The organism is Desulfurococcaceae archaeon MEX13E-LK6-19 (assembly GCA_029637525.1).
GTDB lineage: Archaea > Thermoproteota > Thermoprotei_A > Sulfolobales > Desulfurococcaceae > MEX13ELK6-19.
This window is the reverse complement of the sequence record CP072660.1, coordinates 57,672-115,342: the sequence shown is the minus strand read 5'-3', so window position 1 is coordinate 115,342 and position 57,671 is coordinate 57,672. Positions and strand designations below refer to the sequence as shown.

Sequence of the window (57,671 nt, the reverse complement as noted above, 5' to 3'; positions counted from 1 at the left end):
TTCCTTACAAGAACTAGCATCTCCTACTACGAGTATCTTTTTGCCACGCAATTTACCCAATCCCAATACTTTTTTTAGTGTACTAGATAAGAAAGCATCAGCTATAATTGATATAGTTAGTGTATAAACAGCAATACCCATTATAGCGGCGATACTTGCGACGAAATAGCCTGGGCCAGTCTTCGGTGTTATGTCGCCATAGCCTATAGTCGCCATTGTTATAAGAGACCAGTAAAGAGCTATCGGCAGAGTTATTTCTTTACGTCCACCAACAATGTTTTCAGCGTAATAAAACAGGACACCATTGAGAAGAAAAGTTGTTATAAAGAACGCTATAACAATAAGACTTTTCCTTCTAGAGAAAACCCTCATTATTTTCTTGAGTCTATAAAAAACAATGACGGCCGCCATACCAGCACATCATCTCCAGGCGATACATTAAAGTGTTGCATATATTCTGTTATAGTTGTTTCTCTACTACCTCTAGGTTTCCATCCAATGTTATTCTTATCTTCAAGCCACAAGACAATACTTCATCGTCTAAATTAAAACATTCACGTGCTTTCTTGAAAAGATATAATAGTATACTGCTTGACGATCTATTTATTTTTATGCCATGTATATCGGCTTCTCTAAGGATTATCGAGACTATATTATTTATTGGAGTATTCTTAGGTATAGATACCTCGATGCCACCGAATATTTCAGCATATAATCTCAAGGTATTTCTTGCTTTCTCGATGTTATGGATGGCGTTTTTGTATACCGTATAGACGCTTGATTTAGAGACTCCAAGTCTTCTCGCTATTTCATCGAAAGTCAGTCCTTCAGCCTTCATTTTTAGTATTTTTACTTGCAAGGATGTGAGTAGAGTGTCGTTGCTTGTACTCAATTTTCCACCATGTATTCGATTTTATCCTCCTCCGCCTGGTGGAAATATCGATATCTCGTCGCCGTCATTAATTTCTGCATCCAGTCCTCCTTTAAACTGTATATGTATACCATCCACGAGGACTATGAATCCTTCTTTTATCTTATTGTTCTCGATCATGATGTCTCGTAACTCGGGGATCATGTCAAGTAGTTTCCTGAAGCTGCATTTATTGTATGGTATCTCAACTACTTTACTATCCCAGCCGAGTTTTTCGCGGAGAGCACCAAAGAGAGTTATCTTGATGCGGGCCATCAACTACACCTAGAGGGGGCACCTTGTTATATCGTGGGAGTAGGGGCAGTGTGCACATGTAGGATTATTTCCCCAACAGTCAAATATGTTTGTCATCGTATAGTTACAATAATCTTTCAATAAGCAGTCTAGACAAGAAGGCATCATGAAGAAGAATGTTTTCAACCTGAATAATGCATAGTCTTTCTTCCTCCATATGGACAACAGGTTTTCGCTCTTTAGGTCACCGAATACTACCTCTTTGATCTCTCTTTCAACACTCATAAAGCAGTTTGTCCATGAGTGTGCATAGTAAATGCATGGCGATACGAGTCCATCAGCTCTAATGTAGAGTGCTTGCCTGTTTATGAACGGGCACTTTCTCTCAACAATATAGCTCATATTAGGCATGACTATGGTTATGCCTATGTTAAGGCTTTCCCTAGCTGCAAGATGTGTGACCTTGGATACATAGTCTATACATTCTTTATCATTATAACAAGCCATAGACTCATCTATATCGGCAGTCAATGGTATTATGTTTGATACTATTATATGTGATGAACCTACTATTTTAGCGTACTCGATCATGTCTGGTAGTCTCCTGTAATTACGTCTTGTTATCGTGAACTGGAGTTTTACGTTGGGATACAGGGTGTTCTTTTCTCTCTTCAACTTCTTTATTCTGGATAAAGCGTTGGTTACGTTGTCAAGTGTACCGCCTAAGCGGAGTGCTGAGTAAGTTTCTTCAGGTGCATCAATACTAACCACTAGTTCATCGATACCCAGTTCAACTATTTCTTCGGCAAAGCTCTCTAGTAATGAACCGTTTGTGTTTAAGAGTACTTTAAACCCATTGTCTTTGGCTATAGTCAGCATCTCAATGATACGGGGGTGTACTAGTGGTTCACCCCATCCCGAGAAAACTATTTTATTGACACCTGCTTTAGCAGCGTCATTAATGATCTTTTTATATAGATTTATCTCCATGTCCCTGTATGGTTCACTTAGTTTTCTCCTGAAGCAGTATATACAGTTATAATTGCATCTGGTGGTAACCTCTATCATTAACTCCTTTGGATGGGTATCGTCTGAAAGCTCTATTATCCATTCTCCGTATTTTATTCTCAAGGAAGAGTACACCTTCCTCGTGGAGAGTATTCAACGTGTGTATTTAGATTAATATTTCGAGGCATATTTAACTGACATTACGGCATCGTGGTGTTGTTAAATAAGTCTGTTTAACTTTATTATGTTTGTTGGTCGTTGAAATTGTTTTAAGGAAAACTTATTGTTTTTAATCGTAAAATTATAGTAACAGGTGAGTTCTCTTGCCTTTAGGAGGCTACATGGGTAGGATTGTTCGTGTAGATCTTTGGAGCGGTAAAATAACTTACGAGCGACTACCTGACGAAGTATTAAGGAAGTGGATTGGAGGACGTGGCCTAGGAGTATACCTTATGTTGCGTGAAGTAGACCCCAAGGTCGACCCGTTCTCGCCTGCAAACAAGGCTCTTGTCATGACGGGTCCTCTGACTGGTGTTGCTGGTGTCCCTGCGGCAGGCCGCTGGTGTTCAGTGACTAAATCACCATTGACTAACACGATACATGACTCACACAGTGGCGGCAAGTTTGGACCTGAGCTGAAGTTTGCTGGCTTCGACGCAATTATTATTGAGGGCGCCTCGGAGGATCCCGTCTACCTATGGGTGCACGACGGTAAAGTCGAGATCAGGGATGCAAAGCATTTGTGGGGTAAGGATGTTCACACAACAACCGATATGATTAGGGAAGAGCTTAAGGCAGAGGTCGGTGATGAAGCACCTAAAGTCAAGGTTGCTTGTATTGGCCCGGCTGGCGAGAACCTTGTGAGATACGCTGCTATAATGAATGATAAGAACAGGGCTGCTGGCCGTGGAGGACACGGTGCTGTATGGGGCTCGAAGAAGCTCAAGGCAATAGCTGTTCTAGGCCACAATAGGCCCAGAGTTGCCAATGAGGACAAGTTTAGAGAAGCCGTTAGAATCGCTATGGAGAAACATAAGAAGAGCCCTGTTACAGCAGAGTCTCTACCAAGATATGGTACAGCTGTTCTCGTCAATATAATCAATAAAGCAGGGATATTCCCAACGAGAAACTTCCAGACAGGAGTATTCCCTGGTGCCGAGAAGATTAGTGGCGAGCGTATGGCGGAGACAATACTTGATCCAAAGAAGAGTAAGGAGGAGGCTTGCTGGGGATGCCCGATAACATGTGCTAGGTACACGAGAGTAACCAACTCGCCGTTCAGTGGAGAAGGCGGTGGCCCTGAGTACGAGACTATCTGGGCTTTTGGTGCTCAGACAGGCACGGACAACTTGGAAGCCATAGCTAAGGCTAACTTCTTGTGTAACGAGCTAGGACTCGACACTATCTCCATGGGCCACACTATTGGTACACTAATGGAGCTTGTTGAGAAAGGCAAGGTGCCTAAAGAGCTTCTCCGTGGCTTGAAGGCTGAGTGGGGTACACCAGAAGCAATAGTAGAGCTTGTCTGGAGAACAGCCTATAGATCAGGTATCGGGAACGATTTGGCTGAAGGCGCTAAGAGGCTCGCCGAGAAATATGGTGCACCCGAGCTAGCAATGGTTGTACGTGGACAAGAGCTCCCAGCCTACGACCCACGTGGAAGCCAGGGACACGGCCTTGGTTACGCGACGAGCAACCGTGGAGGATGCCACCTGAGAGCCTACATGATCTCACCCGAGGTGCTTGGTGTACCAGAGCTCGTAGACAGATTCGAGACCAAGGGCAAGCCCGCGCTAGTCAAACACTTCCAGGACGTGTTCGCCGTCATAGACAGCCTGATAGTATGTAAGTTCACCTCCTTCGCAATATGGTCAGAAGACTACGCAGCCCTCCTAAGCGCTGTAACAGGATGGGACTACACAGCCAAAGACGTTGAAACCATTGGAGAAATGATATGGAACGCCGAGAGAGTATTCAACATACTAAGCTTCGGCGACGGCAGACAATACGATACACTACCAAGGAGACTACTAGAAGAACCAATGCCTGAAGGACCAGCCAAAGGACATGTTGTAAGACTCAACGAGATGTTAGACGAGTACTACAAGCTACGCGGATGGATCGATGGCAGACCAACAAGAGCAAAACTAGAAGAACTAGGCCTCAAATGGCTAGCCGACCGCCTCGAAGAAGAAGGACTACTTCCACATTAATAAATACTTTTTCCTCTCCCGCTACATCTCTTTTTATACTAATACCTTGAATTCTCGTAATACAACAAACAATTAGAACACATATAGAATTACAATAGATATCAGCGTAATATATATGTATGAGTATTCAGAAAAATATATCATGCTAAAGTATTCTGAGGCGTATAGTAATGAAATATGATCTTGTATTATTGAGATATATATCATTTGTATTCATGATACTAATTATATTGTCCATATGTAATGGCGTATTAACAACTGTACATTCACTTGATATAAAAAACATGAGTACACAAACTTCAGATGGCGTGGTAAAAGCGTATTCTATGGTATTGGGGATCGATGGGGCATATATGAGAGTAACAAATATTTGGGATATTCTAACCCTTCAAGACCAAGTATTATCGGTTGCATTAACATGGTTTAACACATACTTTAGAGAATGCTATAATGATTTGTACAATTATATTAAAGAGAATAATCTAGAGAAAATAATAGTTACTTTTAATGATGCATTAAATGTATACGATGTAGCTTTATCGAGTGCTCCAATAGCTGTTGGGGTCAAAGTGAAAATTATTGGGGAAACTCCTGTAATTAGTGGGTACCATGTATATATTCGTGCAAATAATGATAGTAGTGATGATGAACTATACTCCCTTGTCCAAAAATATAGAGATTATAATATATCCACTATTGCTCAAGGATATTTTGGAACATACAGGTTGCCTAGTTTTATAAAAATCAATCAAGGTGTGAGAACTACTATTGAAACGAATAGTGAAGGAGAAGTTATTACTAAAACAATTTCTCTAACCTATAATTTCTCATATGGCAACTATACATTGGTCTTTATAGATCTAGATAATGTTGGTATTAGAATTCCGCGACTTGGTTTATCTCAAGTGTATTCTAAGACAAGTGCGTTTACATCGGTTGCTTTTAGTGTTTCTGGCGTAGAGAATCTTATTGAATTATACACTATAGTGAGGAATACGGCATACGAGAAGTTTATGTGGAATATTAGTGGAGATGAAGTAGCATATGCAATATCGTCAAAAACAAAGATAGAGAAACACGTCATTGCCAACGAGTTAGAGAAATATATCGGCATTCTAGTATCTAGTAACTCCTCAAATATTTTAAGACCCATTTATTACTTGAAGCATGTTGAGCATATTAGTAAAGGCGAGTTTAATAAGTATGGCAATGTCACTATTGCTATAGTGTTTGCTGATACTGGTGAGGTACATTTATTGAATATGATGGTTCCGGCTTGGGGTAGTTCTGTTCCTGTGTACAGGAATGTAGAGGTATTCAATATTTTTGGAGAACAAGAAGAACAAACAAATATTATGCAAACCACTACTACAACAACTACAACGAGTACTATACCAGAAGAACAACAATCCTCTACGCCTACAAGTATAACCAGTACTTCTTCAACAACGCCTAAAGGAGGGAATGAGGGAGAGACAACAGGTATACCTGTCTCGTACGCTATTATTGGCTTAATAATCTTCATGGCTATTATAGTCGTTGCTTTTAAGTCCACTAGAGTAAAATCTTAATCCAACTATTTTAGCTATAACAACATCGTTTGTTCTATCACGGGAAACTTTTACTTGGTTCTTAACGTGGTCTTGTTGGTTTGCATGTTTTTGTTTATTGTTTTGTACAGGTATTTCTCTGGTATTTTGTTTATGGTGGTTCTCGTTTTATTACTGATTGCTAGTGTTTTTAGTATTCGATATAGAGTGTTTGTGATCTTGTATACTGTGTTTTTTATTTGTGCTGGTGGTTATGGTGTCTATGGGTGTTACCGGACTGGCTTCCTTGATCGGGGCTGGCTCCATTGGCGATGGGGTAGTTAATCAGCGCTTAACTTTCCAGGTGGGCAGTTAACCAGTCTCTACATCAGGTTATGGTGTCTGATATGCAGGTATGTCTGTTGTGATGATTTCATATATACTATGTATCTTATTTGGAGCCTGTATATGTATTGTTTTGATTGTTGTATCGAATATTTATACATAATAGGGTTTGTCTGTGGTTCCTCAATTAAGGTGTTCTATGTCTTTATACACTTCTCAGCTAATTTCCCGCCTATGTAAACAATGTATTTAAGAACAGTGATTATGTATTTTGCTCTAATATTTTCGTCAAAGCTATGTTTATTACATTGACTCTGCCTTCTAGTGTAAGGAGCATGCTATGAGCGCAGTAGTTAGTATCAGGGTTAAGAAAAAGTATTATAGAACTTGGCAATGAGATGATAAAATAAGGAAATACGTCTTCTAGAAATGAAGCATTTAATTTGTAGAAAGGTATGGATGCCATGAAGAAAGAGATTGAGCGGAGAAAGCACGTTAGGGAACTTATTAGTGTTTTTGAAAAACAAGGCGGAATAGTGCTTGGTAAACAAACTGATGTCTCTAAGGAGATAAGTGAGTTAAGGGATTAATGATTGATTATCTCGATACCAGTTTTTTGCTATAGCCTTACATGTTAAGATGTTATATGCCAAAATTATATTTAAAAACACTTGATTTACTCAGTGTTCTAGTAGCTGGTTCCATAGATGTTTCGAGGATTATAACTTTGGATAGGGATTTCGTGAAGAAATCTAAGCTAATTAGTATATGTCTTAATATTGATGTGGTTTCACCCATTATTGAAAAATGAGTAGTAGGTATTAGCTGAGTATTGTTTTATCTTTGTTTATTGGTTTTATCTCTTGTATACAGTTTTTTCTCTCTTTTGCCGAGTTATTTAGGTGGGTGGGCTGGTTTGGTTAAGGTTGTTGCTGTTAAGACTGGTGGTGTTGCTACTGGTATTATTGTCTATATTGTGTTTATGGCTCTTGTGGTTGCTGGGTTGTACCCGTTGTTTATGGGTGCTGCGGGTGTTGCTGGCATAGTTCTTGCCTTCATTATCTTTACTGTTGTCTCGTACTTCTTTGTCAGGAAGACTCTTCTCTACATTGTCATCAACAGGATTGTGGATAAGCTACGGGATCTCATTATTGTTGAGGGTGATGTCATCCGGTTCAAGAAGCCTGTTGAGGCTGAGAAGGGTGTTTTGAGGTATATTGGTGTGTGGATTGGCTACTACAGGCACTACCATACGGAGTACTTATTCAAAGATACTGGGGAGAAGAGTGTTATCGAGAAAATCGATACCAGCAAGGAGCCTCTAGACTACTTGCTCTTACTGAACGAGGACAAGGCTGGCTACATCGAGGCCCCCGGCTACTTTATCACCGAGCCAGGGCTCGAGGGTAGTGTTATAGCAGTTCTCAGGGCTCCCCGTCCCGGGGAGACTGTGTTTGAGCTCGAGAAACAGAGGCTCCACGTAGCTATCGGTAAAGAGTTTGGTGAAGCAACTATTGAGACCAGAGAGAACGGCGTCAAGGGAAGCCTGTTCCTGTATACCCGGAGACCACGCAATAAGCTCCGTGTATTCCTGTCCTCGATAATCAAGCTTGGACGTGGAGAACTCTTCGTAACAAAGAAACTAGCGGAGACAAAACGTGAGAGAGTAGATTTCGAGGCAACACTATTCCCTAGCGAGACAATAGTACTAGTAGGACACATAAAGACAATGTCACCATACAATATAGCGCGTGCACTAAAACAATTACCAGTAATATACGGGGCACACAAAGGAGAGCACTGGATAAGACTAGAACTAGAAGCATCACCAACAAAAATAGAGAAAGACTACACAAAGATAAAAGCTAGTATAAAAGAAACAAGACAAGAAACCATGTAGAACCATATTGTAGACAGTATATGAAAACAATAAATAATACCCAAGACCCCAGCCGAAGACCCCCGGGCCCAGCAACACCTATATACACAGCAGCCAGACCACCATGATCACCTACACCAGGTATTACACCAATAAAAGAAGATACGCAGTCTAGCCAAACAGAATACAGATATAAGACAAGTACTTTAATACAATAGATAAAACCATATATCTAATCATCAGATAAGCCTGATTCTAGGCAATAAACCCAAAGACTTGCCTTGATAAATAGGTTGAAGTATTGAAACCAGGTACTTGAGTGTAAAGGGTAATACTCTTGGTTCTTGTGTACGAGGGACCCGGAGTGGTGTATGTAGGTGGTTCACAGGATTTCCGTCATGATCGGTTACTAGGGGTAATACTCTTGCTGGTGTGGTTCATTGTTGTGGTGTTTGAGAAAGAGTTTTAATCTAAAAACACCAGTCTTAGATTATATGTAGTGTTACAATGTTGTTTGTTGTTCGTCTTTTGTTTTAGTAATTTTGTATCGATGTTTTGGCTAGTATATTGTGTTTGGTTGTATTGTCTGTGCTGGTGATAGTATTTTTCCTGGTGATATTCTTGTGTTGTATCCTATTATTGCTCCTAGTTTGTATTTAGCTCCTGGTTTCACTATGTATACCAGTTGTTCTCTTAGTCGTGGCGGTGTTTCCTGGGAGGGTAACACGTTTTGTGTGACGACGTGGCTTCCTATACTTGTGTTTTCTCCCACTATACTGTCTCCTATGAAGCAGTGGCTGTCTATTACTGTGTAGGGCTGTATTATGCTGTGTTTTACTTCTGTGTATGCTCCGACACGTACTTTTTCCTCTATGCTAGTGTAGTGTCTGACGAAACTATGTGCTCCTATGAAGGTGTTCTTGCCTATGTAGACAGGCCCCTTGATTACTGCGTTGTGGTCTATGTAGGCTCCGTCATCTATTATGGCTGGTGGCTTGATTATTGTGTTTGACTCCACTACTGCTTTATCGCTGACCCATAGGCCTTTTGTTTTGTCTAGGAGTAGCGTGGTTGCTTCGAGGAGGTCTGTCGGGTACCCTATATCGATCCATAGTCCGCCCCAGTGTACTGCGACAACCTTCTCCGTGCTAGCGATCTTGTTGAGTGCTCGTGGGAACGAGCCCTCCTTCTTGATCATGTCGAGTATGGTCGTCGGGAGTATGTAGACTCCACCGAGAGTATACGCGGGTAACCCCGAGACTTCTCTTGCGACGGGCTTCTCTATGACACGCTCAACATTACCGGATACATCAACGACGGCCACGCCATAGGTTGGCGCGAAACGTTCCTCGAGAGGAATAGTCAGTATCGCCGCCGAGGGCTCCTGCCTGTAGAAGACTTCTAGTAGTGTAGTCAAAGCCTCCTTATCGAACACCAGGTCCCCGTAGACCAGCAGAAAGTAGTCCGTGTCATGGAGATAGGGTTCTGTAGACAATATAGCCTCCTCGATTCCCCCGCCAACCTGCTTAACAGGTCTAACATAGCCGCGGTAATGGTTCCTTGCCTCCACGACAACGTCATCCCACGTGTAGACGAGAACCACTTCGCCTCCACGTAAGACACTCGATACAGCCTCCATGGGGTAGGCTATAACTGGTTTACCGAGTAGTCTAAGACAATGCTTACTCTTACCCTCCGGGACGAGAACCCTTATGTTCCTGGGCTCTCCGCCGGCTAGAACAACTGTTTTCATGCATGGGACACCTCTCTACTCTACTGTAACAGTCTTCGCTAAGTTACGTGGTCTATCGGGATCGTAGCCCCGCTCCACAGCGGTATAGTATGCTAGGAGCTGGAGCGGTGGAATATGTGTGGCGGGAGTCAGAACCCAGTGTCCATCAGGTACCTTGAAGACATAGTCTATGGACTCGTGGTCTAGCTGGAGAGACTCTGGGGCAACAGCTATGGTTGTGGCTCCACGAGCCTTCATCTCCTGTACATTACCGTGTAGTAGGCGCGCGAGCTCCTTGTCCCTGGGGACAACGAATACGACAGGGTAGTCCTCCTCAACGAGAGCAATCGGGCCATGCTTGCTCTCCCCAGCGGGATACCCCTCAGCGTGCACGTAGGCTATCTCCTTCATCTTCAAAGCCCCCTCGAGAGCAACAGGGACACCTATGCCACGGCTCAAGTAGTAGGCGTTCGTCTTCCTGGCAAACCACCGGGAGAGCCTCTTGGCTTTCTCCTCATTCCACGCAATAGACTTGGAGACTAGGTCCGGAGCCTTCTTTATCTCCTCAAGGAGCACGTCACCCTCATCTCTATCGAGAACCTTCTCCTTCACACCATGCTTTACGGCGAGCCACGACAAGAGTATTGTCTGGGTCGTGAAGGTCTTCGTGGCGGCGACACCGATCTCGGGCCCAGCTCTAGTATACAATACTATATCGCTCTCCCTTGGTATAGCCGAGTCCACTACATTAGATACAGCTATGACTTTCACGCCCTCCTTCTTAAAGGCACGTAGAGCCATCAGAGAGTCTATGGTCTCACCACTCTGGCTAACAACAATAAGCACATCATTCTCGCCAGCCGAGCCAGCGTATACACTGTACTCGCTAGCTATAAACGGGATGACGGGCTTGCCTGCCAGGATACTTGTTAGAAGGCTATAGTATAGTGATGCATAGAAGCTTGTCCCCGCGGCGGTTATGAACACGTTGTCAGCCTTAGTGAGGAGGCTGACAGCCTCCTCCACCATGGGGTCTCCTTCAATACCATAGATAGTGTCTCTAACCGCTCTAGGCTGCTCATGGATTTCTTTGAGCATGAAGTGTGGGTAACCGCTCTTGCTGGCGTCCTCGATACTCCACTCGACAACCCTGATCCTCTTCCTGTAGTCGATAACGCCTTTCCCAAGGTGCTCTAGGTGGATTGTCTCGGGTGTGATGTAGCCTACTTCGTTGTCATGGACTATGATTACCTTGTTGGTGTACTCTAGTAGAGCAGGTATATCGCTTGCAACAAGGTTATACTTCTCCCCAATACCTATAACCAAGGGGCTGTCTTTGCGTGCGAAAAAGATCTTGTCTGGCTCGTGGATTGTTATAACTGCCAGAGCATAACTACCCTTGATCATCTCGACGGCTTTCTTGAATGCCTCATAGAAACTCCTCGTAGACTTATAGAGTTCTTCGACTAGGTGGGCGAATACCTCGGTGTCTGTCTCGCTGGAGAACACGTGTCCTCTATCAATAAGCCATTTCTTGAGCTCCAAGTAGTTCTGTATAATACCATTGTGTACAATAGCTATGGTGCCACGGCAATCAGTGTGTGGATGAGCATTAGCGTCATTGGGTCTCCCATGGGTAGCCCATCTAGTGTGCCCCACAACAGTATAGCCGGGGGCACGGGAGAACCCGAGTCTGCGTTCGAGAGCAGCGATCCTCCCGGCTCCTTTGAGCACAAGTATACTCCTCGACACAGGGTCTATGGAGGCGATGCCTGCACTATCATAACCACGGTACTCAAGCCTGAGAAGCCCACGGTAAACCATTTCGGCGGGCGGTAGCGGAGTGTATCCTGGTAACGCCACGACACCTATTATGCCACACAAGACAGTATACCTCGTGTAAACACTGTATAAACAATTACTTACGTCTCTTACCAGCATAATATACTCGTGGAGGTATATATAGGATAACGTGAAGAAACACATGGAGAATAGTAATCGTGGTGTAGGAGACAATGGATTACGTGTTGAAGATAACGGGGAAAGCCTTCACGCCAGAAAACATAGGGATAGTCGCTGAGTACATTGTGCTGCTTAGAGAACTCGTGGAGAAAGGCTATAAGATAACAGTCGTCGCTGGCGGTGGCCCTGTTGCGAGACAGTACATTGAGATGGCTCGGAGAATAGGTGTGGACTCGAACTACTGGCTAGACACCATAGCCATAAGAGTGGCTAGACTCAACGCACAACTCATAGCTGCGGCGCTATACCCTCTAGCCTATCCGAAGCCTGCTGAGACGCTTGAGGAACTAGTAGCGGCGGCAAGCAACTACAAGATAGTAGTCCTCGGGGGACTAGTGCCTGGCCAGTCAACAGCAACAGTAGCAGTAGAGGCAGCGGAAGCACTAGGAGTAAACACCATAGTAAACGCTGGAGCCATAGACTACGTCTACACGAAAGACCCCACGAAACACCCTGATGCGAAACCACTCAAACAAGTCACGGCAACACAGCTACTACAACTCCTAGAAACAAAAACACTGCCAGGACAATACGAGCTACTCGACGTCCACGCGATCGAGATAATGAAGCGAAGCAAAATAAAAATGATCCTAACACACTACAAGAAACCAGAAAACATCAAGAAAATCATACTAGAAAACCAGAACCCTGGAACAATAATACTACCGGAGTAAAACCATCAAGACTTCTTAAACAAAATAAAAAGTGCAGCAGAAAAATCCAACCCAATAATTATGCTTGCTAGTACAAAAGAAGTTATAGCAATAGAGAAGTCTAGATCCGGGATGAACAAGTAGTAAACAAGTAGAAACACTATAAACACTGCGATCGAAATCAATGCTGATGCGCCAACCAGTTTCACTAAATCCCTCTTATCAGCTCCAACAAGAACCATTAAAGGAACTATTATGATAAGTGATAAAATCAGTAGAAAACAAAGCAAGAACGCATCCAGGAATGGAACATACATTTAGTTCACCTTCAATCTTCCTGGACAGGCTTCAAACTATTATTTTGTATATTATATTGTTATACATTAATGTTGTGAAACATAATACCAAAAACCATGCTTAAACCTAAGAGACACCTAGCCTACTAGTCAAGAAATGATTTGAACATCAATTTACTTCTAGGTAACCCTGGATCTATACATAATTATTGGGGTGTTTATGAAAGGTTATAAGAGTGTTGGTGTGAAATGCTATACTGGTGCGGGGGTGCCCGAGCCAGGACCAAGGGGGCGGACTCAAGATCCGCTGGCGTAGGCCGGCGTGGGTTCAAATCCCACCCCCCGCACCACTCTTCTGGTGTGGTCTTGGCTTCTCTTGTTTAAAGTGTGGAATCTATCATTGTTTTTAGTGGGAGTTAATGGTAACCGGCCGGTTTCCATGGGTTGTGTTTTACAATATTTTATTGGTTGTAGAAAGTGTAGAAAGGGAAAAAGCTGGTCTTATCTAAAATGGGTTTGTGTCTTTAAGATAGTGCTGAGACTACTTGTACTAGTTGGTCGAGTATTGGTGTGTTTTGTAGTATGTATATTGTTAGGAACCCTGTTAGTGGTACTGTTATGTTGTCGTCTATTCCTTTGAACTCGAAGTGTTCGATGAAGCTTGCTATTAGTGCTGCTATTATTCCTGGGATCCCTACTAGGGCTCCTATTGGTAGTGTTACTCCTAGCATTGCTAAGTTGCCGTACCATGACTTTGTTCTGTGTCCGTAGAGGGCGTTCCTCACTATACCTGTTGCAGCGTCTCCGAACGCCATGAATGATACTGGTATTACGCCGTACCAGTAGTTGCCGAAGATAATCCATGATAGTGTTATTATTATGCCCCACATTACACAGAAGTGTACCTCGTACATGTTGTCTGGTACTTGGAACCAGTACATGAGCTCTCCTTTTTTGTGTGGTAGATATGTTAGCAACGCTAGTATCATTGCTAGTATGAATGGTAGTATAGGGGTCTTGAAGAGGAAGGGTACTAGTAGTGCTACGAATCCTCCGGCGGCAATATGTATCAGCTTACGGTTATAGTACACTGCCTTGTTTACAGGCATCTTCTTCTTATCGACGAGATAATGGTAAAATCTCTTGGCGACGGGGCCAACGATTATCATTACCCAGATAAAAAGTACTACTGTAATAACGATCTCTTGTATAGGTACGAGGTCTAACAGCCAACTAATATCGGGCAAGACCCCCACCATCGACCTGGAGAGTTAACACTGTGTCGATAGAGTATTTAGATAGAGTGTAGAGTGTTACGTGTTCTAGTTCTATGGATGCGTATATAAAATATCATCAAAATAGCGTTGAGGAGGCCTCGATCAGGGTTCCTTGATCGGTGAGTAAACTAAAAATATTTAAGAACCTATTCTAAACCCATAGATTAAAAATTCGAGTAGAAGATAACGTTTCTGCAATACGAACCGGATGGATGGAAGAAAAGGAGGTGAACGGTTTTGACCTCAAGGTCAATTGTATCAGATGACGAACTCAAGAAAGCACTGGAGGAGAAACAAGCACAAAAGACATCGCCTGACGAGAAACAGAAATGGGTTACACGAATGATTAGAAGCGCTAAACACCACCACAAGATCTGTCCATACTTCGACAAGAAGACCGGCATGTGTTTCCTAGCACTAGGAGCAAAGTGTGATAGAGACGGTAAGTTCGAGAACTGCCCAGTATTCAAAGACTTCCTTGAGAGGAAGTACGAGGAATACAAATCCAAAGGCATGCCGTTACCCGTGGACTTCGCCGACATAACAATAGGGTTCTAACCCCAATAGCCTGGTATGGTTGGTGTCTAGATAATGGAGCAGCATGAGAGTAGTCAAGAAAAAGAGTATAGGATCAAGGATTTGGATAAGATCTGGATTGAGTATGATAAACAAAACGATATACTGTACATAAACTTCGGCTACGACATCGAGGACGCTGATGAAGAGTTTCTCTCGGGTGAAGACATTATAGTCAGGATCAAGGATGGGCGTGTCGTGAGCATCACGATAATGAATTTCTCTGAGAAAACAGGGATAATGGTCTACTAGACGTGTTTTTTAATCTACTCTAAAACAATAATCTTTAATACTTTACCGGGAGCTGGCTTCTATCACTATAGTGTACTGTGTAGCGTTTCGGCTTGAAGAAATCTACTAAGTACTTGAATGCAATCCATGGATCAGCTTTCTCCCCACATGTATAGATATCTACTGTGACATACTCGCTCAGAGGCCACGTGTGCACGGCAATATGGCTCTCGACTACAAGTGCTAGAACCGAGACGCCTCCTTTCTCGCCACTCACTCTCCAAGACTTGATCTCTAGAAGTGTTGCATTAGCTTTCTCGGCAGCCTTCTTGACAGCATCAACAATGGCTTTCTCATCCCATAAGAGGTCGCTAGGACACCCATACAGCTCGCCGTAGACATGCCTGCCTATAACAAGCTCCCCCATACACACACCCCTTCTACTACCCCTTTCTACCACCCTACCCGCTGCTTTTAAAGTATTCCCCCTATAGACATAACCACCCTACCGTGGGGTATTGTAGTGGGGTATAGTGTATCCAATGGAATAGCCCAGCAGGATTCTCCCGGGTTACACGTACTCGCTACTACTCTGGACCAATATACTCCAGAAGCTCTTCAACAAGATTACTGGGTGTAACAATGACTTTCACACCGTTCTCCTCAAAGAAAAACCTATCACTATCACTTATCTCACTACAAATAAACACGGCTGGACCAAGCTCCTCGAGAAGATCCTCGACAATACCCATCAGGCCTTGCTTCAAAGGATTCTCCCTAACGATCCTACTACGCGTATCAAGGTCTATGAACAACAGTTTATCAGCAGACCTAGCTCCCTTAACGTGAACGCCTTCTTCATCTACAGCAACAACAATTCTATACATGACTCAAGCACATCCATACAGACTAGTCATGGACTACTACTTGGGCTTGCATAATATATTAGGGCGGTAATATAGTTATCCCGGGAAAACAGGTCAAGGTACCAGCCGATGTATAGAGTGAACATGAGTAGAATAGAGGCTGTCGCCAGAGCCCTCAAGGAGATAGGTGTTGAGAGAATACTCGTTCTCGAGACAAGGGATCCGCAGTACATTGCCTTAAAGGATCTCGCTAGGGAGAGAGATTGTAGAACAGCCTTCTTAGTAGCAGTAGCCAATGCCTTAATCAGCTACAGGCTAACCGGGTATGGTGAAGACTATTGGACAGAAGTATCACAATTCTTCAGGAAACACAATGGCAGCCTAGAAGAATTGTTCATAGAGTTCCTCCAGAAACACAGTAGATACAACAGACTCTCCATCGCAGCAAAAATACGTAGGCTAAGGAAATTCTTCTCCTCAAAACTCTACAATACACTCCTAGAACAACCAAGCAAGTACTGTAATGACTTATACAGTCTCGTCAAGCAACTCTCCACCATCTATAGACAACCAGTAAACGCGAAAACAATAGTTTTCGCTGCAAAAATGTACAGCTATGTCTGCAGGATATGCCACGGGAAACCAGTAATAGACCACCGTATCGAAATACCTGTCGACAAGAGAATAACAACGTTCACGCTAACAAGCGGCATAGTCGAGCCCACAGAAGAACAGTTGACGAGAGAGAACCTCAGAAAACATGTGGAAACACTCATGACAAAACACAGGAAACTAGTACTAGAAACCTGGAGGAAAATATCAAAAGAAACAAGTATACCACCACTACAACTAGACACAATAATATGGCTAACAACAAGATACATCAACATAGAAAACCAAATAGAAGCAATCAAGAAAATAATAGAAAAATACGGAGACATAATACCACTAAAACAACTGGAACAATTATACAAAGAATCAGTATACACGATCAACCAACGATAACACATAAAGAATTCATCTAGTATATACAACAAATACGAGAGAATAACAAAAGAAGCACCAAAACAGTCAAGGAAATACTTAAAATGAAGCCTGAGAAGTGTATTCTCTTCTCTATTGCTTGTACTAGGTTCTATTTGTTTTTCCCTTGGTTTCTATGATGGGTAGGTAGATTAATTTTTGTTATTGTAGTATTTTGTGTTTAGTGCGGCTGTGTTGTGGTGGTGTTTTGTGTCTCGTGTTCCTGGTAGGGGTGTTGTTGTGGAGTCTGTTGTTCTAGAGGAGCCTTTTAAGACTATGGATCGCCGTGGGTATAGATGGTTTGGCTCGCTGCTAGTCGATCTTGATGGGACTCCAGTGTACTTGATGATGACTGGTGTTGTTTCTCAGTGGTTTAGCAAGGGTGAGAAAGTAAGGATTGTCTTGAAGAATGAGCCTAGGAGGATTAATGGTGTTTATGTGCTTGGGTTTAACGACTATGAGCTCTACAGGATTTATGGTGGAGAGGAAATAAAGGTATGGCCTTTGTTCTACAAGGAGGTTAGGCTTGAGAGACAAGATCCTCTCGGTACCAAGAAGGTCTATGAGTACACTATTATTGCCAGAGAAGCTTTCACAGAAGAAGACTACATGGAAATCGTCGGCCTAGAACAATACCATTACGCTAGTAAAGAAGAGCTCGTAGCTGTATGGCGTTGCCCTGTATGCGGTATGTATAAGGAGGCTAACCTTCAGCCTACATGCCCTAGAGACAACGTGCCCATGAGGCTACAGGAGATCAGGGGTAGTCTGCCTAGTAGCCGGTTCCTCATACTCGAGCTAGCTAATAGGAGACCCTACGAGCCACGTGTGGTAGCCTATGTTCGTGTAGACACACCGATCCCTCTTATGAACCGTAGGCTCCCGGATGGCTCAGTGGAGAAGATGATTCGTGAGAAAGTGTTTCCGAGAGACTGGTTCCACCCAACATACTGGCCTACAGCACTCGAGGATAGGAGAGAGATCATTAGGAGGTACAGGGAGCTCTACGGGCTCTACAAGTCGAAGCGGCTGGCTAGAGCTATTGTTGGCGAAGAAGTTTCCGAGAAAGCACTCAAGATAGTCAATAATGCTGCAGCCAGGATAGCGCGAGTAGTCGTGCACCCCGATTATAGAGGTGACGGGCTCGGGTATACTGCTGTGAAACTAGCTGTGGAATGGATTAGAGAGCGCAGGGTACCCGAGATGAAGCGTAGGAAACACGTGGTAGAAACAATAGCTATGATGGCGCGATACAACCCGTTCTTCGAGAAAGCAGGATTCTACTACATGTGGGACACTGGCAGCGGACGCCCAGTACTAATGTACCCGCTGACAAACGAGGCCCGTGAGAGAATAGAGAAGTTCATCAAGGAAGACAAGTACGCTAGACAACACGGAGGCAGACTCTACAAGAGCAGGTATGGTAAAGTAGAACCATTAAAAGAACCCATAGTAATCAAAAACCTCACCAGGACTTTCAGGAGCGAACTAGATGTACGCCGTCTACCACCAGGGCTCCGCGAAGTATTGATCGCGTTTGGTGTTGAGAGGAGAATTGTCGAGAAATATGTTCTCAGAGACGTGAACATCGAGATCAAGCCTGGCGAAATAGTGGTTGTAGTCGGGGCCAGCGGCGCGGGCAAGACAACTCTGCTCAGAATGATCATAGGAGCAGCTGACCCGAGTAGGAGAGAAGACGAGAACTACAGGCCTAGTAGCGGGGAAGTCAAGGTACCAGACAACGTTAAAGTAGCTTATCTGCTTCCAGGAGAGCACGAGCCAGCTTTCGGCGCCGAGACACTACTAGAGCATGTAACCTACAAGATAGGCGACCCAGCGGCTGGAGTAGAAATCCTGAACATGGTTGGGCTCAGTGACGCAGTATTCTATAGAGCGAGATTCAGCGAGTTGTCTACAGGACAGAAAGAGAGAGCAAAATTCGCTAGTCTTCTCGCCGAGAAACCAAACCTGCTGATAATAGACGAGTTTACAGCCCATCTCGACACGGTTACCGCCCGGAGAGTAGCGAGGAAAATAGGCTCGTTGGCGAGGAAAGCAGGTATAACACTCATAGTTGCAACGAATAGGCCCGAGATAATAGAAGTACTGAATCCAGACAAGATAATATACGTGGGATACGGAACAGCCTACGTGATCGAGGGAGGTAGGTGATGGCATACAAAGAAATTGATCCAACAAGCTACTATGTATTCCACCCGAGGCCAGCATACCTTATAGTAACGAAGAAGCCTAGTGGAGGATACAACGTGATGGCTGTTTCTTGGGCAACACCGGTAAGCGAGGAGCCACCACTAGTACTCATAGCAGTTAGTAGAGAAGCCTACACAAACCAGCTTATACGTGAAACAAAAGAGTTCACAATAAACATTATGGGCGTAGAACACGCCGATATTGTCTACAAGGCAGGCACGGTCTCAGGGAAAACTGTTGATAAATGGGAAATGCTTGGGCTAAAACCACTAGATCCAATAAAAATCACGACACCAGGTATAGACGGAGCATACGGCATCGTTGAGTGTACTCTAGAGAAAATCGTTGAAGCAGGAGAATCAACACTATTCATAGGACGCGTAGAGGCAGTGAGAGTTAGAGAAGACATATACACTAGGTATGGATGGGACCTCAAGAAAGCAGGCATACTACTACACCAAAGTGGGAGAGCATTCACTATACCAGGAAGGATGGTCTTTGCGAAAAAGACATAGGATTTTTGTGTTTACACTCCCAGACAACCTTCCTTAACGGTATTTAGAGAAACCAATGAGTCAATTCTTCTTCTGGTTAAAAATAGAATAAAGGGTTTGCGGAGAAATACTCTAGAGTATCATTAGTGGTGTTTGGCTGTGAAGAAACTAGTGCTTGCAACGAAGAGTAAGCGTAGGATAGAGTTACTTAGAGCTATTGGAGCCGACTTTATTGTTGTTGAGCCACGCGGTGTAGTGGAGGTTTATGATGGTGATCCTAGGGAGGTTGTTCTCGAGAATGCTAGGAGAAAAGCATACAGTGTAGTCGATCTAGTGCCTAGGGACTCCGTAATTGTTGCTGCCGACACCATTATAGCTATAGATGATGGTAGGGTTATCGGAAAGCCTCCTAGTGTTAATGAACAAGTTGCTATACTGAAGAGGCTTCGTGGCCGATGGCATCGTGTTTTGACCGGGGTATTCATAATAGATATGAGCGAGAAAACAGTAGATTATTTTGTTGAGGAGACACGTGTGAAAATGAGGTACTTTACTGATAAAGAACTAGAACTCTATGCTGCGAGTCTTGAGGGTCTCGGGAAAGCTGGTGGCTATGCAATCCAGGGTCTAGGATCCCTATTGATCGAGAAGATTGACGGTGATTACTACAACGTTGTCGGACTACCTCTAGCCAGACTACATGTCTACCTGCTTAAACACGGCATAAACATTCTCGAATCAGGGGTGATGAAGAGAGTTGTCGGTGGATCCCGTGGACATTTATTCTCTAGTACTCTATAGACCCGATGCCATAAGGATTTGGGAGGACCCGGATGTCAGGGAGAAACTAGACTGGTACCTACGCGTTATGAGGAACGAGGCTCCAGCGAAATATAGGATCGTTAAGAGGATTGAGGTTAGCGAGAATCCATATGAGATACAGGATATTAACGAGCTGTGGAGACTCCATGACAAGTACGCGGCTGTCTTCAAGAAAGTATTCAGAGAGATCAAGGAGGGCGGGTCTAGTCTCGACGAACTACCTCTTCCCGAGTACAGTCTACTTGATATAAAGATCGCTATAGCCAATAAGATGGTTGAGGCTTGTTGTTTCTGTGAACGGAGATGCGGTATAAACAGGCGTGAAGGCAAGATAGGTTCTTGTAGAGTAGATGCTACCACGATTGTCCACACGTATTTTCTACACATGGGCGAGGAGTCCGTCCTGGTACCATCCGGGACGATATTCTATGGTGGATGTAACTTCCATTGCGTGTTCTGCCAGAACTGGGATATAAGCCAGGAACACCCTACCCATGGGATCAAAGTTGATGCCAAGACACTGGCTAGGATCCAAGAGGAATTGAGGAAAGCCGGTGCTAGGAACGTGAACCATGTTGGAGGCGATCCAACGCCTAACATACACACTATTATTGAGAGCATGAAGTATATGGACGTAAACGTTCCGCAACTATGGAATAGCAACATGTATCTTACCGTCGAGTCGTTGAAGCTTATCAAAGACCTCATGGATATATGGCTCCCCGACTTCAAGTACGGCAACAACAAGTGTGGAGAAAAACTGTCTCTCGTGAAAAACTACTTTGATATAGTTACACGTAACTTGAAGATAATACATGACGAAGGAGAAGAAATCATAATACGCCACCTAGTGTTGCCAAACCACATAGAGTGTTGTACTAGGAAAGTACTAGAGTATATTGGTAAACACCTGCCTAGAGTTCTAGTAAACATAATGGACCAGTATAGACCAGAATACCTTGTAGCTAGAAACCCGAAGAACTACCCAGATATAGCTAGAAGACCTACATGGAAAGAGATTAGAGAAGCATTCAATATAGCTAGAGAATATGGTTTAACAAAATGTGTTGAAGACCTGTGCTTCAAACCATGAACAAGGTGTGTACAATGGAGCAACCAAGTAATGTCAGTGAGTACTGGTTTCTAAGATACTACAGGGTCCTCATAATCGAGGAAAACGGTAAGAAAACAGTCTCTGTCGACGTCTACAAGAAAGGATTCGTTCACAAAATCACTAGCGAGAAATGCCTAGAGAACAAGGAGTACTGTATACTATATAGTGAAATCGACAAGAAAGACTACCTTAAGATCCTTGGCGAGGATCTCGCCAATAAAATAGAGAAAACCATTGTCGTAGGCGTAAAAGCCAAGAACAAGACAGAGACCGTAAACGTTAGATACATAATCAATGGAGAACTCACATACAACGACATTGAGAGACTCTTCTACAAATCCTGGGAGATCATTGGGTGTAATGCTCCACGTGAAGAAGAACTACCTTAAATTACCTTAAAAGACTGCTCTTATTACCTTCTTGTTACAAAATATAAATACTGTTATCATCATATAATTCGTTAAACGTAGTACAATAAAGTATTTGATGAGGATAAGCCTATAGTGGGTGTCTTTTTATGGAGTCCAGTAGGTTTAGTAGCAGAATCAAGGAGAAACGATGGGATCACAATCTTGAGCCCGAGCTCTATAAACAGTGGGAGGAAGAGGGGCTGCATAAATTTACTTTCGACCCAAGCGATGAGAGAGAAATTATTGTAATAGATACTCCTCCACCATATGCTAGCGGTAAATGGCATGTTGGCGGCGCGGCTCATTACGCACAAATAGATATGATTGCTAGATACTTTAAGATGAAAGGATATAATGTACTGGTTCCATTCTATGCTGACAGGAATGGTCTTCCTGTTGAAGTACAGGTTGAGAAAGCCTATGGTATAAACCCGCATGAAATAGCATCTACCCCTGAGGGTAGAGAAAAGTTTCTCGAGCTCTGTAAGAAATTCCTTGATAAAGCTGAAGAAGAGATCGTGAAGGTATGGAAGAGGCTCGGATGTGGCTTCGACTACTGGAGGAATGGCACCGATAGCCCAGAGTACAGGAAGATCACCCAGGAGACATTCATAGAGTTGTATAAACGCGGTTTGATCTATGAGGCCGAGAGACCTGTAAACTGGTGTCCTAGATGCAGGACAACACTTGCTGACGCTGAACTAGAGTATAAAGACAAAGAAGGTTATCTATGCTACATCAAATTCCTAGTAAAAGAAACTGGTAAAGAAGTCATTGTGGCTACAACACGTCCAGAACTACTCAGGGCTTGTAAAGCACTTGTATTTCATCCTGAAGACGATAGATACAAGGATCTAAAAGGCAAACACGCTATAGTACCATTGTACGAACACGAAGTACCCATAATGACTCACCAGGAAGTAGACAGGGAATTCGGTACAGGCCTCGTCATGGTATGTAGTTATGGAGACAAAGTAGACGTGAAAATGTTCCGTGACCTCGGGCTAGAGCCTCTCGTCATAGTGGATAAAGATGGTAGAATGAAGAGTGAAGCAGGGCCTATAGCTGGATTGCCTGTTGACGAGGCTAGAAAGAAGATCATAGAGTTGCTTGAAGAAAAAGGGCTTATAGTCAAGAAGGAAAAGATCGTTCACTCAGTTCCTATTTGTTGGAGATGTAAAACACCCGTACAAATAATCAATACACGCGAATGGTTCCTTAAACAACTAGAGTACAAAGACAAGATAAAAGAAATTGCCTATAAGATCGATTTTAAGCCTGAGATGCATCGCAGAAAACTAATCGACTGGATCGAGAGTATAACAGCCGATTGGCCAATAAGTAGAGACAGGTATTATGCGACAGAAGTACCGGTATGGCGTTGTAGTGAATGTGGAGCAGTCCTTCTCCCGGAGCCAGGAAAATACTATAGGCCATGGAAAGACGAGCCCCCATGGGACAAGTGCCCCAAGTGTGGTGCTCCAAAAGAAAAACTTGTTGGCGAGAAGAAAGTCTTCGATACATGGTTTGACAGCAGTATATCAGTACTCTATGCCTCCGGCTACAAGAGAAACCCAGAGCTGTTCAAGAGAGGATTCAAGAACGCGTTACGTCCACAAGGCGAGGACATCATAAGAACATGGCTTTACTACACGTTGCTCAGAGTATACCAACTAACAGGACAACCAGCCTTCAGATGGGTAAGAATTACTGGTATGGGGCTTGACGAGAAAGGTGAGGCGATGCATAAGAGTAAAGGCAATATCATAGACCCAGATCCCTATCTCGAGAAATATGGTGCAGATGCATTCAGGTTCTGGGCTGCTGGAGCAAGCAAGCTGGGTTACGACTACAGGTTCAGTGAGCAAATGATCAAGACAGGTAGGTTGTTTGCAACAAAACTATGGAACATAGCGAGATTCATATCAGCTTTCCCTGAACCGAAGAAAGAAGAGGTAAAGCTACGTCCTCTAGACAAGGCTCTCCTAGCGAAACTCGCTAGAGTAATCGAGAAGATAGATAAAGCTTATAGTGAACTCGATGTATACGAGCCTATTAACGAGATCTACCAGTTTACATGGAATATATTCGCTAGTCATTACCTGGAGCTCGTTAAATCACGTGCATACAATAGGGAGGGCAAGTATAGTAGTGAAGAACAGAAAGCAGCATGGTATACACTTTACACAACACTCAACACAATACTACGTGCTCTAGCACCAATAATGCCCTTCGTCACCGACGCCATCTATAGGAGACTCTATGGTAGAACAGTGCATAGAGAAAGATTCCCAGAACCCGAGAAAGAATGGCTTGAGTGGAGTCCTGATCTCCTTGAAAAAGTTGTTGAAGTAAACTCCCTCATATGGACTTACAAGAAGAACAAGGGATTAAAGCTAAGTGAGCCTCTTGACGCCACTGTGTATGTCCCTAGGGAACTCGAGGGAGTGGTTGACGAGATCAAGGATCTCCACAAGATAAGAGATGTACGTGTATATGATAAAGAGAAACCAGAAGGCGAAGAACTAGGCCTCGGAGTAATCGTGGTGCCCGTAAAGTAGTGCTCTGACAGTTTTCCTCTCTATAGTCCATAGGACTCTTTTTACAAAATACTTAAAAGGGGGATACCTCTTAACAGGCGTTACCTTGTTTTTCCTAATAGCCTCCAAGACACCCTCAGGGCTGTAGTCGTCTATTTCAATAATGGTGTATGCTGTCCCAATATACTCCGGTATATGTGCATCAGATGAAGCCAAGCCTGGGAGTCCGAGTATTCTGGCAGCCTCTTCTGCTTTCTTGTTAGCGCCACGATTAGCTGATGCATTAAATACTTCTATAGCATCCCATCCCTTCAACTCATATACCAAATCACCTATGCCTAGCCTAAGTGAGTCGAATGGATGTGCTGGGACAACAAGACAGTTATTCTCATGTGCTTTGTCTATGAGCTCCTGAAGCGAACTCGGTATGTTGGGTATGTTCTTTGGGCTACTACAGTATACAAGTACGTCTCCATGAACTGTCCGAACTTCATTCCCAATAATGACGATGATCTCGTGTTGATATTTCTTGGCGTACTCTTGTGCAAGTATGCCTCCGCGAAAACTATTGTGGTCTGTTATAGCTATTATGCCGAGTTCTTTCTCGATGGCGGTTAAGACTACTTCGTAGGGACTAGCTCTACCGTCACTTACAGTTGTATGAATATGCATGTCGGCTTTGAGCTTCAAACCTATTACTCACCTCTACACGTATACTATCACTGTCTATACCATGTGAGGTGGTTCTAGGATTTGGTTAATATTATTGTTGATGAGAATAAATGTGATTTATGTGGTTTATGCGTAGAGTATTGTCCAGCTTACGTATTCCGGATAGAAGATAAGAAACTTGTTGTCGAGAGCAGTCGATGTAAAGAATGCTATGGATGTATTCCATTGTGTCCCCAAAGAGCAATAACAATAGTTGATGAAGATCCTTAATAGTATGGCTGTAGTTCTGTTCTATCGTAAGGGCATTTGTACTTCAGTCTCTTTGCATCAGCTGCACAGAAGAATGCACCACATTTTGGGCAATAGTATGCTTCGCCAGTATCTATTGCATCAAACAAATCGATCTTCTTATTACATATCGAGCACTTTACAGTAGTCCATCCCTTATGGCCAGGGGCGTTTATACCCTTTAGTAATCCTATGGTCATTGTTCTTCTGCCCTCCACTGCTACGTCTCGCTTAAATCATTTTAGTATCCTTTATAACCTTTATCTCGTATTAATCCCTAGTGTGAGGACGGAAACATTGATGGGAATAACTCTTCTAGCAACATCTGATATACATAGTCCTAGATATTTAGACATATACTTGAAGTTGCTAAAAACTGTTGACTGGAGTAAAATTGATGTGATCGTGTGGGCTGGAGATCTTGTTGAAAAGAATAATATATCCGCTCTCAAGCCTGCTTATGAGAAAACACTTAGTCTCTCTCAAGGGAAACCTATAGTGGCTGTTTTTGGTAACGAGGAATACCATGAATACGAGGAAGAGTATATGAGAAGATATGAGCAAGTTATATGGCTTAAAGACAACTATGTTATCCTCGAGATAAAGGGCTCTAAAATAGGATTTATCGGGACAAGAGGCGCTTTGGAGAAACCAACTTTGTGGCAATCAAAAAACATGCCCTGGCTTAGTAAATACTATGAAGAACTCCCAGCTAAAATAAAGGAGTTAGCCACGAAGATCAGGAGTGAAGTGGATTACCTGGTTTTAGTATCACATTATGGTGTAACATACAGGAATCTTCGTGGAGAAAAACCTTATGTATGGCCTTATCTTGCGTCAAAGAGAATGGAGAAAATTATTACGCCAGACTTGTTTGATGCAGTAATCCATGGACATGCCCATAATGCTAGGGTGGAGAAGGTGTTGGTGAACAATGTACCAGTATACAATGTTAGTTTACCGGCGTTCAATAAATTATTTGAAATAGTTATTGGCGGGAAGAAGGGATTACTACAATGGCTTGGATGACTAGTGTAGTGGTGTATATGGATATTCTTATATTATTTTGGCGACCTATTGTCTTTTAATAGGAGTAGGTGTATACGGTAATGCTTCCTGTTGCAAAGACTACTGAAGATGTAATGTACGGCAGGTTCCCTGTTGCAACAATATTACTTATATTGATTAATGTTGTTGTCCACATAGTAGTTGTTTTCCATCCAAACTATATTCTTCCATATGCTATATCGGCTAGTGATATATACAGAGAGCTGGGTGTTGTGCCGATAGCTATTGTTAGAGGAGAAAAACTATGGACGTTGTTTACATCAATGTTTCTCCACGGTGATTTCTATCATTTGCTTGGAAACATGCTTTTCCTCTACTTCTTCGGTGGAGCAGTTGAGAATGCGATGGGTAGTAAGCGGTTCCTATTATTCTACTTTATATCAGGTCTCTTCGCGCATTATGTGAATATTCTTGTAATATACTTTATTCCTCAGGAATACTTGTTGACAAACTATGGTTTCTCGCCATGGACTGTGCCGGCGATAGGGGCTTCGGGCGCTATAAGTGGTGTCATGGGGGCGTATCTCATATACTATCCTAGAACAAAGCTTAGTCTAGTGTACTTTATAGCAATAATACCATTGTTTGTGACTCTTCCAGCCTGGGCTTATATTGGCTTATGGTTCCTGACACAATTGATACTCGGAATACTTGTCCTCGTAGGACTAACCTACTCCAGTATAGCATTCTGGGCCCATATAGGAGGCTTCATGGCAGGCGTTGTACTTGCCCCGTTTTTCTTGAGCCCACGTGTAAAAGCAATGATTAGAACCAGGAGAGTTATCGAGAAATACGAGCTGATCATACCCCCAGAGCATAAAGAAGCAATTATAGAAGAAGCTGGTGAAGAAGCTCAGTAATGAGGTCTAAAGCCATCGTATACTGCTAGTTGTAGAACAGCAGCCAAGAGCGGTATGTATTGATCGTATGTGAAGCCTTCTTTTCTTAATTTCAAGTCAAGATTGAATAGGATCTTGCTTCCCTCTCTAGTATCCATTAACTTATGGTTTAATGCTTCTTCTACATACTTTAGCGCCCAATCAGGTAACCGTGGCTTAATTATTTCTAGATAGAGTCTTACTATAGCACTGTTGAAGTCGCTGTATTCTCTATTGTACTCCATGAGTTTTCTAACCAGGTTAAATACTGTGTCATCACGTGGATTAACTGTTATGAATCCTGGCCATTTACTGGACAAGGTATTGAATACTTCTGTTAGTCCAGTTGATTCTGTTAGAGCATGAGTGTAAGTCAGCCCTACTTCTTGGAGATGAGTGACCATTTGTTCAGCACCTATAGTCTTTAATGCATTCATGAGCTCCCTCACGTCACGCCACTGACTTCCATCAATGAATATGCTCCTAGCTCTCTTCACGCTTCCAAGATCCTCTAGAACACTCTCGACTTCAGTATACGATAATATTAATGCGTTAGTCAGTGAAGGTATTATGATGTCCGGGTACACTCCTCTACCAAGCCATCTATATGCCTCTCTTAATGCTTTAGCATAAAGCCCTCCTAGATTGATGCCAGTAGCAGCTAGTTCCCCTCTCCGAACTCTTTCTCCGAGCTCAATAGCCTTCATAATGTACTCTATAGTACTAGTACAGGAAGACATCATTTTGTATGCTTCCTCATCGAGTCTTAGCCTATGGATTCCGCCTGGTTTTATACTAGAGTATACTGCTAAGTGAACACCCTCTACAACAGACCTTAGTATATGAGGATACATTACTAGGAGTCTCCTCCAGAAACCTTTTCTTCATTTCTCTACTATACTAGTGTCTTGCAGTAATAATAGCTCTGTGGTGTAGATAATAGTGGATATTGTGTTTGAGAGAAAGAAACTTGGTTCGGCTGAGATTATAGTATGCTTGATGATATTGTTGTCGTCAACAATAAACTATAGTGTACTCGGTTTTGAGCTATGGGATTCACTAGCGATCTCTATAGCTTACACTATGAGTATAGTATTTGGGTCAATGTATGTTGTGAAAACAAGTAAACTAAATAAACTGGCGGTGAATATAGGTGGTTTCGTAGCCCCTCTTATATATTCTCTAAGTACGCTTTTCATTATCCATGTTGCCACATGTATAGAAGTGTACAAGACCATTATTTTGCTTATAGTGTTGTCCATAATATTCTATTACACGTCAATACACATAGTAGGCTACGGTATTGGGTTATCGGTTATTCCAACATCACTCCTTATATCTAGTTCAACCATAATAGTCTTTCATAACATAGGCAATCCACTAGTATGCATTCCTTTGAGTTCTTCAATAGGATACCTCAGTATAATAATTGGGGTAGATGTAATCAAAACCATACATGTCAGTCTGAAAAGAAAAATAGAGTTCATACTGGGAGGCGCAGGAGTAAGCGACATCGTGGTGATCACAGGCTCGCTTACACCAATAATAACACTCCTTCTCATAGAGATCACGTTTATGTTATAGATACCTATAAATCCCATTATGAGAAAGAATATCTACGGAGCCCTAACGCCCCCCTTAGAGAGGGGGAGGGGATGATGGGCTCCCTCCCGGCCTTCAGGCCACTATAAACCAGTTCTTATAGGCTATAGATTAGTGAAATAAACAGCTGTACTATCATAGATCTATTTATTCCCACTGAACGTACACTAGTGTAATATTTAAATACTGGCAGTCTTGTAGATAGGTGGCTAGGTGATGAGGATGCGCCAAACAGGTTAGTTGTATTAAAATGTATCTCTTGTTCTTCCGAGTATAATCTGTATGAAAAAAGAGTACTATGTTCTTGTAATGGATTACTTCAAGTAGAATTCAAGAAGCTGCCAGAGGTATCATGGAGTCTATTTAGAAGTAGACCATTCAGGCTGTGGAGGTATAGAGAACTAATACCGTTGCCCCAAGAAGCGAAAATAGTGTCTCTTGGCGAAGGAGGCACTCCTTTAATCAAGGCTGTCAATTCTATGGAGTATACTGGTGTTAAAGAAGTCTATGTAAAATTCGATGGAGCTAACCCAACTGGTAGTTTTAAGGATCGTGGAATGACTGTAGCTATTAGTGTGGCAAAGTACTTGGGGGCGAAAATAGTCGCATGTGCTTCCACAGGCAATACCTCGGCCTCAATGACGGCCTACGCTTCTAGAGCAGGAATAAAGCCATTGATAGTTTTGCCGAAGAAAAGTGTCGCCAAAGGGAAACTAGCGCAAGCAATTCTCCATGGAGCTGAAATAGTTTTCGTTAAAGGAGGATTTGATGAAGCATTGAAAGTAATTATTGAGGCATCAAAGAAAATGCTTGTCTACCCATTAAACTCTATTAATCCATGGAGAATTGAGGGGCAGAAGACTGTAGCCTACGAAATTATTGATGAAATAGGTGTTCCCGACTGGATTATCTTGCCAGTAGGTAATGCAGGGAATATATCTGCTGTATGGAAAGGCCTTGTAGAACTCAAGAGAGCAGGATTGATAGACAAGTTACCGAGATTAGCCGGGGTGCAGGCATCTGGTGCAGCACCCATAGTAAAGACCTTCAAGACAGGTTCCAGTGAACCAGTTTTCATTGACAACCCAGAGACCATTGCTTCAGCGATCAGGATAGGAAAACCTGTAAACTGGATGCGGGCACTAAAAGCCGTCAAGGAGAGTAATGGTGTTGTTATAGATGTTAGTGATGAGGAAATCCTTGAGGCGCAGAGGATTCTTGCAAGAAGAGAAGGACTAGGAGTAGAACCAGCTAGTGCGGCAGCATTCGCCGGTCTTGTCAAGCTTAGGAGAGAGAAGATAATTGATAAAGATGAAAAAGTAGTTGTTATTGCAACGGGTCATGCACTAAAAGATCCCGATGCAGCTGTTCTCCACGATACCATAGCTTACGAAGCTGAAAGCATTGAAGAAGCCTTGGCTATGATACGTAGAATTTCCATAAACAATTACCGTAGGTGATGTGCCATGGTAGTTCCTGGTCTTAATAATACTCATGTTGGAGCAAGTAAAGAGCTAAAAAGTATAGTTGTTGAAGCACCTGCCTCCATAGCCAATATTGGGCCAGGATTTGACGTACTTGCCATGGCTATCGAGGGGTTAAGTGATCGCGTAAAAATAGTTGTTGAGCAGGGTGCGGGGAACATAATTGTTGAGTCAAAAGGAATAAAGGTACCTGATGGTAAATGCAATGTAGCTTATAGAGTCGTTAAGAAAGCTATTGAGGAGTATGGATTACATGATAAAGACTTCTATGTAACAGTATTCAAAGGTGTACCAGTCTCTCTAGGGCTTGGTAGTTCTGGTGCAACCGCGGCGGCGACAATCTATGCTTTATCAAAAGTTCTTGACTTGGATTTAGATATTAGAGAATTAATCAGACTTGCAGGCGAAGGCGAGGCACTGGCTGCTGGCTCACCACACTACGATAACGTGGCGGCCAGTCTTCTTGGAGGAATAGTTATTGTGGATCCTGTTAGTATGAACGCATATAAGATCGATGTGAAGAAAGACTTCTGGATCGCAATAGTATCGCCAGAAATATCGTTTGGATTTAAGAAGACGATGCTCGCGAGATCTCTATTACCGAGAGAAATAACTATCGATGCTTGTGTAAAACAGTATGCTAACATAGCAAAAATGATCCATGCATTATACCAAGAAGACTTGGAACTATTTGGTGAAAGTATTTCAATGGACTATATAGCAGAGCCATACAGATCGAAGCTTATACCCGGTTACTGGGAGCTAAAGAAGATAGCCCGTGAAAACGGTGCACTCGGCTTTAATATAGCTGGTGCAGGGCCATCAGTGTTCTCGATCTATAGAAATGAAGTTGATGCCTACAGGGCTGGCACAAAAATAATGGAGTACTTGCTGAACATTGGTGTAAAATCAAGACTCTATGTAACCAAGATTTCTAATCAAGGAGCAAGAATCGTGGGGTGATTATTGCCTTGGCTAAAAAACTCGATATAGCCATAGTAGGCTTTGGTAGCGTTGGAAGGAATCTAGCGAAGCTACTGGTTCACAAAAAGGAGTTTATCGAGAAAAAGTATAACATAGTAGTGAACGTTGTAGCAGTAATGGACTCAAAAGGAGCTGTTGTGAAAGAGAACGGTTTATCTCCTTACGAGTTACTGAAACTAAGCGAGCTACCAAGATCTAGTATATGTCTCTACAAGCCCTACGGTATCCCCAATGCAGGGCTTAAAGACGTTTATGCAAGAATCCTACCCGATGTACACGTCGAGCTAACACCATCTAATTACACTAACGGAGAACCTGGTCTTTCACATATAATGTACGCACTAGAACACGGCGTAAATGTTGTATCATCAAACAAAGCGCCATTCGTACTAGAGTATGATAAGATCATGGAAGCTTCTCTACGGAAAAACCTTATTGTTAAATTCAAGGCGACAGTAATGGCTGGCACTCCTCTTATAGATCTGCTTATGGGGCTGAAGGGGTATGAGGTAGAGGTTGTTGAAGGAATACTTAATGGTACTACGAATTTCATTTTAACTGAAATGCATGAGAATCTTGTATCGTTTAGTGATGCCTTAAAGAAAGCACGGGTCCTCGGTATTGCTGAAGCAAACCCCGATCTTGATGTTAAGGGTTTTGATGCGGCTGCAAAACTTGTAATAATATCGAATATTCTAGGTACGCCTATCAGGCTCAGCGATGTTGTGAGGGAAGATTTGTCCAGAATAGATCTACGTGATGTATACAATGCTATCAAAAACGGTATGGTCATAAAATTTATTGCAAGACTTCACGTCGCTGATAGAAAAGGATCTGTTAGAGTAGAGAAAATACCCCGCAGTAATATACTAGCGTCTGTTAATGGTACGCTCAATTGTGTTGTTGTGAAAACTGATGTTAATACAATTACTGTCATAGGCAAGGGTGCTGGCGGTGTAGAGACGGCACATGCTGTTCTCGATGATATATTAAGCATTGGGGTGATGACTAGATGATAAGTGTTGTCTTGAAAATTGGAGGTTCTCTCTTAAGGGATGGTAGATCGTATATTAACGCAGCAGAGAAGATTAAGGAGTTATTTATAGAGCAAGGATTAGGCACAGTAATTGTTGTATCAGCTATGAAAGGAGTTACCGATAGCCTTATCAGAGCATACAATGGCTCTATTAATGATCTATATGCGGTAATGGAGCGGTATATTAACGCGGCATCATATGTTGGGGGACAGAGTCTTGTAAGAAGAGTCAGAGAAGAGCTAGATAGACTTGAAATAGTTTTCAAATCAAATCTCTCCAGAGACAATGCTACAAGAGACCTAATGTTATCGTTTGGAGAAAGACTAAGTAGAATCATAATGACTGAAGCATTGAGCCTGGTCGGCGTTAAAGCTGTAGGAGTTGATGCCAGAGACATCATAAAAACAAACTCCATCCATGGTAATGCAGTAATAAACTATGATGAGACAAGGAAAAGACTAGTTGGTATCAATGCTTTGTTGAAAGACGGGATAGCTTGCGTTATAGAAGGGTTTATCGGATCTGATAACTATGGTGCAACAACTACTCTTGGACGGGGTGGATCAGATTATACGGCGACTACTATTGCTGCCTTGCTGGGCTTAAGGGAAGTATACCTGGTCACCGATGTACCGGGCATCATGACCTGTGACCCAAAATACGTTTCATCGCCAAGAATAGTTCGTGTACTAAGTTATAGCGAAGCTATTGAAGCATCGTTTTATGGAGGCAAACGATTGCATCCGAGAACATTCCATCCTCTCATAAACATACATGGCAGCGTGGTACATATAGGCTGTTGGGATAGATGGGGAACGACTATAGTAAAGAACTATGCTGAAGGATCATTGAGAGGGCCTAAACTAATTGCTTTCAGGAAAAAGAATAGAGGATCTCCGGTAGCTCTTGTTGGTGAGGGTGTTAGCACGCCTACTATCATGAGGGATATTATAGACTATATTAGTAGCCATGATTTATTCTTTGAAGGACTATATATGATCAAGGGAAGACCCTCTATAGTACTTCTTTTCGAAGACAAGATGCTGGGCAAGGCTCTGCATGTTCTCCATAACCTTGTTCTGGAGTGGGGGAGCTATGAGGTATAGGGTTTGTGTTCTAGGAGCTACAGGGCTTGTTGGGCAGAGAATGGTATCGCTTTTGGCAAGGCATCCATGGTTTGATCCAGAGATCCTAATGGCTTCTCCTGAGTCTGCTGGCAAGAAATATAGAGATGCCGTGAAATGGGTTATCGATGAGGTTCTCCCAGATGACATCGGTGATATGAAGATTGTCAAAGTTGATGTAGATATTATTTCTAGGGAGAAACCAGATCTAGTATTCTCGGCTTTACCGTCAAGCATAGCTGTTGAGGTAGAACTCGAGCTTGTCAAGAGAGGTTTCGTAGTGGTATCTAATGCTAGTCCAATGAGAATGGATCCTTATGTACCAGTACTCAATCCAGAAGTTAATGCCGATCATTTAGAGATAGCTAGGCTTCAGAAAAGCAAGTATGGCTGGAAGGGAATACTGGTTAAAGTACCAAACTGTACAACAGCTATTCTAACTCTCGTGCTGAAACCAATAATGGATAACTATGGTTTAAAGAAAGTAATTGTATCAACAATGCAGGCGCTATCTGGAGCAGGATACAGTGGCGTCCCCTCAGTAGCAATACTTGATAACGTAATACCATACATTAAAGGAGAAGAAGAGAAAGTAGAGAGTGAAACACTGAAAATTCTTGGTAAATTCGAGAAAGACAAAATACAGTACGCTGACATCAGAGTCTCAGCTAGTTGTCATAGAGTAATGGTCCTAGATGGACATCTTGAAGCCGTGTTTATTGAGACAGTAGAGAAACCTGATCTAGATTCTTTAAAGAAGGTATTGAAGGAGTTTAAAGAAAATAAAATAAAAGACCTAAACTTGCCGACAGCCCCAAAGAACCCAATAATCGTAAGAGACGAGCCAGATAGACCCCAGCCACGTCTCGACAGGAATGAAGGGAAGGGCATGAGTGTTGTAGTGGGGAGGATAAGAGAAGATAAAGTGTTTAATGGCGTGAAGTTTGTTGTACTAGGTCACAACACGATTAGAGGTGCTGCTGGAACAGCTATTTTGATTGGTGAACTACTGGTAAGCCAAAACTATATTGGTGTCCTTCAATAATTTTCTTCAACTTAACTTATTTTATTTGAGTACCTAACATATTTTTGTTGATGGGTATCATGGTGGTGTTGTGTATTGAGCTCTCGTATAGACCTTGACGACCTTGACAGAGAGATCATAAAATTGCTCATGCTTAATTCAAGAATGAGTTATAGGAAGATTGCTGAGCGCCTGGGGGTTAGTCCAGCCACTGTTCTCGTGAGACTTAGGAAACTGAGGAAGAAAGGTGTTATCAGGGGGTTCACTGTTGATATTGATCCGGAAAAACTTGGCTTTAGTGTCCAGGCTTACATGCTCATCAAAACCGATCCTAAGAAGACTCGTAATGTACTCATAAGGTTGTCTAAAATGGATAACATTGTTGAATTATGCGAGGTAACCGGTGATTATCATTTGTTATTGAAGGTGTGGGCTGAAGACCAGAAGGCTTTAGCTAATATTATCGATCAAGTCAGGCTCGTTGATGGTGTAGTTGATACTAATACTATGCTTGTATTAAGGTCGGTTAAACGGGTAACAATGCTTGTTTGATCAGTGTGAGAGCTCTCTATCACAACCCCATGGAGGGTTCAACCGGTTTGCTTCTCATCATCTCTTGTATTTATCGATAATATAGTCTATTATGTGTATTGCGGGGTTCACTCCTGTGGCTTCCATGAGCCCCTTCCAGAGGGGTGATGCGTTTGCTTCGATAATATAGTGTTTTCCATCCTGATCGACGATTATATCGACACCACTATAGTCTAGATCAAGAGTTTTCACAGCCTTCAAGGCTAGCTCATAAGCTTCCGGATCATCGTTTTCCTTTAGAGGAACCCCTTTAGCTCCCTGGGCTATATTTGTCTTCCACCCACTAGTTATAACACGCTTCATTGCCGCTACCACTTGGTCTCCTACAACAAATATCCTGTAATCAAAACCCGGTTTTTCAATGAACTCTTGTATGTAGATAGGTTGCTTGAATGACAGTAGTGTTTTTGAAACCTGGTACCCTATGTCGGGGTCGTTTACAAAAGTTGAGCCAAGCCCTAGGCTACCAATAACGGGCTTCACTACAGCCTTCTTGTACTCGTTGATAAATCTCATTACCGTGTAGGGGTTCTCTGTTATTAGCGTCCTTGGTACCGGTAGCCCAGCTGTTTTGAGTCTCAGTATGCTGAACCATTTATCTCTCGCAAAGAACATTGGTATAGGCTTATTAATTACGATGCGGTCTGTTAAACGAAGAGCCTCGAGAACACCTACTCTCTTCAATAACTGTTCTGTTGATGGTGCTGCTCCTAGGCTTCTCACAATCACGGCATCAGCGTTTACTCTGCTTCCACGAACACTGACATCAAGACCTTTGTCATTAATCATTGCATCGAGAGACTGTATTCTCTCGTAAACAGCTTCTATACCTCTATGCTCGGCTGCTTTCAGTAACTCGCGGCAACTCCATGTTGGATTGGTATGGTAGTGTAAAACAATGATTCTCGTAGTAATCGCCTCGCATGCTAGTTATTAAGAAAACTACTTGTCTACGTCATGTATTCTTGTGGTAAAAGGGGTTATAGAAGGTATTTTGTCAAGGAGTAAACTATGCCTAAGGATAAAACAAGTAGGCCTAGTGTGTAAAATACTGCCCCAATGCTTCCGTGAAGTATTACACCTATAACACCGCCTATAACGAGGAATATTGATGCCAAGACTATGGCTGAGATAGAGTCTCTTAAATCAACATGTTTTGATGTATACGCCCATATGTATAGGAGTAAAACTACGGAAGCGACGGTACCCCATATGATCGCTTCTGTTGTAAAGTAGTACGTCATGTAGGCTGCGGATATAAGCAATCCTATGAATACTATGATTAGTGGTTTCCTAGAATACAGTATTGAAGCCACGCAGTATCACCCATTATCTTCTTGTTACTCAAAACTAGTTTTGTAAAAGCAAAAAAGGTTTGCTACCTAGATAGATAATGCTAGTATGTGTAGGTAAATCGGTAGCTCTAATGGGTCAACATTGAATGTTAATTCATAGACCTTAGCGCCGCTCATCAATGCCTTCATCTTCTTTTCTTTAAGCAATGATTCTTCCACGCTTGAAGAAACTATTAGTATAACATTATTCCTCTTTGGTTTAAGTAGTGATATTGGTACAAATGATGCTTTCACGTTTTTCTCCATCAAAACTGATAACAGTATGTATGAGGCTGGTTCAAGGAATTTCGTTGAAGTGATTATGATGTGTTCTTCTTCTTTCACGTTATTGATTATGTTTCTGTATTTTTCTAGAAGTTCTTCAACTGTTACACCGTATCCTTCGTTTATGAATTCTTTGAGTCTCTCTAGCCGCTTACCAATAGATACACCTAGGTCAACGCCTGTGTAAAGGCTTAGTAGTGATTCATAGAAGCTCAACAGGATCTCGTTTGGCCCGCCTGGCACGGTTATGAGTGGCGTGTTTCTCAGCATTTCAACAACTATGTCTGGAGGCTTAGGAGTTACTACTAGTATATTGCCTCCCGTCCACCGTGATGCATCAGCTATTCTCACTAGTGAGGGGTCGTCTCCTCTTGTCGTGAAAACAATTACTGTTGATGACTTCCTGTAGACAAGTCTATACAATGCTATAGTGTCGGTATCCTGGAGTACTGGTGTTTTCTCGGGGTTGGCTGTTGTTATCAGCCAGTACAGGATTGATGCTGGTGAGTAGCCTAGGCTGCTATATGATATTACTAGTTCTCCTCCCCTTGTCTTTATGAAGTCGACTAGCTTACTCTTGGCCTCTTTGGCCCATCGTTCACCTACTTCGATGATTTTCCTCAGGTATTCTAGAGTAGAGCTGTTTCGAGTGCTTTGCAACAACTACACAGCCCTGGATCAGGTTCTTCGGGTAGTCTCTTGATTATTTCTGGTAGTAGTTGCCTGGCTTTAACAGTATTCTCCTGCATTGTCCTTACTACTTCTTCTGCTGTGACCGGCTTCTCAGCCCAGACATCGTAGTCAGTAATCATCGCGACTGTTGCATAACATAGTTCCGCTTCGCAAGCCAGGTTTATTTCGGGGACTAGAGTCATCCCTATAATGTCTGCTTTAAACACATCTTTCCAGATCTTGCTTTCCGCTTTAGTGGAGAACCTAGGCCCCTCTATGCAGATGTATGTGCCTTTGTCGTGTAACTTGAGGTTCTTCACGTTTTTGGCTGCCTCGATTATTATTCTTCTCAAGTGCTCGCAGAAAGGCTCTGCCATGCTGACGTGTCCTACTATTCCTCCCTCGAAGAATGTGAATGGTCTTACTCCCTTGGTCATGTCGATGAACTGGTCTGGTACAACGAAATCTCCTGGCTTATAGTCTTTCCTGAGGCTCCCCACGGCGGAGAATGCTATAACCCATTTCACGCCTAATGCTTTCAAAGCCCATATGTTTGCCCTATAGTTTACCCTATGTGGAGGGATCTTGTGACCACGCCCATGTCTTGGTAGGAAAGCTATTCTTCTGCCCTCAAGTGTCCCGAGTATAATGTTGTCACTGGGTGCGCCATAAGGTGTATATACTTTTATCTCCTCGACATCAGTAAGGCCGGGTATATCGTATAAGCCGCTTCCACCAATAACCCCTATCTCGGCTTTTTTCTTTGGTGGAACAAGCATAGAATTTCACCGAATAAAATAGTATGTAGAGAAACTATAAAACATTGTCATATATTGTCTTAGTGTTTTAATTACTATGCTATGGTTTCGCCAATAGTATGTATACATCGCGGTCTCTATCATACTTTATTATTCCTTTTTCTTCGAGAAGCTTCAAAGCCTCCTTGTAGTATAGTTCACCTACATCAATACCGTACCATTCCTTGAATCCCTCAAGGATCTCGTTGTAAGTCCATTCCTCTTTTCCTTTCTCCTTGTAGGCTTCCTGCATCATCCTCTTTATAAACTGGTATGTGTCTTCAAGTCTCGTCCATGGGTATTGGAACCAGGTCCAGTCCTTGACCTCTATGTAGTAGAAGTCCGGCTTGATCTTGGCTACAGGGCTTATCCACTGAAGTGTAGCAATCTTGAGTTCAGCTGGGTTCCAGTTCTCCTGAATAAAGTTCTTTGCCAGAATAAGAGACTCACCAGTATCACATATATCGTCCACAATGAGTACTCTGAGTCCACTCAGATCAACTTTGTACTGGAATTTTATGATCGCACGCTCCTCCTTCTTAGCAGCCTCTGTCCAATGCTGGCTCTGAATACTCAGGAGGTTCTCTACGTCAAGGAAATCACAGATAAGACGGGCCGGTACATAGCCTCCACGAGCAAGAGCAACAACGACATCAGGCTTATATCCTGCCTCCCTAATCTTCTTAGCAAGATTATAACTCCAGTCAACAATCTCTTCCCAAGACACAAGTTTCACGGGCACACGGGGCAAGAGACTTCACCCAAACACTATAAGTACAACTAGAACATAAACTTTTATTCCCTGAACACACACTCTCACAAAACACATCAAAAATAACTACGCCCAGGAACCCAGCTATATGAAACACCATGGAAAGCATTAACGTCATCAGGAAGTAGAAGAATAAACAAACCCTCATCCAGGCAGGTATAAACCTTATAACCCTAAACAAAATTCATAAAACAAACAGGTGCGGGGGTGCCCGAGCCTGGTCAAAGGGGTCGGGCTTAGGACCCGATGGCGTAGGCCTGCGTGGGTTCAAATCCCACCCCCCGCACCAGCTAACTAGTTCTTCAAGCTTATCACACCTGCCTATCAGTTTCGATTTCCTCTTCTTTGTCTCAGAATCGTACCATTCCTTGTAGAGGTAGTAGTATCCTTTAACCTTTTTAATGCGATAAAACACCATTACAACCACCCTTGAGACATAGGTATTGCCACAGCCATATACCACAGAATCGCTACCATAACCCTTTGACACCACTACAACAAACACCAGAAACTGTGGTAACTATACTGTGGTATAAATCTAGTTGAAGATCTTCATGAAAACTGTGGCAACAGGACATAATCATGTAACACAATTAAGAAATACTTCTACGAATACCTATGAAAGAGTAATAGTGTTTGACATAAAACATAACATGGTTTACAGTAATTAATACTCTATGGCTTGTTTGGTGTGAGTACGCATATGTAGTATCTTGTTATTGTCGGTTGAGTGTATGTGAAGTCGAATCTAAGTGTTATTCCTGGCTCTATTTCGTCTATGTATTTTATTGTGGTTTTGTATCCTTCTTGTTCGTCATATGTTATGATTACGAGTAGTAGGTCTTTCTTTGTTGTGTTCCCATTGTTTGTTATGTATACTCTGAATTTTAGGAGGGTTCCGTCGTCTGTTATGTTCTCTATTTTTACGTTAATAGATATTGATGGGTCTTGGCTACATGGTATTATTATGGGTTTGTATATTATTGTTGTCTTGTTTCTTGTCTTGTTCAAGGTAATAGTTTTTAGTTCCTCTAGTTCTCTCGTTATATTATGTAGTCTAGTGTCTATATAGTCGATCTTGTTGTTGAGCTTGTTTATTTCATTGCTTATTGATGAGTATGATGATGATATAAAGTGTGTTGAAATAGCTATTACCGTGATCAAGAGTATCGTGAGTGTTATGAACAACATTGGTCTTGAAAGCATTAAACCACCACGTGTATACGTCTCTAGTCATTATAAGTGTATTAGCAGCTATGTTTTATTAAAACATGTTTGCTTCGGGTAATACTTGATTGCAATTAACTATAATTAATAGACTTATTTTACCTTAGTGACTTCTCCTACGTTAAATTCTACTATACTGTAGCTTCTTGGAGGTTGTTTGACTCCATAGGTTCTTCTTAGTTCGTGCAGGCTTATTGGGTTCTTTAGTTTCACTGGTTCTCTTATTTTTAATAGTAAAAGCTTTCTTTTTGAGTGCTGGTATCGTTTTATAAAATTCCAGTTATCTTCATCGAACATCATGCACTCTCTTTTCAAGATCTCTACTATGGTTTTGTATGTCCCAGTGAAGGATTTTCCTGCTTTGAAGTATCCGAGAATAGCCTTGATGGGTGATGACGCGTACACGAGTACTATATCGCCTTCTCTTATCTCGCCGAAATACGTTCTTACCTCACAATCCATTGCTTTCCCTAGGATCTTGTATGCGAATAGTGGTTTAAACGACATCAACACATATCTAGTCATTACCTATACCCATGGTGCGTGAAGTAATCCTTATCTAACTAGGTTTGTGTGTCCTATTCTCTGAGAAAAACTTATGGGGTGAATACTGTTGCGGCGTCTGCTCGTTTGCCTGTTCTTGATGATACTTCTGGTCTCTATCTCAACGCCATTGCTGAGCAGTAATTTATTCAATTACAAGTGGACACGTGAAGTTACTGTCTATGCGCCAGCTGTAGCTGGGTCGGAGTACTCGCCGGGCGTGCTGATAAGAGTAGATGTTATCGTCACCTACCCTGGCTCGGGTAAAGTGTTTTTCCAAGCACAACCTCTGACACAGATCGATACACAAGCCACTGCTCGTGTTGCAGCGGTTGTAGCAGCAGATGTCGCAGGGGTCAATTTCTATGACTATGACTACTACATAACAATGTCTTCCAACAGCATCGTTGTTGGAGGCCCTAGTGCCGGAGCTATAATGACTATCGCTATTCTATCACTTCTCCTAAACCATACGCTTAGAAGCAATGTCACAATGACCGGCATGATTAACCCTGATGGCACTATTGGTCCTGTGGGCGGGTTGAAATCTAAGCTGGAAGCAGCGGCTAAACACGGGTTTAAAGTATTCCTAATACCTTATGGTCAACGAGTAGTACTCGTACCCAACATTACTACCATAAAGTATCCTTGGGGCGTTGTTCATAGAGTTGAGTATACTCGTCTCGACTTAGTGGAATACGGTAAGAAGCTTGGAGTGAAAGTAATTGAGGTAGCAAGTATTAGAGAAGCATACTCGTACTTTACCGGCTACAACATATCCTATGGAGCCAATATAGTGAAACCAGTGTTGCCAGACTGGTTTAAAGAGATACTAGAGGATATTGTGGCAAACTATACCTCCGAGGCAATGGATAAAGTAGAGTACATGAAAAGTGTTTTAGATGAAATACACCCATTCTACAGAGGGACAATACGTAACATTATCGCCGAAGTTGAGGATGGTATCAACGAGACAGAAAGTCTTCTCAGCTCAGGAGATATAGTACTTGCCGCAAACAAGGCTTTTACAATCTTGTATAGAGCAATATACGGTTACTGGCTTACTAAAGTACTTATTAATGCAAGTAATATTAACATCCTCGCAAGAGAAGCTAATGAAACGTTAGATAATGTTAGCCTTATCATAAGTAAGTATACTACAGGGAAGAGCATTGGTCTAAGCAAACTCGATGTATTAATAGCTATTGCATCAAGATACACTGATGCAGTACTCTACTACAATAATGGCGTTGAAGCTCTCAGCAAGAACGACATAGGTGCTGCAGTTAACGACTTCTCTTACACGATAAGTAGAGTAAAAAGCATACATGGCTGGCTTAAGATTCTACAACATTGTATAGACGATAGTAACATCACTATGGACAGAATATATTCTGTCACCCTGTTCATCTATGGTTTAACAGAAAACATTGTTTCATACGCGTACTCCTTGTCGCAAGACATAGGCTCTACGCCCAGTGAACTTGATGAAGCAATACAGCATATGGATAGAGCCTCGGTGTTTATAGGAAGGAAAAACGAGACCATTATAGCGCTCGGCGAGATCGTGAATGCTCTAGCATACTCTATTGCAAGTATTCATAACATGTTTACTAACGACCAACAGACACTAAACATGCTTGCAACGAAGATAAGAAGTGAAGTAATGGTTTCGCTTAGCAGACTCCTAGAGAAGAATCCGGCAATCCTTCTCCCCCAATACTATGTTCTATATGGTGATGAAGTATATGGGCTTGGAGAGCCACTAAAAGCCATCACAATATACATACTTGCTTCAATACATGCAAAAGTAATTGAGTATTGTAGAGGCTCCATAACTGGAGGAGTAATAGTGATAAAACAGAGAACACAAACAATCACACCAACACCTACAGGAACAACAACGACAAGCACTACTAGTTCTTCAGAAAAGACTGAAGGAGAGTTAGCATCGTTGAACCCAGGATACTATTTCATTGTAGGACTAGCGGTAGGAGTTCTCGTGGGAGTATTGATGATATATGTTATTCGTAGTGTAAGAAAGACGAACATGTTTTCTCACAGCATTTAACTTAAAACTAAAAACATTAGGTATAGCTACAATACATGTCTTAATTCTTAACATAAACTCTACGGCACTATTGTTGATCACCATGAATTGCTTTATGATTTCGTGGAACAACAGCGTTCTTGAGAATATATTCTAGCGTCCTCAAGTAGACATCTTCTATGCCATGTTCTCTTAGCCTCATTATTGTCTTCTCTACGGGATACTTTATTCGCACAAATGTTATCTTTGGCCAGTCTCTATCAGTCTCTATCACTATACAGCTTGCACGTGGGTCCCCATCTCTAGGTTGACCTACGCTACCCGGGTTCACTAATAGAGCATCTTTTACTCTTCTACAAAACTGGTAATGAGTATGGCCAACAAGTATTATATGCGGGTGCTCATTAAGTGTTTTGTCTATAGTTCTCCTCGTTATCTCTGCATCGTTAAGCCATGGATACAAGTAGTCGTAAAGAGGGTCTTCCAGTGAGGCATGTACTACAGCTAGCTTCATTGAGCTAATGTCCACGATATTCTTCAAAGGAAGATTCCTGAGGAACGCGATATCGTTTCTAGACAACGATTTCTTGCTTATATGCTCACGTGTATAAACACTCAACCAATGTGTTGCCTCACCACACCTACAGTCAACATTATACGCAACAGCATGATCATGGTTCCCACGAACAATAGCGATAGGATCTAGTTCTCTAATAACATCAATAACCATACCCGGCTCAGGACCATAATCAACGAGATCGCCGAGAACAATAACTTCATCAAAAGCAATGCTATCCAAAACACTCTCCAACGCATCAATATTGCCGTGGATATCACTCAACACCAAGACACGAGACAATCAACACCACCCAAAACAAGAAAACCCGAATCAGCACAAAACATTTACTACCCTAACAAACAAGAACAAACAATAGATGAGGAAGTCTCACGGACACCGACACAATGAGGAAGGCCGCAGCCAACCGATACACGAGCCCAATAAATTATGACATAAAATAAAAGATTGTTCTGTTATTCTGTAGGTTCATAATTTAACTACCATATGGTACAAGAGAAAATCATTAGTTCTTATTCTATATCACTTAATCTCTTAATGTACTAATAACAGACACTACATGAATGTTTTTGTCTTAGATTATAGAATTGGTGGCGGGGCGCCCTCGCGGGCGGTGGTAGCGGGGGCTCCCCAGCCGCGCCATACGGCTACGGCTTGTGGATTTGAACCACCGACCTCGGGGTTATGAGCCCCGCGGGCTACCTGGCTGCCCTACCCCGCTGTTTTGCCCCGCCAGATTTTTTGTTGTATATTTTCTTGGGGTTTATATAGCTTTTCGATGGTAGTTGTTTTTTGTTGTGGGTGGTGTAGTGTGTTTGTTGTGGGGTTGAATTATTGGCCTAGTTATTGCCCGATCTATTTTTGGGAAAAGTATCGTGGTGAAGAGATTGATGATGACTTGAGGGTTATGCGTGAACTTGGTGTTAATAGTGTTCGCGTGTTCTTGTTGACGAGGGTTTTTATGGATAGTGAGTGTGGTGTTAAAGAACATGCTCTGGAGCGGTTGCTTGATTTTCTTGATAGATGCTATAAGTATGGTTTAAAGGTTTACTTGACGCTTATTGTAGGGCATATGTCTGGTATGAACTTCAGGGTGGTTAACGGATACATGTATTCTCGTGAAGCAATTGATTGTCTGGAGAAATTCTTCCAGGAGATAGCGTCCAGAGTAAAAGATCACCCTGCTCTCGAAGCTTATGTTATAGGGAACGAGATTACTATTTACGAGAAACCTTCTTCACGAGAAGAATATAGAGAGTTTTTGAGAAGAATCTATAGTGCACTGAAGAAAGTTGATCCCAAACATAGGGTTACAAGTGGTAGTGGTCTATATTATCCATATCACGTTGGCGCTGAACCAGAGACAGAGGCCGAGATTCTTGATTACTTGGCTCCCCATATGTACAACTACGATAACGATGTCATGAGACAGGGTTACGCATATATTTTCAAGCTAAAACACTGTTTGTCAACACGGAAGCCAGTGATATACGAGGAACTAGGTTTCTCGAGTTACCAGTACGGTGATGAAGGTCAGTTCTTGTTCCTACGCCCAATACTATATAGCATACTAGCAAATGGTGCACAAGGATTCATGATTTGGTGTTTTAGTGATTTTGATAAAGAAGAGTGGGAGCCCTATATAAATCATCCCTACGAGCTGGGATTCGGTATTGTTAAGGCAAATAGAGAACAAAAACCATCGGCCCTACTTATAAAGGAGATAAGTAGTCTTGAAGAAAAATACATGCTATCAAACTACAAGCCTATTGAAGACCCGGTAGGGATACTGATACCTCAGTACATGTATAAAGATGTAGAGTTCGTGAACAAAATTATAGAGAAAGTGGATCTAGGAACTATAATCAAGGTATTATATCAATCATTTACTATGCTGAAAATGGCTGGATACAATCCTATAATAGTAAACGAGGATACATTCGATAAAACCAGATTGAAAGCACTGATAGTACCTTCAATACCAATACTCAAGGCCACAACATGGAGAAAACTGCTTAGGCTAGTGGAAAACGGTTTAACACTATACTATAGTGTAGCAATATCAGTAAAAGAACCACATCATGCTCCAACTCATCTCTGGGAAGAACTCTTCGGGGTAATACCAGCCCAAACACCAGGGTACATTACGCCAATGACGAACGACATAAAAACAGAGATTCTAGGAGAAGAAATAGTCATACCCGGACTAAAAACGGCACCCCAATACACGATACATCTAGGTATTAAAGTAAAACCTGTTGACGCAGAAGTAATTGTACCATGTAATAACAACCCATTGATTCTACGTGCAAAAAGAGGTAAAGGCGAAGCAATACTCGTGACAGAACCCATAGAATACTACCTCATAGAGGCGATCGATGCCAACACTAGATACAAACCATATAGAATCTACAGGAAAATCCTGGAGAACAAGCTTAAACCAAGAACACCATACGACCCAAGACTAGAAGTGATCGAGGCAACAAGCGGTGATAGCAGAATCATTTACATGATAAATCATAGCTATGAAGAAGTAGTAGTGGAGGCATCAGGTACCGAACCAATATTGGTGCATGGAAGAAAGAATGAAGAAAACTATGTAATAGAACCAAGAGGAGTAGCTATAGTAAAACATTAAGAAAAACGGTCCCAGTCGCTCCACCTACATCACAGTTCAGTACGTCACCTGCCCGGTCATCCCATTGCTAATAATATTATTCTACGTTTTTATTCTTCACTATATTAAATAACTATGGAGGGAATAGTATTTGGTGGAGAAAGAAAATAGTATTGACTACAGTGAAATAATACCCGAAGACGTGTTAAGAGAAGTTGAAGAAGCAGAAAAGGAATACCATAAGAAAAAGACCAAGTACCTGCTTCCCAGTTCGCGGGATATAGTGGAAGCAGTAATTGAAGCTACTTCACGAGCACGTGGAATACATCCAGATGAATTCCCCGAGCTTGTGTACAGTATACTCGAGGAACAAGGGTTTTCAACAAAATACGTGACTATAAAAAGGATATGGAGAATATATGAAACACTTGTGCTACGCGGAGTCATACGAGATGTACTCGGCGTAGTACATAGGTATGATGATCGAAATAGAGGATAAAACAAGGTAAACCAGTAGGTGGACGCATCATGAGCAAACCTGGTATATACGTGAAACTAGCTGCTGGATGGATTAGAGTTAAAGAAAAAATAGCGAGACCAAGGACTTCCAAGAAAAGTTCACGTTCTACAACAAAAGTAAGTCTAACATACAGTATGGTGGGTGAAAGCATAGATGGGGAACCATCTGGGAAAAAGTTTGTCGGAGAATTTCTTGTCTCAGCATTCAAGATCTCAAAGTATATAATGAAGATTATAGACATAGTGGACAATAAAGCGGTAGTGATCGTAGAACCCATTTCAAGAGAAACATATAGAGTTAGAGTCTATGACACATCTGAAGAACTTCTTGAAGAACTTAAGAGAATAGCATTAGAAACAAAAGCCTTAAGGATAAGGATACCTAAACAGAAACAGTCTGAGTCAACAGAAAAACCTTCCTCTTAACAAGAATAAATTCTTGTTCACGGCCAATAGTAAGTTGTTCTGCATCTATTCTGTAACCGCAGCTTGGGCACTTGTAATAGTATTTGATCCTTAGACTATTGTCGCTTAGTTTCTCTGACTCAGCTATAAGCCCCATGGATTTACCGCATTTCTTACAGACAAATCCTCTCTTGGGGTCAACCAGCACCATGTACTGCTCCCTCTACTCATCCACTTACCCACTTAGACCTAGATAGAGAGTATTTAGGTTATCTACTGCAGTAAACATTTTATCTAGTAAAGAGTGGACAACAAATACGTGTACACCAGGATTTGCGGGGCGTCTTCTTTTGATGAAACATAACCTACATAAATTGACGAGGATTCTTGAAGAGAAAAACCTTGAAGCAATAGTACTCGTTGAACCATCGAATATACAATACTATACAGGCTTGAAAATGATTGCGGACCCGGTGATGGTTTTCTACATCAATAGAGATGGAGAAAAGAAATTGTATACACCAGTACTAGAGTACTATAGGGCAAGAAACAATCTTCCACCAGAAATAGAGGTCTATGCGTTATCGAAAAAACTTGTTATTGAAGATATGAAACAAGAAAAGGCTTCACCCGACGAGATAGTAGTCAAATTCGTTTCACAACACAAGAAAATAGGGATTGATGCAAAAACCCTTCCCCAACTACGTAAAATAGTTGACTACCAGTCCAAGAATATAGTTGATATAAGCGATGATGTATGGAAGCATAGAATGCAGAAAGAAGATTGGGAATTAGAAATCATAAAAAGAGCAATAGACATCACTATAAAGGGTATAAAGACAGCAGTTGATCACCTACACGAAGGCATAACAGATGCTGAGTTGGCTGGTGTTTTCGAGCATAGAGTAAGGCTTGAAGGTGTGGAGGAATATGCTTTCCAGCCATTAGTATTATTCAAACCTGATAACAGTTATCCTCATAATTTACCTACAGGGAAGCGCATAGGAAAACGTGACCTTGTTTTAATAGATGTTGGAGTAAAGATAAACGGTTATTGTAGTGACTTAACGAGGACAATACCATGGAAAAGACCTACTGCTGAAGAAAGAAAAGCCTTGGAGGCTGTAGAGGAAGCGATCTCGGAAGTAGTGGATAAGGCAGAACCTGGAATGAAGGGTAGTGAGATAGACTCTATTGCCCGTCGTGTACTCGAGAAGCATGGTCTGGCAAAATACTTCATACATGGGCTAGGACATGGTCTGGGTATAGATGTTCACGAGAGACCGTATCTTACACAAGGATATGATAAGCCTATAGAAGAAAATATGGTGTTTACAATAGAACCAGGAGTATACATAGCGGGCAAGTATGGAGTAAGAATAGAAGAAGATGCTGTAATGACTAGTAAGGGAATTAAAGTATTGTCTAGAAAACTTGAGCGTATTCTTTGGCCTTAATGAAGCTAATAAGTTTGTCGACAAAATGTTTTTCTCCAACAACAATAGAATCTATTCTTACGATCTCGTCTACTCTAAAGAATATAGGGTTACCATGTATATCAGTGATCTTCTTTCCGAGCTTTTCAGCGAATTTAATTGCTGCTACGATATCTAAATTCCTTAGACTACCCATATTGTTTATGAATAATAGTATCCTATTTAGTCCCGTGTAGACGAGTTCGAGAGATGCTGACCCTAAGACACGTAGCCTTCCTTGAGGTAAGTGTGTAGTGAAGAAGTCTTTCATTAAATTAAAGAATGAAGGAGTTTTTGTATAGACTATCACTATATTGCTTACAGAAGGCTTTAGGCTATCAGGTAGAATAGGTGTGTTATCTATGTATGCATATTCATCATCGAAACTATAGATTTCTTTAAGAAAGATGTTTGCTATAGCGCCAGCTAATATACCTGTGTTAACAGGGTTGTCTATCCTGCTTATTGCAAGTGATACTGCTGCATAAGGTATTTTGGAAAGATAATTCATGCTACCATCAAGGGGATCTATTATGAGTAAGTATTCTGGATTAGTTGTTACATTAATAATGCCTCCTTCTTCAGTAACTATTTTAGCAGGCAGATCTTCTCTACGGACAAGGTCAATAATGGTTTCTTCAGCAATTTTGTCTGCTCGATGTGTTGTATCGCCAGCTGCACCCTTACCGATGGCTTCAGCTAGATCATGTTGGTCAACAATATCTCTCAAGTAGCCAGCAGTTTCTCCGGCTATTCTCACAAGTATTTTCCTAAGACTCTTTGCGTCCACCGAAATACACCATACTATACTTACTTACTCCACGTGCATCACAGTATGTTTTCAAGTACTCAACTATCGTATCTGACGCCATATATAGCGTTGACTCTGGAACTCCTTCGACACCAGCTACTATAACAAGTATCCGCGTAGTCTTAATATCGACGGTGCTAAATTTGCTATCCCTACACGGGAATATATGGATTGGTTTTTCCTGGTCAACAAGAAGAGGTATTCCTCTGGGGAGAACTTTTGCTGTTTCAGCACCTACAGGATAAAATGCTTCACCATCTATACTAAGCCTTAAGGTGAGAGGCGGCTTAAGCTTATTGATATCATAGATACCTACAGGGACAAGATGTTTTAAACTGGCATAATTTCCTATATCCACTATAGTGTTAATTCTCGGAATACTTCCAGTTCTAATTGCGCGTCTCAGCAATGCTTCATGGCTAGGCCTTAATTTTGTTGGATCTATACCTAGTTTCCAGAGAAAATCACGATATACTCTAATCATGTGGTGTTTTTTTATCGAGGAAAGATCCATTACCTCTTTATACTTCTTAATTACGTCAAGAGTTTTTTCATAAATAAGAGGATTAACATCACTGTTTTTTACATGATTAACTGTGAAATAAAGAATCATTGCCCTGACTGGAATTTCTTCTATTTCCCTACTTACCCCTATGGTTATGGACAACAGTCTTCACCAGGTGGTAATAAGGGAATTGTCAAGAGAAAAATACTTTAACTTAATTTCATTTCACGTCTATGATGTTTGTTCTAGATGCTTTAATATTAAGTGTTGCTTCAGCGATACCACTTGAATATCTTATTATTCTTCGGAGGCTATCGTATATTAATGCAAGTACTATCTTTTCTTGATCGTTTATGTGTCCTACAAGTATTTCCTTGGAAAGCAGGTTTTCAAGTTCTGTTATCAGTGTTTGTGATTCCCTAATTACCTCTTCAGCAATTTTTCTATTGAGTCTATAAATGCTTTCCATAGATTTATTGAACAATTCAAGTACCTTTTTGCCGAACTCATAGATTTTTTCACAATACCTACATTCATCGGGTCTCTCTTTAACTCTCTTAGATATATTGACTGCATGGTCAGCTATTCTCTCTAGGTTACGTGCCAGGATTCTATAGTTAAGTGTCTCAATAGGATTATTTATGCCAAGTTCGTGCATGACTCTTATATCAAGTAATGCCAGGGATAACTGCCGGGTGATCATGAAATGGAATCTATCTGCTTCATCATCTCTTTGAATAACTGCTTCTGCTAAATTCATATTCTTGTCTTTGAAAGCTTCTAGTGCGTCTACAAGCATGTTATTCACGATAAGATGGAGTCTTCTAAGAGCTCTTGTGAGAGGTAGTTCTCTTAGATTGAGAAGTATTTTTAATGTAAGGGTGTTGTATGTTTCATCTACAACTTCTACCCCAGCGAGTTTTGCACGAGCCATATTCTTTATAGTATTTATCTTTTTAGCTAGACCTGGAGTGTTTGGTTTAAATACAATTGTTATAGTATCGTAGCCAGCAAGATACTGTGAAACTATTACACGGAGAATTTCGTCGACATCGGCGCTCTCGGAGACTCTTATCTCGGTAGATAATTTGCTTCCTTCTTTTTCACTTGGTGTTATAATCAGCTTATCGGCATGCTCATAAACGAGAACGTAGTCTCCAGGTTTTATTCCCATCGACTCAATCCACTCTTTAGGCAGGGTTACAATAAACGATGAAGAACCTGTCCGCTGTATCTTACGTCGTTCAACCAATACGCGTACACACCTGTATATACGTTCTATCTTTAAGTAAATACTATAAGGATATAAAAATAGATATCATAGTAGCGTATAGACCATGTTGACGCTACTTCTATGTGTAATTGTAGATAATGCATGATAAACTCCATAAATGGATAATAAGTTTAGGTAACAAATCATAATTAGGGTTATACAACTAGCTTAAAATAATTGTTTCTACAACCTCAGGTTTTCTCTCATCTTCAACAAGAATACTATTGTCCTTAATGTATCTGAGAACAGCCTTACGAATGATATTGCTTCTTGATTCTCCAAGCATTTTAGCTAATTTGTCTATTTTCTCAATAAGCTCGTCATCGGCTTTGAATGTTATTACTCTTGTTGGCATGTGTACACCTCCTCTATAACGCGTCTTCTCTCAAGAATAGTATTACTAGCCCTGTATAGGATAACTCTTGTTCTGTTATGTATTACTGTAGAGTCTATTAATAGAGAATACATATTAGACGCTAGGTTTTTATAAAACCTCATAGAGTTTCTTTTACAGGAGAATACATATGCCAACAGTACATTTATCGCTGCCAGAGAGCATCTACAGAGAGCTCAAGAAGTACGCTAATCATTTGGGAGTACAGGTAACTGACCTTATAAAGATGTTCATAAACAAAGGGCTTGAAGAATATAGAGAGAAATATAGTGTTCCGGACAGAACAGAAGAATTAATAGCTACTATAAATACTGTTGTCAAGGCACTTGAAAAAATTGATAAAAGACTAAAATATTTAGAGCTTAGGATCAGAGAAAATGAGGTAAAATTGAAAGAGTTTATAGATGATGTAGAGTCCCGTATTAATGATCTAGAGCTAACTATACAGGAAATACAAGAACCTGTTTTAGAGCCGGAAATTATAAATGCAAGACCAAGAAAGCAGCGTATTTGAGTAGATTATTATTAAAGTAATATCGTTTGGCTTATCCAGGTAAACATATATAATATGCTAACCTCTTACTCCTATTCTTGAGTGAACCCCGGAGCCCGTGGGACACTCCCGTGTACCGGGAGAAAGAGTGACCACGGGACGGGTCACTCCCGGCCTCATTTTACACAAACATATTCTTGAAAACTCTTGAATAAGGATTTGTTAGAGAGATAGTTAGAAAAATGACTATACATTTATTTTCCATTAATCCTGCTAAATAAAAGAGTTTATTGGGTAGATGGAGTCTTTAAGTTAATTACCTTAAACCGGGTTTCTTTGCGGGTATGTAATTTCTTTTGGATTCGGGTTCGACATCACCTAATTCATAGTAAATTTTGTATTCTTCTTCACCGAAGTCTAGAAGCTTCTTTTCTTTGATATATGCTTCTATTAGTTCATCAGGGATATTATCGAGTCTTCCGAAGATAAATTTGTATCCTTGTTCTTCAAGCCATCGAGTAAAGTCTTCATTTAACCCGGCTTGTATTATGAGTTTTAATAGGTGTTCTTTCTCCTGTGGGGACAAATAAGGTCTCATTTTTATAATCCACCCGTTATGTTAGAAAACTAGGGGCTTCATGTTATTTCTTGGGTTTCGTATAATATAAAGTTTTGTAAGTGAAAATAGTCCATAAAAATTCTTTATGTTTTATGAACTTACCCTATGGTTAAAAGATCTTATATCTGAGTATTCCTACTACTCCTCCAAAAGTCTTCTTTATCCATGCGCCTTCAGGTATATCATCGCTCAGCATGACTGGTTTTGCTCCCCTTCGTTTGGCCAGCTCGTACCACTCGTCAGCATCAGGTCTACTCTCATCTATGATAAGCGTTTTTACTGCACCTAGTTCTAGAGCTTTTTTCACATCTTCTTCGCCATAAACAATCATACCATCGTCTTTAGCGAGATGTAGTTTAAATTCTTCAACAGCTTCAAGAGCGTCTACGTACTCTATGTTCTTCAGTATATCGCTTGCCTTCCTAACCATTTCACGCAAGCCTGCTTCGCCTTGATAAGCTACGTCTATTAGCTTTGGTAATACCAGTCTTCTTAGTCTATAGTCCAGGTAGTCTTTTTCCAAGAAATCATATTTTGAGTAGGCTGGTCCACCGATAAGTATTCCTTTAAGCTTCTTTTGCTCTAGGTATGGTTCAAACCATTTCTTAGCGTGTTCAGCAACTCTCTTATAGAAGTTATCCACCATTTGTTCTATTATTCTGTCGAATCTTCTCTGACTCTGTCCTCCTCGGTGGTGTTTGCCGGGTACATAGTCTTCAAGCTCCTCTAAAAGCTCGAGACGCGATCCCTTGAGTAAGCCTATTGTTGCAGCATCTCTTTCCACAATAATTAATCCGATCAAGTTACTCTCGACAACCATGTCTTCAAGGAATTCTGTATGGAAGTGTTTGTCTGTTCTGTAATAGTATACGGGTACTTTTTCTGGTGGAGAGAACATTATGCATATAAAGTCGCCGGTATCCATGTCTTCTCCGCAAAAGAGTACTAACCCGTTTTCCGGTACTTTGGATAACATGCTTAGCCTATCCATGGCTGCTGATAAAGCGCGTTGGACGGCTGATCGGGTCTTTTTCAACTTTATGTTATCTGTTATGGCATATTCTTGTCTTAGCATGTTAAGTACATCACTTATAGGTCTACCTGGCGGTATGTAGAGGCTTAATAGTACTGTTGCAGGAGCTTTCCACTTCTTTAGTTCTGATATTATCTTCTTCAGTTGCCTTCGGTCAACCTTAAGTTTCTCTAGTTTCTCTTCTGACAAGCTAAAAGCCCATCCCTTTACACCCTCTTGGCTCTAGACAATATAGCGATCACAGGTTTTTATATTCAACGATGATCCATAGGTTGTATGCAGAGTAATGAAAAATACCTGGTTCACCTAAACTCTAGATAAGTATAAATGGATGGAATGGTGTCATTGCGATGAAAATAATTAGAACAAGCTATATAAAACCATCAAGGAGCGTTGTAGAAGAAGCAGTAAACACCATAAAGGAAAAAGGAGTTGTTGTAGGAATCACCGATACAGTGTATGGAGTATTTAGTGATCCAACTAGAAGAGAATGTGTAGAAAAAGTATATAGAGTGAAAGAAAGAGTTGGCAAGCCGATTCCTGTTCTTGCTTCTAGTATAGATGCGGTTACAAGTATTGCTGATTGCAAGGAATGGGTTATAGAACTGCTCTACGCTCTATGGCCCGGGCCAGTTACGGTGATTCTCTCCTTGAAAGAGAGTATCTTTCCAGAGATTCTCCATCAGGGAAGAAACAAAGTTGGGTTCCGTGTACCAGCAGCACCTTTACCTAGACAAATAGCTGCATCGTTAGATGGATTTGTCACAGGAACAAGCGCTAATATAAGTGGGCTGAAACCCGCAGAAACTATAGACGAAGCAATAAAGCAGTTGGGAGACAGAATAGACCTATACATAGATTCAGGTATAGCGCCGTTGCGTATTCCTTCAACAGTCATAGAAATTCAAGACAATGAGGTAAACATTGTTAGGCAAGGAATAGTCAAAATTGATGTTATAAAGAGGATTATATCGCAAATCAAGTAGTCATGTAAAGTGTTATGTCTCTAGTTTTATATATAGATCATTATCGACGACTTTTATGGCATTAGTACTAAAGAGGTATGTATGACTATGAGTTATATTGAAGAATCCATGCTTGATGTGATACTGCTTGTCGGTAAGGGTAGTGATGTTGAATTAATGAAAGACATATTTGAAATAGCGAAAACTATCGTGGAGAAGAGTTATGGTATTAAAATAAATGGTTTTGTGGAAAAAACAAATGTTAATGAAACATATATTGAGGTTGATGGCAATAGATATCCTTTAAAACACAGTGTGCCGAGTATAAAAGATTTAGTAGACCTTCTTGTTATGGTAGCTGTACCCTACACTAAACCATATACCATTGGTTTAAGAGATAGTATTGTAACAACATAAAAAGAAGCTAATAAAATATTTGATCGGCTAATTACATTCAGGTTTCTTGAATAAAATGCATTTTATAGTATGGGCAGTCTTTCCAGTATTTTATACATTTTTCAACAAAACTCCTAGTCAAGTATCTGTCTAAGAACTTGCAGAACGCGACATAAACAATGTTGCCTGACTGATCTCTAACAGATGTTATTTCGTAAAACGGGCAATTGGATTTCATGTCGGGGGGTATGGTATGTATTCTTAAATACAGTGCAAGACCTTTCTCTTTCACACCCACGGCTCCTTCTTCAATAATATCTAGTTGTGTTTGTTGAGAAGAACGTTGTTCAGTATAGTATGGGCACTCGGTATATTTTTCGGTGAGACACCTAGAGTCTGTTACTGGAGCAGATGAGGGTTCACCGTATTCTCGTAAAGTCTTGGGACTATAGCATAATCCTTCTTTATACCAAGGACACTTCATCGACACTCTATTATACACCATCGGGCTCCTCTACTGAACTCCTATCTTTGTATACTAGGTATTTAATAGTGGAGGAACAAGAGTATGGTATCAAACTATTTTAAGCGATCTGGATAATAGTAATTATACGAGGAAATAGTGGGATGGTGTATAAGTATGAGCGAGGAGAAGAGAGAAGTAGAAGAATTATACATAGACTTAAGTAATGTACCATTAACACCAACGAGTAAGAAAGATATACAGAAATTGGAGACAGCATTAATAATTGCTACACTGTATAGCCCCGAAGTAATCGAATTAATAAGAGATCCTGTTGAGAGAGCAACATGGGTTGACAGCCTTGCAGTTGCGGCAGCTGCTCTGGCCCGTCAAAAAGCAGGATATCCCATAAGCCAAATAGCTGAAGAAGTTGGTAGAAGCGAGACAATGATAAGAGCACACCTTAGCGGTAAAACAAAAGCTGGAAAACTAGTACTACAAACTTATGAAAAAATGCTGAGAGGAGAACTAAGGATAAAGCTGCCATTTAAAGAAATAGGTGTGCCCATAACAGCGAAGCCTGAAGTAGAAGAAAAAATCAAGGAGCTAGAAGAAGCCAAGAAGAAGCTTGAATCAGAAAAGAAAGAGCTTGAATCAAAGATCAAAGAGCTTGAAGAGAAAATCAGTTCTCTAGAACAAGAACTTGCGAAGACTAGAGAAGAACTGGAGAAGAAGACCAAGATCATAGAGGAAATCAAGAGAATAATCAGTGAGGCTTAATTATTCTAGACAAATTAAATCGTTGGCTCTAAATGAAGTGAATATATTTTTTCACCATTATAGTGAATTGTGATACTAATAGTGGATGCATTAAGGAAATCGTTTTTATTCGATAATTTTACTCTTATTCTTGTTTCTCCGTCACGATACACCCTGATGGCATTAATTCCGTTTCGAGCATCAACAATAGCATCCTCTATAATCTCCCAGAGTCTTCTTGGACTTATTGTCATTATGTTCTTTGTTTTAACAATACCTCTCCATATAATACCTGTGTTATCGATAATATTGAATCGCTGTACCATAACGCCATCTATATACTCTGGTGTGTTCATAGTTACCTTCATTATCCATCACCATGCCGTATATACTATCCTCTATACTATCATTACTGTTGTGTTTTTAAATGTTAATGGAGGATTTATTTAGGCGTAATATTGTCTGCCAGTGAGTTCATCGAGAAACCTGAAACGCTTAGCTGGATGGGGATGTGTGCTGAAAATCTCTTGAAGGATGCTTGGCTTCATTCTCTTGATCTCTTCTACAATGCTATCCACATCATAAGCTCCTCCTGCTATCGCGTGTTCTGGTGGTGAAATGAACAACATTTTTAGTTGACTGTACTTTCCGAGATTAACACGATGTTTCTTGAGCCACCCACTAGCAATCATTATTCTAGCCAATGCTCTCTGTAGAAGTCTTGCACCATTGGGAATGGTTAGTGCTGCATGAGAGTCCGCATAATACTCTCTTAGCCTACTCAAATAAAGCACGCCAAGATTTAATATAAATCCGATTATGATCAAAACTATTCCTAATGCTATTAATGCTAGTGGTGTTAAACTCTCTTCTCTTCTTCGCTCATAGAAACCGAAAAGCCAACCCCACCTAACAAGGTATTCTCCGAGCCATAGAACTATCGCTGGTATTAAACCTACAAGCATCATTACCGTGATATCCCTATGCTTGATATGGCCTATCTCGTGTGCAAGAACCGCTGCTATCTCGTCTCGTGGAAGAGCCTCGAGAAGACCTCTTGTAACAGCAACACGATATCCTGTTAGCGGTGAGCCGTAAGCGAAAGCGTTAGGAATAGGTATATCGGCTATGAGTACCTTTGGCGTTTTTATACCTGATCTACGTGATATGTCGTTAACAATGTCTTGTATATAAGAATACGATGACGGAAGTGGTCTCGTATGATAAAACATGTCGATTATATATGGCGACAGAAGCCATTGAACAAAATAGAACACCAGTATAATGAATAACAAGTATATGAAGGCTGTTTCCATAAATAATGATAAGACGAAGTAAAGCACAAGACTTGATATAAGTGTGACAACAAGTATTGTCACAGCCATACTACTATAGAGTTTTAGCAAGCCAGTGGATACCATGATACCACTCCAGGGACATCAATGTATTCGGTCTATTAAAGCATTAAATATTCAGCTCTTTTATAAAAACTACCTCATCACGCAGTTTTTAGTGGTGATGTATAATAA

General features: G+C 41.4%; 63 protein-coding genes and 3 tRNA genes (1 of these 66 only partly in view). 34 read left to right on the top strand and 32 right to left on the bottom strand.

What is annotated here, in order from left to right:
- The 4 genes in view from J4526_00635 to J4526_00620 are tightly spaced (at most 49 nt apart) and all read right to left on the bottom strand, a layout consistent with a single transcriptional unit that may run on beyond the window.
- Positions 1 to 411 carry the 5' portion of an NAD-binding protein gene (locus J4526_00635; GenBank protein ID WFO75441.1) on the bottom strand. Its footprint begins 603 nt before the window's first position, so only the first 411 of its 1,014 coding nucleotides appear in the window; it begins with the start codon at positions 409 to 411; its stop codon lies beyond the left edge, outside the window.
- A 49-nt stretch (positions 412 to 460) separates the two neighbouring features.
- Positions 461 to 892, bottom strand: a complete 432-nt coding sequence (locus tag J4526_00630; GenBank protein ID WFO75440.1) for a Tfx family DNA-binding protein — start codon at positions 890 to 892, stop codon at positions 461 to 463.
- Positions 893 to 913: 21 nt separating this feature from the next.
- On the bottom strand, positions 914 to 1,186 hold the full coding sequence (locus J4526_00625) for a MoaD/ThiS family protein (protein WFO75439.1): 273 nt from the start codon (positions 1,184 to 1,186) through the stop codon (positions 914 to 916).
- Positions 1,187 to 1,195: 9 nt separating this feature from the next.
- On the bottom strand, positions 1,196 to 2,296 hold the full coding sequence (locus J4526_00620; GenBank protein ID WFO75438.1) for a tungsten cofactor oxidoreductase radical SAM maturase: 1,101 nt from the start codon (positions 2,294 to 2,296) through the stop codon (positions 1,196 to 1,198).
- 218 nt (positions 2,297 to 2,514) lie between these two features.
- Between J4526_00620 and J4526_00615 the strand changes: the two genes are divergently transcribed.
- The 3 genes from J4526_00615 to J4526_00605 all read left to right on the top strand — a co-directional run bounded on the left by J4526_00615 (position 2,515) and on the right by J4526_00605 (position 8,160).
- Positions 2,515 to 4,386 (top strand): aldehyde ferredoxin oxidoreductase family protein, encoded by a 1,872-nt coding sequence (locus J4526_00615; GenBank protein WFO76262.1) that lies wholly within the window; start codon positions 2,515 to 2,517, stop codon positions 4,384 to 4,386.
- A gap of 170 nt (positions 4,387 to 4,556) precedes the next feature.
- Positions 4,557 to 5,957, top strand: coding sequence for a hypothetical protein (locus tag J4526_00610; protein WFO75437.1), 1,401 nt, complete (start codon positions 4,557 to 4,559; stop codon positions 5,955 to 5,957).
- A gap of 1,219 nt (positions 5,958 to 7,176) precedes the next feature.
- Positions 7,177 to 8,160, top strand: a complete 984-nt coding sequence (locus J4526_00605; GenBank protein ID WFO75436.1) for a hypothetical protein — start codon at positions 7,177 to 7,179, stop codon at positions 8,158 to 8,160.
- Positions 8,161 to 8,698: 538 nt separating this feature from the next.
- Here the strand turns inward: J4526_00605 and J4526_00600 are convergent.
- Together J4526_00600 and glmS are read right to left on the bottom strand one after the other, a co-directional pair.
- A complete protein-coding gene (locus tag J4526_00600) occupies positions 8,699 to 9,892 on the bottom strand; it encodes an NTP transferase domain-containing protein (GenBank protein ID WFO75435.1) in 1,194 nt (397 codons plus the stop codon).
- Positions 9,893 to 9,907: 15 nt separating this feature from the next.
- Positions 9,908 to 11,755 carry a glutamine--fructose-6-phosphate transaminase (isomerizing) gene (gene glmS / locus J4526_00595; GenBank protein ID WFO75434.1) on the bottom strand — a complete coding sequence of 616 codons (1,848 nt, stop codon included), beginning with the start codon at positions 11,753 to 11,755 and terminating at the stop codon, positions 9,908 to 9,910.
- 131 nt (positions 11,756 to 11,886) lie between these two features.
- Between glmS and pyrH the strand changes: the two genes are divergently transcribed.
- Positions 11,887 to 12,567: a UMP kinase gene (gene pyrH / locus J4526_00590; protein ID WFO75433.1), complete on the top strand. Its 681-nt coding sequence runs from the start codon at positions 11,887 to 11,889 to the stop codon at positions 12,565 to 12,567.
- A 5-nt stretch (positions 12,568 to 12,572) separates the two neighbouring features.
- Here the strand turns inward: pyrH and J4526_00585 are convergent, their stop codons facing one another.
- Positions 12,573 to 12,863, bottom strand: a complete 291-nt coding sequence (locus J4526_00585; protein WFO75432.1) for a hypothetical protein — start codon at positions 12,861 to 12,863, stop codon at positions 12,573 to 12,575.
- 241 nt (positions 12,864 to 13,104) lie between these two features.
- Here J4526_00585 and J4526_00580 point away from each other — a divergent pair.
- Positions 13,105 to 13,192, top strand: a tRNA-Leu gene (locus J4526_00580).
- Between the two features lie 174 nt (positions 13,193 to 13,366).
- On the opposite strand, the gene J4526_00575 is transcribed toward J4526_00580, so the two are convergent.
- On the bottom strand, positions 13,367 to 14,011 hold the full coding sequence (locus J4526_00575) for a dolichol kinase (GenBank protein ID WFO76261.1): 645 nt from the start codon (positions 14,009 to 14,011) through the stop codon (positions 13,367 to 13,369).
- 345 nt (positions 14,012 to 14,356) lie between these two features.
- On the opposite strand from J4526_00575, the gene J4526_00570 reads away from it, so the two are divergent.
- Both J4526_00570 and J4526_00565 read left to right on the top strand, forming a co-directional pair.
- Positions 14,357 to 14,677 carry a hypothetical protein gene (locus J4526_00570; protein ID WFO75431.1) on the top strand — a complete coding sequence of 107 codons (321 nt, stop codon included), beginning with the start codon at positions 14,357 to 14,359 and terminating at the stop codon, positions 14,675 to 14,677.
- Between the two features lie 33 nt (positions 14,678 to 14,710).
- Positions 14,711 to 14,947 (top strand): DUF2283 domain-containing protein, encoded by a 237-nt coding sequence (locus tag J4526_00565; GenBank protein WFO75430.1) that lies wholly within the window; start codon positions 14,711 to 14,713, stop codon positions 14,945 to 14,947.
- A 34-nt stretch (positions 14,948 to 14,981) separates the two neighbouring features.
- Here the strand turns inward: J4526_00565 and speD are convergent, their stop codons facing one another.
- Together speD and J4526_00555 are read right to left on the bottom strand one after the other, a co-directional pair.
- Positions 14,982 to 15,353: an adenosylmethionine decarboxylase gene (gene speD / locus J4526_00560; GenBank protein ID WFO75429.1), complete on the bottom strand. Its 372-nt coding sequence runs from the start codon at positions 15,351 to 15,353 to the stop codon at positions 14,982 to 14,984.
- Positions 15,354 to 15,513: 160 nt separating this feature from the next.
- Positions 15,514 to 15,813 carry a hypothetical protein gene (locus J4526_00555; GenBank protein ID WFO75428.1) on the bottom strand — a complete coding sequence of 100 codons (300 nt, stop codon included), beginning with the start codon at positions 15,811 to 15,813 and terminating at the stop codon, positions 15,514 to 15,516.
- Between the two features lie 108 nt (positions 15,814 to 15,921).
- Between J4526_00555 and J4526_00550 the strand changes: the two genes are divergently transcribed.
- The 7 genes from J4526_00550 to J4526_00520 all read left to right on the top strand — a co-directional run bounded on the left by J4526_00550 (position 15,922) and on the right by J4526_00520 (position 24,427).
- Positions 15,922 to 16,797: an N-glycosylase/DNA lyase gene (locus J4526_00550; protein WFO75427.1), complete on the top strand. Its 876-nt coding sequence runs from the start codon at positions 15,922 to 15,924 to the stop codon at positions 16,795 to 16,797.
- 294 nt (positions 16,798 to 17,091) lie between these two features.
- Complete coding sequence (locus J4526_00545; GenBank protein WFO76260.1) at positions 17,092 to 18,987, top strand: GNAT family N-acetyltransferase; 1,896 nt, start codon at positions 17,092 to 17,094, stop codon at positions 18,985 to 18,987.
- Positions 18,987 to 19,541 (top strand): flavin reductase family protein, encoded by a 555-nt coding sequence (locus J4526_00540; protein ID WFO75426.1) that lies wholly within the window; start codon positions 18,987 to 18,989, stop codon positions 19,539 to 19,541. The genes J4526_00545 and J4526_00540 overlap by 1 nt, the downstream gene beginning before the upstream one ends.
- A 138-nt stretch (positions 19,542 to 19,679) precedes the next feature.
- Complete coding sequence (gene maf, locus J4526_00535) at positions 19,680 to 20,321, top strand: septum formation protein Maf (GenBank protein ID WFO75425.1); 642 nt, start codon at positions 19,680 to 19,682, stop codon at positions 20,319 to 20,321.
- A complete protein-coding gene (locus tag J4526_00530) occupies positions 20,278 to 21,435 on the top strand; it encodes a radical SAM protein (GenBank protein WFO75424.1) in 1,158 nt (385 codons plus the stop codon). The genes maf and J4526_00530 overlap by 44 nt, the downstream gene beginning before the upstream one ends.
- 14 nt (positions 21,436 to 21,449) lie before the next feature.
- On the top strand, positions 21,450 to 21,845 hold the full coding sequence (locus J4526_00525) for a hypothetical protein (protein WFO75423.1): 396 nt from the start codon (positions 21,450 to 21,452) through the stop codon (positions 21,843 to 21,845).
- 128 nt (positions 21,846 to 21,973) lie between these two features.
- The gene (locus J4526_00520; GenBank protein ID WFO75422.1) at positions 21,974 to 24,427 is read left to right on the top strand and encodes a valine--tRNA ligase; all 2,454 of its coding nucleotides are present in this window, start codon (positions 21,974 to 21,976) and stop codon (positions 24,425 to 24,427) included.
- Here the strand turns inward: J4526_00520 and J4526_00515 are convergent.
- Complete coding sequence (locus J4526_00515) at positions 24,392 to 25,078, bottom strand: PHP domain-containing protein (protein WFO76259.1); 687 nt, start codon at positions 25,076 to 25,078, stop codon at positions 24,392 to 24,394. The genes J4526_00520 and J4526_00515 overlap by 36 nt on opposite strands.
- Positions 25,079 to 25,159: 81 nt before the next feature.
- Here J4526_00515 and J4526_00510 point away from each other — a divergent pair, with 81 nt between their 5' ends.
- Positions 25,160 to 25,348 carry a 4Fe-4S binding protein gene (locus tag J4526_00510; GenBank protein WFO75421.1) on the top strand — a complete coding sequence of 63 codons (189 nt, stop codon included), beginning with the start codon at positions 25,160 to 25,162 and terminating at the stop codon, positions 25,346 to 25,348.
- Here J4526_00510 and J4526_00505 read toward each other — a convergent pair.
- Positions 25,345 to 25,566 carry a hypothetical protein gene (locus tag J4526_00505; protein ID WFO76258.1) on the bottom strand — a complete coding sequence of 74 codons (222 nt, stop codon included), beginning with the start codon at positions 25,564 to 25,566 and terminating at the stop codon, positions 25,345 to 25,347. The genes J4526_00510 and J4526_00505 overlap by 4 nt on opposite strands.
- A gap of 100 nt (positions 25,567 to 25,666) precedes the next feature.
- Between J4526_00505 and J4526_00500 the strand changes: the two genes are divergently transcribed.
- Together J4526_00500 and J4526_00495 are read left to right on the top strand one after the other, a co-directional pair.
- On the top strand, positions 25,667 to 26,395 hold the full coding sequence (locus J4526_00500; GenBank protein ID WFO75420.1) for a metallophosphoesterase: 729 nt from the start codon (positions 25,667 to 25,669) through the stop codon (positions 26,393 to 26,395).
- Positions 26,396 to 26,475: 80 nt separating this feature from the next.
- Positions 26,476 to 27,294 carry a rhomboid family intramembrane serine protease gene (locus J4526_00495; GenBank protein ID WFO75419.1) on the top strand — a complete coding sequence of 273 codons (819 nt, stop codon included), beginning with the start codon at positions 26,476 to 26,478 and terminating at the stop codon, positions 27,292 to 27,294.
- On the opposite strand, the gene J4526_00490 is transcribed toward J4526_00495, so the two are convergent.
- Positions 27,288 to 28,166, bottom strand: a complete 879-nt coding sequence (locus J4526_00490) for a hypothetical protein (protein ID WFO75418.1) — start codon at positions 28,164 to 28,166, stop codon at positions 27,288 to 27,290. The two genes, J4526_00495 and J4526_00490, sit on opposite strands and share 7 nt — an antisense overlap.
- Before the next feature lie 88 nt (positions 28,167 to 28,254).
- Between J4526_00490 and J4526_00485 the strand changes: the two genes are divergently transcribed.
- The 7 genes from J4526_00485 to J4526_00455 all read left to right on the top strand — a co-directional run bounded on the left by J4526_00485 (position 28,255) and on the right by J4526_00455 (position 35,119).
- Positions 28,255 to 28,896, top strand: a complete 642-nt coding sequence (locus J4526_00485; protein WFO75417.1) for a DUF1614 domain-containing protein — start codon at positions 28,255 to 28,257, stop codon at positions 28,894 to 28,896.
- A gap of 272 nt (positions 28,897 to 29,168) precedes the next feature.
- Positions 29,169 to 30,374, top strand: coding sequence for a threonine synthase (locus tag J4526_00480; GenBank protein ID WFO76257.1), 1,206 nt, complete (start codon positions 29,169 to 29,171; stop codon positions 30,372 to 30,374).
- Between the two features lie 6 nt (positions 30,375 to 30,380).
- Positions 30,381 to 31,361, top strand: a complete 981-nt coding sequence (locus J4526_00475; protein ID WFO75416.1) for a homoserine kinase — start codon at positions 30,381 to 30,383, stop codon at positions 31,359 to 31,361.
- An 8-nt stretch (positions 31,362 to 31,369) separates the two neighbouring features.
- On the top strand, positions 31,370 to 32,398 hold the full coding sequence (locus J4526_00470; GenBank protein WFO75415.1) for a hypothetical protein: 1,029 nt from the start codon (positions 31,370 to 31,372) through the stop codon (positions 32,396 to 32,398).
- Positions 32,395 to 33,525, top strand: a complete 1,131-nt coding sequence (locus tag J4526_00465; protein WFO75414.1) for a hypothetical protein — start codon at positions 32,395 to 32,397, stop codon at positions 33,523 to 33,525. The genes J4526_00470 and J4526_00465 overlap by 4 nt, the downstream gene beginning before the upstream one ends.
- Positions 33,515 to 34,588 carry an aspartate-semialdehyde dehydrogenase gene (gene asd / locus J4526_00460; protein WFO75413.1) on the top strand — a complete coding sequence of 358 codons (1,074 nt, stop codon included), beginning with the start codon at positions 33,515 to 33,517 and terminating at the stop codon, positions 34,586 to 34,588. The genes J4526_00465 and asd overlap by 11 nt, the downstream gene beginning before the upstream one ends.
- A gap of 75 nt (positions 34,589 to 34,663) precedes the next feature.
- Entirely contained in the window at positions 34,664 to 35,119 is a 456-nt protein-coding gene (locus tag J4526_00455) for an Lrp/AsnC family transcriptional regulator (protein WFO75412.1), read from the top strand.
- A gap of 57 nt (positions 35,120 to 35,176) precedes the next feature.
- On the opposite strand, the gene J4526_00450 is transcribed toward J4526_00455, so the two are convergent.
- The 5 genes from J4526_00450 to J4526_00430 form a co-directional block, all read right to left on the bottom strand.
- The gene (locus tag J4526_00450) at positions 35,177 to 36,073 is read right to left on the bottom strand and encodes a RimK family alpha-L-glutamate ligase (protein WFO76256.1); all 897 of its coding nucleotides are present in this window, start codon (positions 36,071 to 36,073) and stop codon (positions 35,177 to 35,179) included.
- 65 nt (positions 36,074 to 36,138) lie between these two features.
- Positions 36,139 to 36,474, bottom strand: a complete 336-nt coding sequence (locus tag J4526_00445; protein WFO75411.1) for a hypothetical protein — start codon at positions 36,472 to 36,474, stop codon at positions 36,139 to 36,141.
- 66 nt (positions 36,475 to 36,540) lie between these two features.
- Positions 36,541 to 37,437 (bottom strand): hypothetical protein, encoded by an 897-nt coding sequence (locus J4526_00440; GenBank protein ID WFO75410.1) that lies wholly within the window; start codon positions 37,435 to 37,437, stop codon positions 36,541 to 36,543.
- Entirely contained in the window at positions 37,407 to 38,228 is an 822-nt protein-coding gene (locus J4526_00435; GenBank protein ID WFO75409.1) for an S-methyl-5'-thioadenosine phosphorylase, read from the bottom strand. Before J4526_00435 ends, J4526_00440 begins: the two co-directional genes overlap by 31 nt.
- A gap of 79 nt (positions 38,229 to 38,307) precedes the next feature.
- On the bottom strand, positions 38,308 to 38,997 hold the full coding sequence (locus tag J4526_00430) for a phosphoribosyltransferase (GenBank protein WFO75408.1): 690 nt from the start codon (positions 38,995 to 38,997) through the stop codon (positions 38,308 to 38,310).
- 222 nt (positions 38,998 to 39,219) lie between these two features.
- On the opposite strand from J4526_00430, the gene J4526_00425 reads away from it, so the two are divergent.
- A tRNA-Leu gene (locus J4526_00425) sits at positions 39,220 to 39,307 on the top strand.
- A gap of 386 nt (positions 39,308 to 39,693) precedes the next feature.
- Here the strand turns inward: J4526_00425 and J4526_00420 are convergent.
- Together J4526_00420 and J4526_00415 are read right to left on the bottom strand one after the other, a co-directional pair.
- On the bottom strand, positions 39,694 to 40,224 hold the full coding sequence (locus J4526_00420) for a hypothetical protein (GenBank protein ID WFO75407.1): 531 nt from the start codon (positions 40,222 to 40,224) through the stop codon (positions 39,694 to 39,696).
- Positions 40,225 to 40,338: 114 nt separating this feature from the next.
- Positions 40,339 to 40,770, bottom strand: coding sequence for a hypothetical protein (locus tag J4526_00415; protein WFO75406.1), 432 nt, complete (start codon positions 40,768 to 40,770; stop codon positions 40,339 to 40,341).
- 88 nt (positions 40,771 to 40,858) lie between these two features.
- Between J4526_00415 and J4526_00410 the strand changes: the two genes are divergently transcribed.
- Positions 40,859 to 42,859, top strand: coding sequence for a hypothetical protein (locus tag J4526_00410; GenBank protein ID WFO75405.1), 2,001 nt, complete (start codon positions 40,859 to 40,861; stop codon positions 42,857 to 42,859).
- Between the two features lie 67 nt (positions 42,860 to 42,926).
- Here J4526_00410 and J4526_00405 read toward each other — a convergent pair whose 3' ends face one another.
- Both J4526_00405 and J4526_00400 read right to left on the bottom strand, forming a co-directional pair.
- Complete coding sequence (locus J4526_00405) at positions 42,927 to 43,697, bottom strand: metallophosphoesterase family protein (protein WFO75404.1); 771 nt, start codon at positions 43,695 to 43,697, stop codon at positions 42,927 to 42,929.
- A 332-nt stretch (positions 43,698 to 44,029) separates the two neighbouring features.
- Positions 44,030 to 44,136, bottom strand: a tRNA-Met gene (locus J4526_00400).
- Positions 44,137 to 44,226: 90 nt separating this feature from the next.
- On the opposite strand from J4526_00400, the gene J4526_00395 reads away from it, so the two are divergent.
- The 3 genes from J4526_00395 (at position 44,227) to J4526_00385 (ending at position 46,977) form a co-directional block, all read left to right on the top strand.
- Positions 44,227 to 46,053, top strand: a complete 1,827-nt coding sequence (locus tag J4526_00395; GenBank protein ID WFO75403.1) for a cellulase family glycosylhydrolase — start codon at positions 44,227 to 44,229, stop codon at positions 46,051 to 46,053.
- A 130-nt stretch (positions 46,054 to 46,183) separates the two neighbouring features.
- Entirely contained in the window at positions 46,184 to 46,531 is a 348-nt protein-coding gene (locus tag J4526_00390; GenBank protein ID WFO75402.1) for a hypothetical protein, read from the top strand.
- A gap of 29 nt (positions 46,532 to 46,560) precedes the next feature.
- The gene (locus J4526_00385) at positions 46,561 to 46,977 is read left to right on the top strand and encodes a hypothetical protein (GenBank protein ID WFO75401.1); all 417 of its coding nucleotides are present in this window, start codon (positions 46,561 to 46,563) and stop codon (positions 46,975 to 46,977) included.
- Here the strand turns inward: J4526_00385 and J4526_00380 are convergent.
- Positions 46,934 to 47,167, bottom strand: coding sequence for a hypothetical protein (locus J4526_00380; protein WFO75400.1), 234 nt, complete (start codon positions 47,165 to 47,167; stop codon positions 46,934 to 46,936). The two genes, J4526_00385 and J4526_00380, sit on opposite strands and share 44 nt — an antisense overlap.
- A gap of 142 nt (positions 47,168 to 47,309) precedes the next feature.
- Here J4526_00380 and J4526_00375 point away from each other — a divergent pair, with 142 nt between their 5' ends.
- A complete protein-coding gene (locus J4526_00375; GenBank protein WFO76255.1) occupies positions 47,310 to 48,413 on the top strand; it encodes an aminopeptidase P family protein in 1,104 nt (367 codons plus the stop codon).
- Here J4526_00375 and J4526_00370 read toward each other — a convergent pair.
- The 4 genes from J4526_00370 to J4526_00355 all read right to left on the bottom strand — a co-directional run bounded on the left by J4526_00370 (position 48,382) and on the right by J4526_00355 (position 51,375).
- Positions 48,382 to 49,221 (bottom strand): D-fructose 1,6-bisphosphatase, encoded by an 840-nt coding sequence (locus J4526_00370; GenBank protein ID WFO75399.1) that lies wholly within the window; start codon positions 49,219 to 49,221, stop codon positions 48,382 to 48,384. The two genes, J4526_00375 and J4526_00370, sit on opposite strands and share 32 nt — an antisense overlap.
- Complete coding sequence (locus tag J4526_00365; protein ID WFO75398.1) at positions 49,202 to 49,909, bottom strand: hypothetical protein; 708 nt, start codon at positions 49,907 to 49,909, stop codon at positions 49,202 to 49,204. The genes J4526_00370 and J4526_00365 overlap by 20 nt, the downstream gene beginning before the upstream one ends.
- A 58-nt stretch (positions 49,910 to 49,967) precedes the next feature.
- On the bottom strand, positions 49,968 to 50,999 hold the full coding sequence (locus J4526_00360) for an AbrB/MazE/SpoVT family DNA-binding domain-containing protein (protein WFO75397.1): 1,032 nt from the start codon (positions 50,997 to 50,999) through the stop codon (positions 49,968 to 49,970).
- Positions 51,000 to 51,183: 184 nt separating this feature from the next.
- The gene (locus J4526_00355) at positions 51,184 to 51,375 is read right to left on the bottom strand and encodes a CopG family transcriptional regulator (protein WFO75396.1); all 192 of its coding nucleotides are present in this window, start codon (positions 51,373 to 51,375) and stop codon (positions 51,184 to 51,186) included.
- 169 nt (positions 51,376 to 51,544) lie between these two features.
- On the opposite strand from J4526_00355, the gene J4526_00350 reads away from it, so the two are divergent.
- Positions 51,545 to 51,928 carry a hypothetical protein gene (locus tag J4526_00350; protein WFO75395.1) on the top strand — a complete coding sequence of 128 codons (384 nt, stop codon included), beginning with the start codon at positions 51,545 to 51,547 and terminating at the stop codon, positions 51,926 to 51,928.
- A gap of 295 nt (positions 51,929 to 52,223) precedes the next feature.
- Here the strand turns inward: J4526_00350 and J4526_00345 are convergent, their stop codons facing one another.
- Together J4526_00345 and prf1 are read right to left on the bottom strand one after the other, a co-directional pair.
- The gene (locus J4526_00345) at positions 52,224 to 52,505 is read right to left on the bottom strand and encodes a hypothetical protein (protein ID WFO75394.1); all 282 of its coding nucleotides are present in this window, start codon (positions 52,503 to 52,505) and stop codon (positions 52,224 to 52,226) included.
- A gap of 130 nt (positions 52,506 to 52,635) precedes the next feature.
- Positions 52,636 to 53,748: a peptide chain release factor aRF-1 gene (gene prf1 / locus J4526_00340; protein WFO75393.1), complete on the bottom strand. Its 1,113-nt coding sequence runs from the start codon at positions 53,746 to 53,748 to the stop codon at positions 52,636 to 52,638.
- A gap of 161 nt (positions 53,749 to 53,909) precedes the next feature.
- Between prf1 and J4526_00335 the strand changes: the two genes are divergently transcribed.
- On the top strand, positions 53,910 to 54,545 hold the full coding sequence (locus tag J4526_00335; protein ID WFO75392.1) for a threonylcarbamoyl-AMP synthase: 636 nt from the start codon (positions 53,910 to 53,912) through the stop codon (positions 54,543 to 54,545).
- An 87-nt stretch (positions 54,546 to 54,632) separates the two neighbouring features.
- Positions 54,633 to 54,941, top strand: a complete 309-nt coding sequence (locus J4526_00330; protein WFO75391.1) for a hypothetical protein — start codon at positions 54,633 to 54,635, stop codon at positions 54,939 to 54,941.
- Positions 54,942 to 54,978: 37 nt separating this feature from the next.
- Here J4526_00330 and J4526_00325 read toward each other — a convergent pair whose 3' ends face one another.
- A complete protein-coding gene (locus J4526_00325; protein WFO76254.1) occupies positions 54,979 to 55,404 on the bottom strand; it encodes a hypothetical protein in 426 nt (141 codons plus the stop codon).
- A 156-nt stretch (positions 55,405 to 55,560) separates the two neighbouring features.
- Between J4526_00325 and J4526_00320 the strand changes: the two genes are divergently transcribed.
- Positions 55,561 to 56,163, top strand: a complete 603-nt coding sequence (locus J4526_00320; protein WFO75390.1) for a transcriptional regulator — start codon at positions 55,561 to 55,563, stop codon at positions 56,161 to 56,163.
- Between the two features lie 14 nt (positions 56,164 to 56,177).
- On the opposite strand, the gene J4526_00315 is transcribed toward J4526_00320, so the two are convergent.
- Together J4526_00315 and htpX are read right to left on the bottom strand one after the other, a co-directional pair.
- A complete protein-coding gene (locus J4526_00315) occupies positions 56,178 to 56,510 on the bottom strand; it encodes a hypothetical protein (protein WFO75389.1) in 333 nt (110 codons plus the stop codon).
- Positions 56,511 to 56,588: 78 nt separating this feature from the next.
- The gene (htpX, locus tag J4526_00310; GenBank protein ID WFO75388.1) at positions 56,589 to 57,563 is read right to left on the bottom strand and encodes a zinc metalloprotease HtpX; all 975 of its coding nucleotides are present in this window, start codon (positions 57,561 to 57,563) and stop codon (positions 56,589 to 56,591) included.
- Positions 57,564 to 57,671 lie beyond the last annotated feature (108 nt).

What these genes read in the sequence shown, in the direction of transcription:
- J4526_00625 (WFO75439.1), bottom strand. Translation starts at nt 1,186, where the DNA reads ATGGCCCGCATCAAGATAACTCTCTTTGGTGCTCTCCGCGAAAAACTC.
- J4526_00615 (WFO76262.1), top strand. Translation starts at nt 2,515, where the DNA reads ATGGGTAGGATTGTTCGTGTAGATCTTTGGAGCGGTAAAATAACTTAC.
- J4526_00610 (WFO75437.1), top strand. Translation starts at nt 4,557, where the DNA reads ATGAAATATGATCTTGTATTATTGAGATATATATCATTTGTATTCATG.
- J4526_00600 (WFO75435.1), bottom strand. Translation starts at nt 9,892, where the DNA reads ATGAAAACAGTTGTTCTAGCCGGCGGAGAGCCCAGGAACATAAGGGTT.
- pyrH (WFO75433.1), top strand. Translation starts at nt 11,887, where the DNA reads ATGGATTACGTGTTGAAGATAACGGGGAAAGCCTTCACGCCAGAAAAC.
- J4526_00585 (WFO75432.1), bottom strand. Translation starts at nt 12,863, where the DNA reads ATGTATGTTCCATTCCTGGATGCGTTCTTGCTTTGTTTTCTACTGATT.
- J4526_00575 (WFO76261.1), bottom strand. Translation starts at nt 14,011, where the DNA reads ATGATAATCGTTGGCCCCGTCGCCAAGAGATTTTACCATTATCTCGTC.
- J4526_00565 (WFO75430.1), top strand. Translation starts at nt 14,711, where the DNA reads ATGGAGCAGCATGAGAGTAGTCAAGAAAAAGAGTATAGGATCAAGGAT.
- speD (WFO75429.1), bottom strand. Translation starts at nt 15,353, where the DNA reads ATGGGGGAGCTTGTTATAGGCAGGCATGTCTACGGCGAGCTGTATGGG.
- J4526_00555 (WFO75428.1), bottom strand. Translation starts at nt 15,813, where the DNA reads ATGTATAGAATTGTTGTTGCTGTAGATGAAGAAGGCGTTCACGTTAAG.
- J4526_00550 (WFO75427.1), top strand. Translation starts at nt 15,922, where the DNA reads ATGTATAGAGTGAACATGAGTAGAATAGAGGCTGTCGCCAGAGCCCTC.
- J4526_00545 (WFO76260.1), top strand. Translation starts at nt 17,092, where the DNA reads ATGGATCGCCGTGGGTATAGATGGTTTGGCTCGCTGCTAGTCGATCTT.
- J4526_00540 (WFO75426.1), top strand. Translation starts at nt 18,987, where the DNA reads ATGGCATACAAAGAAATTGATCCAACAAGCTACTATGTATTCCACCCG.
- J4526_00525 (WFO75423.1), top strand. Translation starts at nt 21,450, where the DNA reads ATGGAGCAACCAAGTAATGTCAGTGAGTACTGGTTTCTAAGATACTAC.
- J4526_00520 (WFO75422.1), top strand. Translation starts at nt 21,974, where the DNA reads ATGGAGTCCAGTAGGTTTAGTAGCAGAATCAAGGAGAAACGATGGGAT.
- J4526_00515 (WFO76259.1), bottom strand. Translation starts at nt 25,078, where the DNA reads ATGCATATTCATACAACTGTAAGTGACGGTAGAGCTAGTCCCTACGAA.
- J4526_00505 (WFO76258.1), bottom strand. Translation starts at nt 25,566, where the DNA reads ATGACCATAGGATTACTAAAGGGTATAAACGCCCCTGGCCATAAGGGA.
- J4526_00500 (WFO75420.1), top strand. Translation starts at nt 25,667, where the DNA reads ATGGGAATAACTCTTCTAGCAACATCTGATATACATAGTCCTAGATAT.
- J4526_00495 (WFO75419.1), top strand. Translation starts at nt 26,476, where the DNA reads ATGCTTCCTGTTGCAAAGACTACTGAAGATGTAATGTACGGCAGGTTC.
- J4526_00490 (WFO75418.1), bottom strand. Translation starts at nt 28,166, where the DNA reads ATGTATCCTCATATACTAAGGTCTGTTGTAGAGGGTGTTCACTTAGCA.
- J4526_00475 (WFO75416.1), top strand. Translation starts at nt 30,381, where the DNA reads ATGGTAGTTCCTGGTCTTAATAATACTCATGTTGGAGCAAGTAAAGAG.
- J4526_00465 (WFO75414.1), top strand. Translation starts at nt 32,395, where the DNA reads ATGATAAGTGTTGTCTTGAAAATTGGAGGTTCTCTCTTAAGGGATGGT.
- asd (WFO75413.1), top strand. Translation starts at nt 33,515, where the DNA reads ATGAGGTATAGGGTTTGTGTTCTAGGAGCTACAGGGCTTGTTGGGCAG.
- J4526_00435 (WFO75409.1), bottom strand. Translation starts at nt 38,228, where the DNA reads ATGCTTGTTCCACCAAAGAAAAAAGCCGAGATAGGGGTTATTGGTGGA.
- J4526_00420 (WFO75407.1), bottom strand. Translation starts at nt 40,224, where the DNA reads ATGCTTTCAAGACCAATGTTGTTCATAACACTCACGATACTCTTGATC.
- J4526_00415 (WFO75406.1), bottom strand. Translation starts at nt 40,770, where the DNA reads ATGACTAGATATGTGTTGATGTCGTTTAAACCACTATTCGCATACAAG.
- J4526_00385 (WFO75401.1), top strand. Translation starts at nt 46,561, where the DNA reads ATGAGCAAACCTGGTATATACGTGAAACTAGCTGCTGGATGGATTAGA.
- J4526_00380 (WFO75400.1), bottom strand. Translation starts at nt 47,167, where the DNA reads ATGGTGCTGGTTGACCCCAAGAGAGGATTTGTCTGTAAGAAATGCGGT.
- J4526_00375 (WFO76255.1), top strand. Translation starts at nt 47,310, where the DNA reads ATGAAACATAACCTACATAAATTGACGAGGATTCTTGAAGAGAAAAAC.
- J4526_00355 (WFO75396.1), bottom strand. Translation starts at nt 51,375, where the DNA reads ATGCCAACAAGAGTAATAACATTCAAAGCCGATGACGAGCTTATTGAG.
- J4526_00350 (WFO75395.1), top strand. Translation starts at nt 51,545, where the DNA reads ATGCCAACAGTACATTTATCGCTGCCAGAGAGCATCTACAGAGAGCTC.
- J4526_00345 (WFO75394.1), bottom strand. Translation starts at nt 52,505, where the DNA reads ATGAGACCTTATTTGTCCCCACAGGAGAAAGAACACCTATTAAAACTC.
- J4526_00335 (WFO75392.1), top strand. Translation starts at nt 53,910, where the DNA reads ATGAAAATAATTAGAACAAGCTATATAAAACCATCAAGGAGCGTTGTA.
- J4526_00330 (WFO75391.1), top strand. Translation starts at nt 54,633, where the DNA reads ATGAGTTATATTGAAGAATCCATGCTTGATGTGATACTGCTTGTCGGT.
- J4526_00325 (WFO76254.1), bottom strand. Translation starts at nt 55,404, where the DNA reads ATGAAGTGTCCTTGGTATAAAGAAGGATTATGCTATAGTCCCAAGACT.
- J4526_00320 (WFO75390.1), top strand. Translation starts at nt 55,561, where the DNA reads ATGAGCGAGGAGAAGAGAGAAGTAGAAGAATTATACATAGACTTAAGT.
- J4526_00315 (WFO75389.1), bottom strand. Translation starts at nt 56,510, where the DNA reads ATGAAGGTAACTATGAACACACCAGAGTATATAGATGGCGTTATGGTA.
- htpX (WFO75388.1), bottom strand. Translation starts at nt 57,563, where the DNA reads ATGGTATCCACTGGCTTGCTAAAACTCTATAGTAGTATGGCTGTGACA.